This window comes from Kitasatospora sp. NPDC059599, from assembly GCF_042735125.1.
GTDB lineage: Bacteria > Actinomycetota > Actinomycetes > Streptomycetales > Streptomycetaceae > Kitasatospora.
The window spans coordinates 1-46,354 of the sequence record NZ_JBHWCL010000068.1 but is presented as its reverse complement, the minus strand read 5'-3'; the positions used below and the strand labels follow the sequence as shown (position 1 = coordinate 46,354).

General features: G+C 74.4%; 35 protein-coding genes. 26 read left to right on the top strand and 9 right to left on the bottom strand.

Translation table 11 applies throughout. The features are described 5' to 3' along the window. The 5 genes from ACFV04_RS23415 to moeZ all read left to right on the top strand — a co-directional run. Positions 1-188: hypothetical protein (locus tag ACFV04_RS23415; RefSeq protein WP_380531810.1), on the top strand; the 188-nt coding region annotated here is incomplete at its 5' end. Between the two features lie 36 nt (positions 189-224). Continuing rightward, positions 225-1,829, top strand: coding sequence for a DUF3492 domain-containing protein (locus ACFV04_RS23410; protein ID WP_380531807.1), 1,605 nt, complete (start codon positions 225-227; stop codon positions 1,827-1,829). Further along, entirely contained in the window at positions 1,829-2,938 is a 1,110-nt protein-coding gene (locus tag ACFV04_RS23405; protein WP_380531804.1) for a hypothetical protein, read from the top strand. Before ACFV04_RS23410 ends, ACFV04_RS23405 begins: the two co-directional genes overlap by 1 nt. A 156-nt stretch (positions 2,939-3,094) precedes the next feature. Further along, entirely contained in the window at positions 3,095-4,105 is a 1,011-nt protein-coding gene (locus ACFV04_RS23400; protein ID WP_380343669.1) for an NAD-dependent epimerase/dehydratase family protein, read from the top strand. A gap of 233 nt (positions 4,106-4,338) precedes the next feature. Then, positions 4,339-5,517, top strand: coding sequence for an adenylyltransferase/sulfurtransferase MoeZ (gene moeZ, locus ACFV04_RS23395; protein WP_360259564.1), 1,179 nt, complete (start codon positions 4,339-4,341; stop codon positions 5,515-5,517). A gap of 84 nt (positions 5,518-5,601) precedes the next feature. Here the strand turns inward: moeZ and ACFV04_RS23390 are convergent, their stop codons facing one another. Then, a complete protein-coding gene (locus ACFV04_RS23390; RefSeq protein ID WP_380343665.1) occupies positions 5,602-8,361 on the bottom strand; it encodes a flippase-like domain-containing protein in 2,760 nt (919 codons plus the stop codon). Positions 8,362-8,495: 134 nt separating this feature from the next. On the opposite strand from ACFV04_RS23390, the gene ACFV04_RS23385 reads away from it, so the two are divergent. From ACFV04_RS23385 to ACFV04_RS23370, 4 genes are all read left to right on the top strand, one after another. Further along, positions 8,496-8,873, top strand: a complete 378-nt coding sequence (locus tag ACFV04_RS23385; RefSeq protein ID WP_380343662.1) for an MGMT family protein — start codon at positions 8,496-8,498, stop codon at positions 8,871-8,873. A 53-nt stretch (positions 8,874-8,926) separates the two neighbouring features. Next, entirely contained in the window at positions 8,927-12,301 is a 3,375-nt protein-coding gene (locus ACFV04_RS23380) for an ATP-dependent helicase (RefSeq protein WP_380343659.1), read from the top strand. A gap of 159 nt (positions 12,302-12,460) precedes the next feature. Beyond that, entirely contained in the window at positions 12,461-15,718 is a 3,258-nt protein-coding gene (locus ACFV04_RS23375; protein WP_380343656.1) for a UvrD-helicase domain-containing protein, read from the top strand. A 194-nt stretch (positions 15,719-15,912) separates the two neighbouring features. Beyond that, complete coding sequence (locus ACFV04_RS23370; RefSeq protein WP_380343654.1) at positions 15,913-17,097, top strand: PP2C family protein-serine/threonine phosphatase; 1,185 nt, start codon at positions 15,913-15,915, stop codon at positions 17,095-17,097. 4 nt (positions 17,098-17,101) lie between these two features. Here the strand turns inward: ACFV04_RS23370 and ACFV04_RS23365 are convergent, their stop codons facing one another. Further along, a complete protein-coding gene (locus ACFV04_RS23365) occupies positions 17,102-18,073 on the bottom strand; it encodes an endonuclease/exonuclease/phosphatase family protein (RefSeq protein ID WP_380343652.1) in 972 nt (323 codons plus the stop codon). Between the two features lie 79 nt (positions 18,074-18,152). Between ACFV04_RS23365 and ACFV04_RS23360 the strand changes: the two genes are divergently transcribed. From ACFV04_RS23360 to ACFV04_RS23335, 6 genes are all read left to right on the top strand, one after another. Further along, positions 18,153-18,779: a PadR family transcriptional regulator gene (locus tag ACFV04_RS23360; protein WP_380343649.1), complete on the top strand. Its 627-nt coding sequence runs from the start codon at positions 18,153-18,155 to the stop codon at positions 18,777-18,779. A 68-nt stretch (positions 18,780-18,847) separates the two neighbouring features. After that, on the top strand, positions 18,848-19,612 hold the full coding sequence (locus ACFV04_RS23355) for an ABC transporter ATP-binding protein (protein ID WP_380343646.1): 765 nt from the start codon (positions 18,848-18,850) through the stop codon (positions 19,610-19,612). Further along, positions 19,609-22,473, top strand: coding sequence for an FtsX-like permease family protein (locus ACFV04_RS23350; protein ID WP_380343643.1), 2,865 nt, complete (start codon positions 19,609-19,611; stop codon positions 22,471-22,473). Before ACFV04_RS23355 ends, ACFV04_RS23350 begins: the two co-directional genes overlap by 4 nt. Before the next feature lie 133 nt (positions 22,474-22,606). After that, positions 22,607-24,010, top strand: coding sequence for a dipeptidase (locus ACFV04_RS23345; RefSeq protein ID WP_380531796.1), 1,404 nt, complete (start codon positions 22,607-22,609; stop codon positions 24,008-24,010). A 69-nt stretch (positions 24,011-24,079) separates the two neighbouring features. Further along, positions 24,080-25,021: an NAD(+) diphosphatase gene (gene nudC / locus ACFV04_RS23340; RefSeq protein WP_360259540.1), complete on the top strand. Its 942-nt coding sequence runs from the start codon at positions 24,080-24,082 to the stop codon at positions 25,019-25,021. A gap of 237 nt (positions 25,022-25,258) precedes the next feature. Beyond that, the gene (locus tag ACFV04_RS23335; protein ID WP_380343637.1) at positions 25,259-26,098 is read left to right on the top strand and encodes a GntR family transcriptional regulator; all 840 of its coding nucleotides are present in this window, start codon (positions 25,259-25,261) and stop codon (positions 26,096-26,098) included. Positions 26,099-26,127: 29 nt separating this feature from the next. On the opposite strand, the gene ACFV04_RS23330 is transcribed toward ACFV04_RS23335, so the two are convergent. Next, the gene (locus ACFV04_RS23330) at positions 26,128-26,385 is read right to left on the bottom strand and encodes a mycoredoxin (RefSeq protein WP_030236313.1); all 258 of its coding nucleotides are present in this window, start codon (positions 26,383-26,385) and stop codon (positions 26,128-26,130) included. Between the two features lie 164 nt (positions 26,386-26,549). On the opposite strand from ACFV04_RS23330, the gene ACFV04_RS23325 reads away from it, so the two are divergent. The 4 genes from ACFV04_RS23325 (at position 26,550) to ACFV04_RS23310 (ending at position 30,468) form a co-directional block, all read left to right on the top strand. Further along, positions 26,550-28,817, top strand: coding sequence for an ATP-dependent DNA helicase UvrD2 (locus tag ACFV04_RS23325; RefSeq protein ID WP_380343634.1), 2,268 nt, complete (start codon positions 26,550-26,552; stop codon positions 28,815-28,817). A gap of 261 nt (positions 28,818-29,078) precedes the next feature. Then, entirely contained in the window at positions 29,079-29,537 is a 459-nt protein-coding gene (locus ACFV04_RS23320) for a hypothetical protein (RefSeq protein WP_380343632.1), read from the top strand. 167 nt (positions 29,538-29,704) lie between these two features. Continuing rightward, entirely contained in the window at positions 29,705-30,073 is a 369-nt protein-coding gene (locus tag ACFV04_RS23315; protein ID WP_380343629.1) for a WhiB family transcriptional regulator, read from the top strand. Then, positions 30,070-30,468 carry a hypothetical protein gene (locus tag ACFV04_RS23310; RefSeq protein WP_360259533.1) on the top strand — a complete coding sequence of 133 codons (399 nt, stop codon included), beginning with the start codon at positions 30,070-30,072 and terminating at the stop codon, positions 30,466-30,468. Before ACFV04_RS23315 ends, ACFV04_RS23310 begins: the two co-directional genes overlap by 4 nt. Before the next feature lie 127 nt (positions 30,469-30,595). On the opposite strand, the gene ACFV04_RS23305 is transcribed toward ACFV04_RS23310, so the two are convergent. Further along, positions 30,596-32,026, bottom strand: coding sequence for an ABC1 kinase family protein (locus tag ACFV04_RS23305; protein ID WP_380531790.1), 1,431 nt, complete (start codon positions 32,024-32,026; stop codon positions 30,596-30,598). Between the two features lie 159 nt (positions 32,027-32,185). Further along, the gene (locus ACFV04_RS23300) at positions 32,186-32,908 is read right to left on the bottom strand and encodes a TetR/AcrR family transcriptional regulator (RefSeq protein ID WP_380531788.1); all 723 of its coding nucleotides are present in this window, start codon (positions 32,906-32,908) and stop codon (positions 32,186-32,188) included. Positions 32,909-33,064: 156 nt separating this feature from the next. On the opposite strand from ACFV04_RS23300, the gene ACFV04_RS23295 reads away from it, so the two are divergent. Then, positions 33,065-34,630: an MFS transporter gene (locus ACFV04_RS23295; RefSeq protein ID WP_380531785.1), complete on the top strand. Its 1,566-nt coding sequence runs from the start codon at positions 33,065-33,067 to the stop codon at positions 34,628-34,630. A 101-nt stretch (positions 34,631-34,731) separates the two neighbouring features. Here ACFV04_RS23295 and ACFV04_RS23290 read toward each other — a convergent pair whose 3' ends face one another. Beyond that, positions 34,732-35,826 carry a TOMM precursor leader peptide-binding protein gene (locus ACFV04_RS23290; protein WP_380531782.1) on the bottom strand — a complete coding sequence of 365 codons (1,095 nt, stop codon included), beginning with the start codon at positions 35,824-35,826 and terminating at the stop codon, positions 34,732-34,734. A gap of 255 nt (positions 35,827-36,081) precedes the next feature. On the opposite strand from ACFV04_RS23290, the gene ACFV04_RS23285 reads away from it, so the two are divergent. Continuing rightward, entirely contained in the window at positions 36,082-36,819 is a 738-nt protein-coding gene (locus ACFV04_RS23285; protein ID WP_380343617.1) for a M48 family metallopeptidase, read from the top strand. 152 nt (positions 36,820-36,971) lie between these two features. Here ACFV04_RS23285 and ACFV04_RS23280 read toward each other — a convergent pair whose 3' ends face one another. Then, positions 36,972-37,559, bottom strand: coding sequence for an NUDIX hydrolase (locus ACFV04_RS23280; protein WP_380531778.1), 588 nt, complete (start codon positions 37,557-37,559; stop codon positions 36,972-36,974). Beyond that, positions 37,556-39,103 (bottom strand): zinc-dependent metalloprotease, encoded by a 1,548-nt coding sequence (locus ACFV04_RS23275; RefSeq protein ID WP_380349980.1) that lies wholly within the window; start codon positions 39,101-39,103, stop codon positions 37,556-37,558. The genes ACFV04_RS23280 and ACFV04_RS23275 overlap by 4 nt, the downstream gene beginning before the upstream one ends. Before the next feature lie 198 nt (positions 39,104-39,301). Here ACFV04_RS23275 and ACFV04_RS23270 point away from each other — a divergent pair, with 198 nt between their 5' ends. From ACFV04_RS23270 to ACFV04_RS23255, 4 genes are all read left to right on the top strand, one after another. After that, on the top strand, positions 39,302-40,450 hold the full coding sequence (locus ACFV04_RS23270; protein ID WP_380349977.1) for an NAD-dependent epimerase/dehydratase family protein: 1,149 nt from the start codon (positions 39,302-39,304) through the stop codon (positions 40,448-40,450). 108 nt (positions 40,451-40,558) lie between these two features. Beyond that, complete coding sequence (locus ACFV04_RS23265) at positions 40,559-40,999, top strand: molybdenum cofactor biosynthesis protein MoaE (RefSeq protein ID WP_360259515.1); 441 nt, start codon at positions 40,559-40,561, stop codon at positions 40,997-40,999. A 212-nt stretch (positions 41,000-41,211) separates the two neighbouring features. After that, entirely contained in the window at positions 41,212-41,403 is a 192-nt protein-coding gene (locus ACFV04_RS23260) for a hypothetical protein (RefSeq protein ID WP_360259512.1), read from the top strand. A 42-nt stretch (positions 41,404-41,445) separates the two neighbouring features. After that, complete coding sequence (locus ACFV04_RS23255; protein ID WP_380531772.1) at positions 41,446-42,558, top strand: PDZ domain-containing protein; 1,113 nt, start codon at positions 41,446-41,448, stop codon at positions 42,556-42,558. Between the two features lie 29 nt (positions 42,559-42,587). Here the strand turns inward: ACFV04_RS23255 and ACFV04_RS23250 are convergent, their stop codons facing one another. After that, positions 42,588-43,160, bottom strand: a complete 573-nt coding sequence (locus ACFV04_RS23250; protein WP_380349970.1) for a PPA1309 family protein — start codon at positions 43,158-43,160, stop codon at positions 42,588-42,590. A 179-nt stretch (positions 43,161-43,339) separates the two neighbouring features. Between ACFV04_RS23250 and ACFV04_RS23245 the strand changes: the two genes are divergently transcribed. Continuing rightward, positions 43,340-46,345, top strand: coding sequence for a UPF0182 family protein (locus ACFV04_RS23245; protein ID WP_380531770.1), 3,006 nt, complete (start codon positions 43,340-43,342; stop codon positions 46,343-46,345). The last annotated feature ends 9 nt before the right edge of the window (positions 46,346-46,354 follow it).

Sequence of the window (46,354 nt, the reverse complement as noted above, 5' to 3'; positions counted from 1 at the left end):
TAGCCGCGGCGCCCCCCGAGTACTCCCCGCGCCCAGTCGTCGGGAGCGGCAGTGCGCTCGCCGGGCCAGCCCGCCGCGGCGGCGGCGCCGCGCCGTCGGACCGCCGCGGCACCGGCCCGGCCGACCGGCTCCCCGGCCGCCGCGCGGGGGCGCCCCGGCCGCTCGGCCGTCCGTCGATCCGTCCGTGATCCGCCCGCGAATCCACTCTGCCCTGGAGGTCTCCCGTGCGCGTTGCCCTGCTCACCGAGGGTGCCCGTCCGTATTCCCAGCGTGGCGCCGGAGGCTGGTGCGACCGGCTGGCCCGGGGCCTGCCGGAGCACGACTTCGCGCTGTACCGGCTCAGCGGGGAACGGGGACCGGGCGCCGTCGAGCGGCCGTCGCCGCTGTGGCGCGACGCCCGCGACCTGGCGTTGTGGGGGCCCCGGCCCGCCGGGCGGGCGCCCGGTGCGCTGCGCAGACGCCGGTACGCCGGGGCGTACGAGGAACTGGTGCGGGCACTGGTGCTGCCGGGGGAGCGGGCCGGCTTCGGCCCCGGGCTGTACCGGCTGGCGGTGCTGTCCGGCGAGGACGGCACGCTGCCCGCCTTCCTGGCCTCCGGGCACGCCCGCCGGATCCTGGAGCGGACCTGGCGGCTGCCCGGCGCGGACACCTCGGCCGGACAGCCGCTGGTGTGCGACGTGCTGGTCGCGGCCGACCTGCTGGAGCAGTTCCTGCGGCCGCTGTCCGCGCCCTGGTACGGCACCGGCCCGGGCGGCCTCGGCGCGGCCGACCTGTGCCACGTGGTCGGCGGCGGGCTCGCCGCGCTGCCCGCGCTGGTCGCCCGGCACCTGCACGGGGTGCCGTTCGCCGTCACCGAGCACGGGCTGCACCTGCGCGAGCAGTACCTCGGCTACCGCGAGGCGCCCTACCGGTGGCCGGTGCGGGCGCTGCTGCTGTCCTTCTTCCGGGCGCTCACCGAGGAGACCTACCGGCAGGCGGCCGTGCTGACCCCCGGCAGCGCCCACGACCGGCAGTGGCAGCGCCGCTGCGGGGCCGACCCGGCGCGCACCCGGGTGGTGTACGAGGGGACGCCGGCGGTGGACCGCCCGGCCGCCGGGCCGGAGCCGGCCGCGCCGACCCTGGTGTGGGCGGGCGCGCTGGAGCCCGGCCGGGACCCCGAGCTGGCGCTGCACGCCTTCGCCCGGGTCCGCGAGGAACTGCCCGGTGTCCGCCTGGTCCTGTACGGCGAGGAGACGGCGCCCGGCTACCGGGCGTACTGCGCCGCGCTGGCCGAGCGGCTGGGGGTGGCCGCGGCGGTGGACTTCGCCGGGCGGCCGGCGTCGCTCGCGCGGGCCTGGGAGTCCGGCACGGTGGTCGTCTTCTCGGCGCTCTCCCAGCGCGCCCCCCGGCTGCTCGCGGACGCGATGCTCAGCGGCCGGGCGGTGGTGTCCACCGACGTCGGGGTGGCCCGCGAGGTGGTCGGGCCGACCGGTCTGCTGGTGCCCGCCCGCGATCCGCGCGCCCTGGCGGGCGCCTGCCTGGCGTTGCTGCGCGACGAGGAGCGGCGGGCCCGGCTCGGGCTGGCCGGGCGGCTGCGGGCGCAGGAACGCTTCGCCGTCGAGCCGGTCATAGGCGCCTTCCGGGAGATCTACCTGGAGCTGGTCTCGCAGTACCCGGCCTTCCCCGGCGGTGGGGGCGGCGGCGAGGGCGGTCCGGTGCCGCGGCCGTTCGCCCGCCCCGCCGAGTACTGGCTGGCGGACGGCCGGGCGGGCGCCCCCGGCGACGACGGGGACTCCGGCGCGCGGCAGCCGGCCGAGCGGGAGCCCGCCGCGCTCGCGGAGGCCGTCTGATGTCCGGCGCCGTGGCGCCCGGCAGCAGCGCGGACCCGGTGCGCGAGGTCATGACGGAGCACCGCGAGCTGTGCGAGCGCGCCGTCGACCCGCTGGAGATCGCCGCCGGGCTGGAGGAGGCCGGGCTCGGCCCGGACGCCGCCGCCCGTTGCCGGCACGCCGACCTGTTCTCGCTCGCCGACGAGCTGTACGCCCGGGTGCCCCGCCGCCCGCCGGAGCCCGGGCCGGTCCGGCCGGGGCGGCGCGGGGCCGCGGGCCGGGCGGCGCTGACCGCCGCCGCGCTGGCCGCGCTGCCCTGCGCGGGGGTGGCCGCGCTCGGCGCGCGCTGGCCGGTGCTGCTGCCCGCCGCCGTGCCGCTGGTGCTGCTGCCCGCGCTGACCGCGCTGACCGCGCCGCGGGACGAGCCGGGACCGCCGTCCGCCGGGCCGTTCCGTCCGGCGGACGCGCTCGGGCCGGCGCCGCTGCCGGGCGGGCCGGCCGGCTCCCGGAGGGGACCGGCCGCGCCGGGACACGGGTCGGGACGGGGACTGGGGCTGGCCGGGCTGCTGCTGCTCCCGCCGGCCGTACCGGGCGGGGACCGGCCGTTGACCGTCGCGCTGGTGCTCGCGGCGGCGGTGTCGGCCGGGTCGGCCGAGTGGGCGGCCCGCTGGTACCGGCAGGTCGGCCGCGGTCACCTCGGCGCGGCGGGGACGCTGGCGGAGTTCCGGTCCCGGATGCGGCCGGTGCTGCCGGTCGCGGTCGCCCTGCACCTGGCGGTGCTCGCGGTGCTGACCTTCGCCGCCCTGGCCGTGCTGGCCGTCGTCGCACCGCGCCCGGGGCCGGGGCACGACGGTGGGCTGCTGCACCTGGCGGCCGAGCGGGCCGGCCCCGCGCCGTGGGCGGCGCAGGGCGTGCTGGGCCTGCTACTGGTGCTGCCCGCGCTGCTGGCGCGCTGCGACCGGCCGGCGGCGGCAGCGGTGGGCGCGCTGGCCGGGCCCGCCGCGACGCTCGGGCTGCTCGCCCTGGGCCGCTCGCTGCCGTCGGCCCTCCTGCTCGGCGGCGGTGCCGTCGCGGCGGCGCTGCTGGCGTACGCCTGGGCGGTGCTCGGCCGGGCCGGCGCGCACCGCTGACCCGCCGCGTCGTCCGCGGCCCCGATCCGTTCGGCGACCCCGGTCCGCTCCGTGGTCCCGGTCCCGAACTCCGATCCCCGATCTGCGTTTCGTCCGTTCGTTGATTTCAGTCCGCCAGGTCGTCTCCCGACCTCGCTTCGTGGAAGGACACCCCCGATGAGGGTGCTGCTGCTGGGCGCCGACGGCTTCATCGGCCGCCGGGTCACCGACCGTCTGCTGATGGACCAGGAGTTGCAGGTGACGGTGCTCGGCCGGCGCGACTCGGCCGACATCCGCTTCGACCTGACCGCCGGGAGCCCGGGTGCGCTGGCCCGCTTCCTGGACGCGGTCGCGCCGCAGGTGGTGATCAACTGCGCGGGCGCCACCTACGGCAGCTCGCGCACCCTGATCCGGTCGAACACGCTGGCCGTCGCGACGGTCTGCGAGGCGATCCGGCGCAGCCGGGAGCCGGCCCGGCTGGTGCACGTCGGTTCGGCCGCCGAGTACGGGCCGGTGCCCGGCGGGGTGCCGGTGTCGGAGCAGGCCGAGCCGCGGCCGGTCGGCCCGTACGGGGTGTCCAAGCTGGCCGGGACGGAGCTGGTGCTGGCCTCCGGGCTGGATGCGGCGGTGCTGCGGGTGTTCGACGTGGTGGGGCCCGGTGCGCCGACCGCTTCGCTGTTCGGACGGCTGGCCGAGGGGCTGCGGCGGGCGCTGGAGCGGGACGAGAACCAGGTGCGGATGCCGGACCTGTCCGGATACCGGGATTTCGTGGACGTGCGGGACGTCGCGCGGGCCATCCAGGCAGCGGCGGTGTCGGCCGCGACCGGGGTGGTCAACATCGGCAGCGGGCACGCCGTCCGGGCCCGGGACGCGGCCCAGCTGCTGGTGCGGGCCTCGGGCTTCGAGGGGTCGATCGTCGAGGAGAACCGGCAGGTCCTGCTGCCCGCGCAGGCGGTCGGCACGGGCGGCGACCACCTGTCCGGCCACCATCACCACCAGCCCGGCCCGTACCTGCCGGGCCACCGGGCGGAGGGTCAGCGGCCGGAGGGCCGGGCGGTGCCGGGCGAGCCGGTGCCGTGGCGGCAGGCGGACGTGCGCACCGCCCGGGACCGTCTCGGATGGCGGACGCAGGTGCCGCTGGAGGAGTCGCTGGGGGACGTCTGGCTGGAGACGGCCTGCCGGGTCTGAGTGGTGCCGTGAGGACGTCCCGGGCCCCGGAAACACGGGCTCGGGGCGTCTGCGGGGGGTGCGGTGGCCGGTCCCACGATCCGGCGCCGCCCGTCTCGCCCATCGGACGAGCTGTCTCGGAATACCGGTCGGGCGTGACACTGTTGGCCTAGACAGCCACCCGAGTGGCGGCGCAACAACCCCACACCGCGGCTGGCCCCGGCCACCCGAACAAGACACCCATCGGAGTCCCCGTGTCGTTGCCACCCCTGGTCGAGCCGGCCGACGAGCTCACCGTCGATGAGGTCCACCGGTACTCCCGCCACCTGATCATCCCCGACGTGGGCATGGCCGGGCAGAAGCGGCTGAAGAACGCCAAGGTGCTCTGTGTCGGGGCCGGCGGCCTCGGTTCGCCCGCCCTGCTGTACCTGGCCGCGGCCGGTGTCGGCACGCTGGGCATCGTCGAGTTCGACGTGGTGGACGAGTCGAACCTGCAGCGCCAGATCATCCACGGCCAGTCGGACGTCGGCCGCTCCAAGGCGGAGTCGGCGCGCGACTCGGTGAAGGAGATCAACCCCTACGTCGACGTGGTGCTGCACGAGGAGCGCCTCGACAACTCCAACGTCATGGAGATCTTCTCCGGCTACGACCTGATCGTGGACGGCACCGACAACTTCGCCACCCGGTACCTGGTGAACGACGCCGCGGTGCTGCTCGGCAAGCCGTACGTGTGGGGCTCGATCTACCGCTTCGACGGCCAGGCCAGCGTCTTCTGGGCCGAGCACGGCCCCTGCTACCGCTGCCTGTACCCGGAGGCCCCGCCGGCGGGCATGGTCCCCTCCTGCGCGGAGGGCGGCGTGCTGGGCGTGCTGTGCGCGTCCATCGGCTCGATCCAGGTCAACGAGGCGATCAAGCTGCTCGCGGGCATCGGCGACCCGCTGGTCGGCCGGCTGATGATCTACGACGCCCTGGAGATGAACTACCGCCAGGTGAAGGTCCGCAAGGACCCGAACTGCGCGGTCTGCGGGGAGAACCCGACGGTCACCGAGCTGATCGACTACGAGGCCTTCTGCGGCGTCGTGTCGGACGAGGCGCAGGCCGCCGCCATCGGCTCGACCGTCACCTCGCAGCAGCTGAAGCAGTGGCAGGACGACGAGGAGGACATCTACCTCATCGACGTCCGCGAGCCCGGCGAGTACGAGATCGTCAACATCCCCGGCGCGGTGCTGATCCCCAAGAACGAGTTCCTGATGGGCAACGCGCTGGAGAAGCTGCCGCAGGACAAGAAGATCGTGCTGCACTGCAAGTCGGGCGTGCGCTCGGCCGAGGTGCTGGCCGTGGTGAAGGCGGCGGGCTTCGCCAACGCCGTCCACCTCGGCGGCGGCGTGCTCGGCTGGGTGAACCAGATCGAGCCGCACAAGCCGGTCTACTAGGCCGCGCACGCGTAGGACGCGCACACGACGGAGGGCCCTGCCGATCGCGATCGGCAGGGCCCTCCGTCGTGCGCCGGGGATGCTTCAGAGCGCGTTCCTGCGCTGCAGCACGTTGTAGGCGATCCAGCCCGGCAGGACCGGCAGCCAGAAGGTCAGCGCCCGGTAGAGGAAGACCGCCGGGGTGGCGACCGCGGGGGACACGTCCGCGACGGTGAGGGCGCCGATCAGGGCGACCTCGACCGGGCCGATGCCGCCCGGGGTGGGGATCGCCGAGCCGGCCGCGTTGGCGGTCAGGAAGACCACCGCGACCGCCGAGAAGCTGATGGTGCCGCCGAAGGCCTGCACCGAGAAGTCCAGGCAGGCGGTGAAGGAGAGGGTCAGCAGCAGGATGCCGCCGAAGCCGGTGACCAGCTTGCTGGGCGTCTGCATCAGGTCGAGCATCCGCGGCACCACGCCGAAGAACAGCGAGCGCAGCCGGCCGAGGACGAACCGGCGCAGCGGGGCGACGGCGGCCACCACCAGGGCGAGCACGGCGGCGCTCAGCACACCGATGATCACCGCTCGGGAGGCGGAGAGGTCGCCGTTGGTCTGGCTGCCGGTGATCAGGCCGAAGCTGAACAGCAGCAGCAGGTGCCCGGCCAGGCCCGCCAGCTGGGAGGCGCCGACCGAGGCGACCGCCTGGCCGGAGCGGATGCCGGCCTTCTGCAGGTAGCGGGTGTTCAGGGCGATGCCGCCGATCGCGGCGGGCGCGACCAGCTTGACGAAGGAGCCGGCCAGCTGGGCGGCGACGGTGCGCCGGAACGGCAGCCGCTCGGGGACGAAGCCGGTCAGGCTCATCGCGGCGGCGACGTAGCTGAAGGCGGCCGCGACCAGGGCGGCGGCCGCCCACGCCCAGTTCATCTGGGACAGCTTGAGCTGGGCCGGCTTGAGGGTGGTCAGGGCCAGGTAGGCGGCGAAGGTGAGCGCGATCACCATGATCAGCGTCTTCGGCTTCAGCCGTTCCAGCTTGGCCGGCTCCATCGGCGCCTCGGGGGCGATCTGCAGGATCTGGCCGCGGATGCGGCTCAGCAGGTCCTCGCCGGCCGCCGCGATGTCCTCCTCGGCCTGCTGCTGGGTGCGCTCGCCGGCCGCGACCTGCTCCAGGGCCCTGGCCCGGGCCGTGGCCTTGCGCTCCTTGCTCTGCTTGGCGAGGTCGACCCTGGTGGAGCGGCTCATCCCGACCGGCTGGAGCAGTGGCAGGGCCTGGGCGACCCGCTCGGCGCCGAGCACCGCGTTGGCGGTGGCCACGGCCCGCTCGGGGCCGATCCGCAGCGCGAAGGTGGTGAGCAGCTGGGCGACGTCGATGCGCAGGGTGAGGTCGGTGGCGGCGATGTCGCCACCGGAGAGGTTGACCAGGCAGCCGGTCCGGTCGTCCACCACGAGCAGGGACTCGCCGGTCAGCCGGCGGTGGGCGATCCGCCGCTCGTGCAGGGCGCCCACCGACTGCCAGATCGAGGCCATCACCGGGTCGGTGACCTCGTCGTCGGCCAGCTCGTCGAGGGTGCGGCCCTCGACGTTCTCGTACACCAGGATCGCGGCGTCCGGGCCGAGCTCGGAGGTGGCGACCAGCTGCGGCGCGCAGGCGCCCGAGGCGGCCGCCGCGTACGCGATCAGGGCCTCCTGCTCCAGCGCCTGGCGCAGCGACTGCGGGCTGCGGCGCACCGCGACCGAGCGCAGCCGCAGCCGACGCCAGGCCCGGTAGAAGAAGCCGGAGGCCTGCTGCTCGCGGTCGACGATGTGGACGTCCAGGGGCGGGCCGCCCTGCTGGGTGACGTAGTAGCGGCGGGTGCCGCCGGGGGCGTCGGGGGCGCGGTGGGCGCCGTCCGGGGTGAAGCCGACCTTGCGCAGGCCGATCATCAGGTGCTGGCCGGTCGGGCGGATGTTGGGGGAGCCGATGGCGTACAGCGTGCCGTAGGCGACGGACCAGCCGATCAGCACCGTGAGCATCAGCGACAGCGGGGTGGTGTATCCGCCGAGGAGTTCGGTGATGCCGCTGAAGACGACCACCACCCACAGGGCGACCCGCCAGCGCGGTCTGCTCGACATGCCGACGGCGGTCATGTAGGCGATCACCGGGGCGAGGTAGCCGTGCACCGGGTCGGTGAGGGTGCCGTTGCTGTCCAGCGGCAGCCGGGTCAGCGCGTCGCGGATGTGTTCGGAGGCGCCCTCGGCCACCCACCAGTCGATGCCGAGCGAGACGCCGTACGCGAGCACCGAGGCGAGCACGCCGTCGGCGACCCGCAGGCCGTCGCGTTTGATCAGCCGCTCGACGGCGAACGCCAGCGGTACGGCGAGCACCGCGACGCTGGAGACCAGGCCGGTGATGGTGGAGAGCACCGCCGAGAAGTGCGGCGCGTTGGTGGCGATGTCCTGTTCGATGCCGGTGGTGGTCGAGGTGGCGATGCCGGCGAGCACGAAGACGGCGACTATCCCGAAGACCCCGGCCAGGAAGCGGATCAGGTCGGACGGGCGGTGCGCGCGGGCGGCGAGCAGCGGCTCGTCGACGTCCAGGTGGGGGGCGTCGTCCAGCGGCTCCTGGTGGTCGGGCAGCGGTTCCGGGGCCGGGGCCGGCACCACCGGCTTCGGGGCCTCGGGCTCGGTGGCCTCCGGCGGGGCGGGCCGTTCGGTCGGCTCGGGGGCCGGCGCGGGCACGGGGGTCTTGATCGTCAGGTCCTTGATCAGGGAGACTTCCGGCGTCGGCCCGGGCTCGGGCCGGCCTTCCGTCCCGGCACCAGGTGCCGGGGGCACGGCGGCGGAGGACTCGTCGGAGTCCTTGTCCACGCCCACGTCAGCCGTCCCGGTCATCTGGTCTTGTCCTCGTATCACCACTCACCGCCCCGAAGATGGTGGCATGCCCCGACCCCCCGTGCTGGACAGGGGGCGGATCGGGCGCGGCGATCCGTTCGCCCCGGACCGCGGGTACGCCCCTGTGAGGAAGAATGCCCCAGGTGACGGACGTAACAGACGACGGCCTCCAGGACGCCCTACCGCCCTTCGCCGAACTGGTGCTCGACCTGACCGAGCGGATTCCACCCGGCAGGGTGATGACCTACGGCGACGTCGCCGAGTACCTCGGCCAGGGCGGCCCCCGGCAGGTCGGCCGGGTGATGGCACTGTACGGCGGCTCGGTGCCCTGGTGGCGGGTCATCCGCGCGGACGGCCGCTTCCTGCCCGGGCACGAACAGCGTGCCCTCGCCCACTACGGCGACGAGGGCACCCCGCTGCGCGAGCTCGCCGACCCGCCCCGGGTCGACCTCCGCCGGGCCCGCTGGGACGGCCGGGAGACTTCCCCGAACTCCCCGCACGGACGGGATTGACGGGGGAGGATCGTAGGCTCGATGGGGGCGGGCCCGGCGGGCCCGCCCCCGCCATGCCCCAGCCCGACCCCCAGGAACGGTCCGTGACGTCCCCCTACCGGCTCGTGCGCAGCCCGCTCGTCCAGCCCGACCCACCCGCGCTGGACGCCTACCAGCGTGCCGTGGTCGAGCACGGCGACGGGCCGCTGCTGGTGCTGGCCGGACCGGGCACGGGCAAGACCACCACCCTCGTCGAGGCCGTCGCCCGGCGGATCCAGGACGGCACCGACCCCGAGCGGATCCTCGTCCTCACCTTCAGCCGCAAGGCCGCGATGGAACTGCGCGACCGGATGTCCGGCCGGCTCGGCAGCTCCGCCGCCGCCCCGCAGGCCACCACCTTCCACTCCTTCTGCTACGCCCTGCTGCGCGCCCACCAGGACCCCCGGGACTACGCCGAGCCGCTGCGGCTGCTCTCCGGCCCCGAGCAGGACGTCATGGTCCGCGAACTGCTGGCGGGCGGAGCCGAGGACGCCCGCCTCGGCAGCTCCCGGATCGCCTGGCCGCTGGACCTGCGGGCCTGCCTGACCACCCGCGGGTTCGCCGACGAGGTCCGCGCCGTCCTCGCCCGCAGCCGCGAGCTCGGCCTCGGCGAGGCCGAGCTGGAGCGCTTCGCGCAGGGCGTCCAGCGCCCCGACTGGGCCGCCGCCGCGCACTTCCTGGCCGACTACCTCGACGTGCTCGACCTGCGCGGCGTCCTGGACTACGCCGAACTCGTCCACCGTGCCGTCCTGCTCGCCGAACGCCCCGAGGTCGAGGAGGACCTGCGCCGGCGCTACGACGTCGTCTTCGTCGACGAGTACCAGGACACCGACCCCTCCCAGGTCCGGCTGCTGCGCCGGCTCGCGGGCGGCGGACGCGACCTGGTCGCCGTCGGCGACCCCGACCAGTCGATCTACGCCTTCCGCGGTGCCGACATCAACGGCATCCTCGACTTCCCGCAGGCCTTCCGCCGCGCCGACGGCGAGCCCGCCGAGGTCAAGGTGCTGCGGGTCTCCCGCCGCTCCGGCGCCCTGCTGCTCGCCGCCTCCCGGGAGCTCGCCCGGCGGATGCCGATGGGACGGCTGCCCGCCGACAAGCTCGCCCAGCACCGCGCCCTGCTGCCCTCCCGCGAGGGCGGCCGGGTCGAGATCTACACCTACCCGACCCCCGGCGCCGAGCTGGACTCGATCGCCGACCTGCTGCGCCGCGCCCACCTGGAGGACGGCGTGCCCTGGGGCGAGATGGCCGTGCTGGTCCGGGCCGGCGCCCGGTCCATACCGGGCGTGCGGCGGGCGCTCGGCGCGGCCGGAGTCCCGCTGGAGATCGACGGCGACGACCTGCCGCTGCGCGAGGAGCCGGCCGTCGCCCAGCTGCTGCTCGCCCTGCGGGTCTGCGCCCAGCAGGCGGCCCGGCAGAGCGCCCGCGACCGGCACGGCGAGGACGACCCCGCCGCCGACACCCCCGACCCGCTCACCACCGACCTGGCGCATGCCCTGCTCACCGGCCCGCTCGGCGGCCTCGACGGCTCCGACCTGCGGCGCCTCGGCCGCGCCCTGCGCGAGGAGGAACGGGCCGCCCTGCGCGCCGAGGGCCTCCCCGCCACCGCCCCGCGCCCCGCCGACGAGCTGATCCGCGAGGCCCTCGCCGAACCCGAGCGGCTGATCGCCCTCGACCCCGCGCACGCCCGCCGCGCCCGCGACCTCGGCACCCTGCTGCGCAAGGTCCGCGAACTGCTGGCCGGCGGCTGCACCGCCGAGGAGGCGCTCTGGGAGCTGTGGGACGGCAGCCGCCGCTGGCGCGAGCGCCTGGAGCGGGCCGCCCTGCGCGGCGGCGCCGCCGGCCGGAACGCCGACCGCGACCTGGACGCGCTGTGCGCCCTGTTCGAGACCGCCGCCCGCGCCGAGGAGCAGGTCACCGGCCACCGCAGCGCCCTCGACCTGCTCGCCGAGCTCGAAGCCCAGGACATCGCCGCCGACACCCTCACCGTCCGGGCCGTGCGCCCCGAAGCCGTCCGGCTGATGACCGCCCACCGCTCCAAGGGCCTGGAGTGGCGCCTGGTCGTCGTGGCCGGCGTCCAGGACGGCCTCTGGCCCGACCTGCGCCGCCGCGGCTCCCTGCTGGAGGCCGACCGGATCGGCCGCGACGGCCTCGCCGAACCGCTCTCCCCGGCCGCCCTGCTCGGCGAGGAGCGCCGGCTCTTCTACGTCGCCACGACCCGGGCCAAGGAGCGGCTGATCGTCACCGCCGTCAAGGCCCCCGCCGACGACGGCGACGAGCCCTCCCGCTTCCTGCGCGAGCTCTACCGGGAGGACATCGACGTCCGGAGCGGAAAGGTGGTGCGCCGCACCCCGCCGGTCACCGTCGAGGACGTCACCCACCGTCCGCGCCGGCCGCTGTCCGTCGCCGCGCTGGTCGCCGAACTGCGCGCGGTCACCGTCGACCCCGCCTGCACGCCCGCGCTGCGCCGCGCCGCCGCCGAACGGCTCGCCACCCTGGCCGCCGCCGCCGACGAGGACGGCCTGCCGCTGGTGCCCGCCGCCCACCCCGAGCGCTGGTGGGGCCTGGACGACCCGACCGCCGCGCCCGAGCCGCTGCGCAGCGCCGACCTGCCGGTGCGGCTGTCCGGCAGCGGCCTGGAACAGCTGGAGAGCTGCTCGCTGCAGTGGTTCCTGGACAAGGAGGTCAGGGCGCGCGCCGCCGGCTCCGCCGCGCAGGGCTTCGGCAACGTGGTGCACGCGCTCGCCGACGAGGTCGGCTCCGGCCGGACCCCCGCCGACCTCGCCGTCCTCATGGAGCGCCTGGACACCGTCTGGGACGCGCTGGCCTTCGACGCGCCCTGGAAGTCCCACCAGGAGAAGAACGAGGCCCGCGCCGCCCTGGAGCGCTTCCTCAACTGGCACGTCCTGGAACGCGGCCGGGACGTCGTCGCCACCGAGCACGGCTTCGACGTCACCCTGGACGTCGGCGGCGTCGCGGTGCGCATCCGCGGCTCGATGGACCGGGTCGAGAAGGACCAGGCCGGGCGCGCCTACGTGGTCGACTTCAAGACCGGCAAGCAGATCCCCACCGACAAGTCCATGCCCGACCACAAGCAGCTCGCCGTCTACCAGCTCGCCGTCCGGGCCGGCGCCCTCAACGAGCTGCCCGGCTTCGCCGAGCGGCCCCCGGCCACCGGCGGCGCCGAACTGGTGCACCTGCGCGAGCCCGCCGCCAAGGCCTCCCGGGACGCCCCCAAGGTGCAGCGGCAGGAGCCGCCGGAGGGCGAGCCGTGGATCGAGGACCTGCTGGCCCAGGCCGCCGGGAAGGTCCTCGCCGAGCGCTTCGTCCCGCAGACCGGCGGGGGCTGCGACCGCTGCGCCTTCCGCCGCAGCTGCTCGGCCCAGCGGGACGGGGCGCAACTGGTCGAGTAGCGGCCCCGGCCCCCGGCCCCAAGCCCCGACGGCCCCGGCTGCCCGGAGGGTCCCGGCCGTCGCCGTCGCCGTCGCCGTCGCCGCCGCCCCGGCGGTCCGAGCCGTCCCGCCGGACCCGGGGAGGCACGGCTTGTCCGTCGCTCCGGTTACGGTTGCGTGGTGACCGCCGTGCTCAGCCATCCCGACCAGCTCAAGGAGTTGCTGGGGATCCCCTTCAACCGGGAGCAGATGGCGGCGATCGGCGCCCCCCTGGAGCCGGCCGTGATCGTGGCCGGCGCGGGCTCCGGCAAGACCACCGTGATGGCCGCCCGGGTCGTCTGGCTGGTCGGCTCCGGCGCGGTGCGGCCCGAGGAGGTGCTCGGCCTCACCTTCACCAACAAGGCCGCCGGCGAGCTCTCCGAACGCGTCCGGACCGCCCTGCGTGTCTGCGGACTGGGGGCACCCCCGGCCGACGACCGGGGGAGGGTGGCCGACCGGGACGCCGCCGAACCGCTCGGCGACCCGGAGATCTCCACCTACCACGCCTTCGCCGGCCGCCTCCTCAAGGAGCACGGCCTGCGGATCGGCATCGAGCCGGACGTGCGGCTGCTCGCCGACGCGACCCGCTTCCAGCTCGCCGCCAAGGTGCTGCGCACCGCCCGCGGCCCGTTCCCGGCGCTCACCGGCACCTTCGCCAACCTGGTCGCCGACCTCACCGCGCTGGACGGCGAACTCGCCGAGCACCTCGTCGAGCCGCAGACCCTGCGCGACTTCGACGAGGACCTGCTGGACACCCTCGCCGGCGTCAAGCTGACCAACGACGACCTGCGGGCCGTCCCGGCCACCGCCCGGGCCCGGCTGGAGCTGCTGCGCCTGGTCGAGGACTACCGGCGCCGCAAGCACGCCGCCGGGCTGATGGACTTCGGCGACCAGATCGCGGCCGCCGCCCGCCTCGCCCAGCAGCGCCCCGAGGTCGGCGAGCTGCTGCGCGGCCAGTTCCGGGTCGTGCTGCTGGACGAGTACCAGGACACCTCGGTGGCCCAGCGCCTGATGCTCGCCGGGCTCTTCGGCGCCGGCCCCGACGGCGCGGGCGGCGGCCACCCGGTGACCGCCGTCGGCGACCCCTGCCAGGCGATCTACGGCTGGCGCGGCGCCTCCGTCGCCAACCTCGACGAGTTCCCCCGGCACTTCCCCCGGTCCGGCGGCCGCCCGGCCGAGCGCTACGCGCTCAGCGAGAACCGCCGCAGCGGGGGACGCCTGCTCGCCTTCGCCAACGAACTGGCCGCGCCGCTGCGCGCGATGCACGAGGGCGTCGAGGCGCTGCGCCCGGCCCCCGGCGCCGAACTGGACGGCTTCGTCCGGACGGCGCTGCTGCCCACCCACGCCGAGGAGGTCGACTGGCTCGCCGACTCGATCGCCCACCTGGTGCGCACGGGCACCGCGCCCGGCCGGATCGCCGTGCTGTGCCGCGGCGGCGCCGCCTTCCCGGACGTCCACGCGGCACTGGTCGCCCGGGAGGTGCCGGTCGAGGTGGTCGGCCTCGGCGGGCTGCTGCAGCTGCCCGAGGTGGCCGATCTGGTGGCGGTCTGCGAGGTGCTGCAGGACCCGACCGCGAACGCCGCGCTGGTGCGGCTGCTGGTCGGCCCGCGCTGGCGGATCGGCCCCCGCGACCTCGCGCTGCTCGGCCGCCGGGCCGCCGAGCTGGTCCGCACCGACCGGCCCGAGGGCGTCGAGGCGCTGGCCGCCGCCGTGGCCGAGGCCGACCCGACCGAGGTGGTGTCGCTGGCCGACGCGGTGGAGAGCTTCCTGGACTCCCCGTACGGCGAGGAGGGGAAGTCCGACGACCTGCCGTTCTCCGCCGAGGCGCGGGTGCGCTTCGCCCGCCTCGCCCAGGAGCTGCGCGACCTGCGCCGCTCGCTGGCCGATCCGCTGATGGACGTGCTGCACCGGGTGCTGGCGGTCACCGGCCTGGAGGTCGAACTCGCCGCCTCCCCGCAGGCGCTGGCCGCCCGCCGGCGGGAGACCCTGCACGCCTTCCTGGACGTCGCCGCCTCCTTCGCCGACCTCGACGGGGACCCGGGCCTGGCCGCCTTCCTCGGCTTCCTGCGCGCCGCGCAGGAGTACGAGCGCGGCCTGGACAGCAGCCTGCCCGGCGGCGAGGACACCGTGAAGGTGCTCACCGCGCACAAGTCCAAGGGGCTGGAGTGGGACGTGGTCGCGGTTCCCGGGCTGGTGCGGGGCGCGTTCCCCTCCTCCACCCCGCGCGAGCGCTGGACCAGCTCCAAGCGGGTGCTCCCGCACGCCCTGCGTGGTGACGCGGCCACCCTGCCCGACGTGCGCGGCGGGTGGAACGGCAAGGCGATGACCGCCTTCAAGAAGGAGCTCACCGAGCACACCACGACCGAGGAACTGCGCCTCGGCTACGTCGCGTTCACCCGCCCCCGGTCCTTGCTGCTGGCCTCCGGCCACTGGTGGGGGCCGAGCCAGAAGACCGTCCGGGGCCCGTCCGCCTTCCTGGAGGGGCTGCGCGAGCACTGCGAGCGGCCCGGCGCGGGCGAGGTCGAGCACTGGGCCGAGCAACCGGAGAAGGAGGCCGAGAACCCGGCGCTGGCCGCCCCCGCCGAGCGCCCCTGGCCGCTGCCGCTGGACCCGGCCGCGCAGCACGCGCGCCGCCGGGTCGCCGAGGTGGTGCGCGCCCGCCTCGCGGGCGCGCCCGAGCCGGAGGCGGAGCCGATGGCACCCGAGGACCAGCGCCGGCTGGCCTCCTGGGACCGCGATCTGACCGCGCTGCTGGGCGAGTTGGAGCGCTCCCGGCGCACCGAGCGGGAGGTGCCGCTGCCCGCCGCGCTGTCCGCCACCCAGCTGTTGCGGCTGGCCGCCGACCCGGACGGCTTCGCGCACGACCTGGCCCGCCCGATGCCGCGTCCCCCGCAGCCCGCCGCCCGGCGCGGCACCCGCTTCCACGCCTGGGTGCAGTCCCGGATCGAGCCGCTGCTGCTGGTCGAGCCCGGCGCGCTGCCCGGGGCCGACGACGACGGAATCGAGGACGAGCAGGACCTGGAGCGGCTCAAGGAGGCGTTCCTGCGCACCCCGTACGCGCAGCGCAAGCCCCACCGGGTCGAGGCGCCGTTCCAACTGGTGCTGGCGGGGCGGGTGGTGCGCGGCCGGATCGACGTGGTCTACCGTGACGATGACGGGTTGTCGGGATCCGGTGGTGCGTCACGCTACGAAGTGGTGGACTGGAAGACCCACCGGGAGGAGACTGCGGACCCGTTGCAGCTCGCGGTCTACCGGCTGGCCTGGGCCGAGCAGGCGGGCGTCGATCCCGAGCAGGTCACGGCGTCGTTCCTGTACGTCCGCAGCGGACGGATCGTCCGTCCGGCAGGACTTCCCGGCCGAAAAGAGTTGGAACGGCTCCTGATCGGGAACAGTGACTAATGAGTCACGCAGAGCACCCAAGTCATCACGCCAGTGCCCGAAACCTGTGCGTCGTGCACGTTTCGCGCCTATTGTGGGGTCGGTAACCGGTCAACCCCCGTGCTCCGGCCGCCAGCGAGGCCCGTATTCCCTGACCCTCAGTCATCACCGCAGGTGCCCCCGGGCATCGGCGCCTTCTGCTGGAGAAACCGACGTTGAGCGCGACCGGATGGATCAGAGAGCGGGTCACCGGGCCGACCCCGGGGCCCGCTCCGGGCGCGACCGGCACCTGGCCGAGGACGGCGCTGGCGCTGCCGTTCATCGGCATGGGGCTGATCGTCGTCCTCGACTACCTCAGTGGCACCGGCGTGACGGTCGAACCCGCCCTCACCGCCGTGCCCGCGCTGGCCGCCGTGGTCAGCCGACGCACCTGGTACCCGTTCGTCATCGGCCTGTGCACCGAGGCGGCGGCCTTCCTGATGGCCTTCCGCAGCGACACGCTCGGCTCGTCCGTGCACGCCGCCAGCGTCATCGCCGTCCTGCTCGTCGCCACCATCGGCTGGGTCAGCGCCACCCTGCGGCTGCGCCAGGAACGGGCGCTGGCCGACGCCCAGCTGGTCGCCTCGATCGCCCGCCGGGTCCTGCTGCGGCCCGTCCCCGAGCGGGTCGGCACCGTCCGGGCCGCCGTCCACTACGAGGCCGCCGCCGCGCACGCCCGCATCGGCGGCGACCTCTACGAGGTGGTCAACACCCGGCACGGCGTGCGGGCCGTGGTCGGCGACGTGCGCGGCAAGGGCCTCGGCGCGGTCGAGACGGCCGCCGCGGTGCTCGGCGCCTTCCGCGAGGCCGCCCACCAGGAGCCCGCACTGGACCGGGTGGCCGGCTGGCTGGCCGTCAGCCTCGACCGCGCCCTGCACGAGAACGACCACCCCGGTGTGGAGGAGGAGTTCGTCACCCTGGTGCTGATCGGCGTCGGGCCCGACGGTGCCGCCGAGATCGTCAACTGCGGCCACCCCGCACCGCTGCTGCTGCGCGGCGGTGAGGTCCGGCCGCTCGAACTCGCCGAGACGGTACCGCCGCTGGGCGTCCTCGACCCGGCCGACGTCAGCCCGCCGGTCCACCGGGTGCCGCTGCGGGGCGGGGACCGGGTGCTGCTGTTCACCGACGGGGTGATCGAGGCCCGCGACCGCGCGGGCACCTTCTACCCGCTCGCCGAACGGTTCCCGCGCTGCGCCGACGGCTGCCCCGCCGACGTCCTGCAGCGCCTGCACGAGGACGTGGTGCGGCACGTCGGGCGCCAGCTCGGCGACGACGCGGCCATGCTGCTCCTGCAGTACGAACCGCCGCCGACACCCGGCGTCCACGTGCCGCAGCAGGCCGGGGTCCTGGCGCGGCACTGAGCCCCTACAGCGACACCTCGACCAGCAGCGGCCGGTGGTCCGACACCGCCGCGCGCGGCGCGGCCGCCGGGCCCACCGCCGTGCGCGGCACGCCGACCGCCAGCACGTGGTCGAACTGCACCGCAGGCCGGTGCGCGGGGTAGGTCGGCGTGCGCGCCAGGTCGTACCAGCCCTGCATCCTGGGCCGCGGTTCGCGCACCCGCCGCCGGCGCGGCTCGGCCGACAGCGGCCGGGCCCGCCGGGCCGCCCGCAGCTCCCGCACCCGTACCCGCGGCGCGGTGCGCTCCAGCGCCGTCGCCCCGCCGAGCACCGTGCGCGGCAGCGCGCCCACCAGGTTGAAGTCGCCCAGCACCAGGTACGGCTGCGGGAGGTCGGCGATCCACCGCCGGATGCCCGCCAGCTGCGCCATGTTCCAGCCCGGGACGAAGGACAGGTGCGCCGCGACCACGGTGAACGGCCCGCGCTCGCCCTCCAGTACCGCCGCGAGCGCCGCCCGCGGTTCGTCCGGCACGGGGGTCAGCCCGCGCCGCCCGGCGACCCGCAGCGGCAGCCCGAAGGGCGCCGGGGCGAAGCGCCGGGCCCGCCAGTGCCGCACCGGAAGCCGGGTCAGCAGCGCCGTCCCGTAGGAGGGCGGGGCGTCGTCGCCCACCTCGTCGGGCCCGTACACCCGCAGGCCGTTCGGCTCGGACGGGTCCGGCACCCAGCCCGCCACCGGCGCCGGGCGGCCGTGCAGCGCGGCGGCGAAGCGCCAGTCCTTGGCGCCCATCGCCGCGGCCGCGACCGCCGCCTGGTCGGTGCCGCCGGAACGCGCCTGGTGCCGGTCCACCTCCTGCAGGGCCAGCACGTCGGCGTCCAGTGCGGCCACCGCCCCGGCCAGCGGTTCCCCGGCGTCGGCCGGGTAGGGCCGCGGCGCGCCGTCCGGCGCGAGCGGCTGACCGTGCAACAGGTTGAAGGTGGCGATGCGCAACTGGCTCACACCGCACGACGGTACCCGGTCGCCGGGGGAGGGGGGTGCGGCTTGAGGCGGTGGGGCATACCGGGTATACATACTCGGTATGTCCATCCGTCACGGTCTGCTCGCCCTGCTCGACCAGGGCCCGCGCTACGGCTACCAGCTGCGCACCGAGTTCGAGGCGCGCACCGGCGCCACCTGGCCGCTCAACGTCGGACAGGTCTACACCACGCTGTCCCGGCTGGAACGGGACGGCCTGGTCGAGGCCGCGGGGGAGGACGACGAGGGCCACCAGTTCTACGCCGTCACCGACGCCGGCCGCACCGAGCTGCGGGCCTGGTTCGACACCCCGGTGCCCCGGACCAGCCCCCCGCGCGACGAACTGGCCATCAAGCTCGCCATGGCCGTCACCGTCCCCGGGGTGGACGTCTCCGCCGTCGTCCAGGGCCAGCGCCGGCACAGCATCAAGGCGCTCCAGGACTACACCCGGCTCAAGGGCCGCGCCCTGGCCGGGGAGGCCCGGCCCGGCGTCGTGCCCTCGGCGAGCAACGACCTCGCCTGGCTGCTCGTCCTGGACCAGCTGATCTTCCAGACCGAAGCCGAGATCCGCTGGCTCGACCACTGCGAGACCCGGCTCGCCCAGCAGGCCGAACTCCTGCAGACCCGCACCGCCGAGGCCGCCCGCGACGGTGGCGCGCCCGCCAAGCGCGGCCGCCGCCTGCGCACCTGAGCGCCCCGGCACCGAACCACCGGCCCGGGCCCCGACCCCGGGTCCACACCCAGCACAAGGGGGGAATCGTGTCCCACACCCGAGAGTCCCGGCAGACGCCGGTGCTGCACCTGGAGAACGTCACCCGCGTCCACGGCCACGGCGCAGCCGAGGTCCAGGCCCTGCGCGGCGTCGACCTCGAAGTCCGCCCCGGCGAGTTCGTCGCCGTCATGGGCCCCTCCGGCTCCGGCAAGTCGACCCTGCTGACCCTGGCCGGCGGCCTCGACACGCCGAGCGGCGGCCGGGTCCTGGTCGAGGGCGTCGCCCTCGGCGACCTCAACCGCAAGAAGCTCGCCCAGGTCCGCCGCCGCTCCGTCGGCTACGTCTTCCAGGACTACAACCTGATCCCGGCCCTCACCGCCGCCGAGAACATCTCGCTGCCGCGCGAACTCGACGGCCTGTCCGCCCGCGCCGCCCGGCGCGAGGCCCTCGCCGCCCTGGAGGAACTCGGCATCCCCGAGCTCGCCGACCGCTTCCCCGACGACATGTCCGGCGGCCAGCAGCAGCGCGTGGCCATCGCCCGCGCCCTGATCGGCGACCGCCGCCTGGTCCTCGCCGACGAACCCACCGGCGCCCTCGACTCCACCACCGGCGAGGCCGTCCTCGCCGTCCTGCGGGCCCGCTGCGACGCCGGCGCCGCCGCCATGATGGTCACCCACGAGGCCCGGCACGCCGCCTGGGCCGACCGCGTGGTCTTCCTGCGCGACGGCCGCATGGTCGACGAGTCCGTCAGCCAGGACGCCGCCAGCCTGCTCGTCAGCGCCGCCACCAACAGCATGAAGGTGGACGAGTGAAGCTCAGCGCCTGGCGGCTCGCCCTGCGCATCGCCCGCCGCGACGCCCTGCGCGCCAAGGGCCGCAGCGCGCTCGTCGTCGCGATGGTCGCCCTGCCCGTCCTCGGCGTCACCGGCGCCGACGTGGTGTTCCGCAGCGCCGACCTCTCGCCCGCCGAACACGCCGTCCGGGTCATGGGCCAAGCCGCCGCCGAACTGGAGATGACCGGACGCGGCGCCACCGTCAAGCAGGCGCCGGACCCGGCGAGCGGGTACGGCGTCGACGACCCCAAGGACAAGGTCAAGGGCGACGCCGCCCCTCAGTACACCCCCGCGCAGCAGCGCTCCCTCGACACCGAACCCGCCGAACTCGCACGGCAGTTGCTCCCGGGCGCCACCCTGGTGCCCGAGCGCCAGGGCCCGTACACCGCGGCGAGCAGCGCCGACGGACTGCTCTCCACCCGCGTCTCCGAGGCCGACCTGAACGACCCGGTCTGGAAGGGCCGGATGGACCTGGTCAAGGGCCGCGCGCCCGCGGACGACCGCGAGACCGCCGTCACCCCGGACTTCCTCAAGCGCTCCGGCCTCAGGATCGGCGACCGGACCGCCGTCCGCGGCCTGGAGGCCACCCCGCTCACCATCACCGGCGTCTACGAGTACCCCGGCGACCTCACCGCCACCGAGATCATCGCCCGGCCCGGCACCCTGGTCGACCGGCTCGCCGCGACCCCCGGCGCCTCCCGCGGGCCGTCATCCGGGAGCGGCGAACCCACCACCTGGCTGGTCAAGCTCCCGGCGGGCGCCGGCCTCGACTGGCCCAAGGTCGTCGAACTCAACGGCCACGGCTTCACCGTCACCTCCCGCGCCGTCCTGATCGACCCCCCGGCCCGCGCCGACGTCCCCTTCTTCGCGGAGGAGGACCAGCACGCGGTCAACGACTCCTACTTCAACAGGACCAGCGTCGTGATCCTGGCGACCGTCGCCGGCATGGCGCTGCTGGAGATCGTCCTCCTCGCGGGCCCCGCCTTCGCCGTCGGGGCCAGGCGCTCCCGGCGGCAGCTCGGCCTGCTCGCCGCCGCCGGCGGTGACCGCGCCAACGTCCGGGCCGTCGTGCTCGGCGGCGGCATCGTCCTCGGCATCACCGGCGCCGCAGTCGGCCTCGCCCTCGGCGTCGGACTGGTCGCCCTGCTGCGCACCCAGGCCGAGGAGTACTCCGGCCGGCGCTTCGGCCACTTCGCCCTCCAGCCGCTCGACCTGGCCGGCGTGCTCCTGGTCGGCCTGGTCACCGGGCTGCTGGCGGCCGTCGTCCCCGCCGTCCAGGCCTCCCGCCAGGACGTGGTCTCCGCGCTCACCGGCCGCGACTCGCTCAAGCCGCCGAACCGCAAGCTCGCCGTGCTCGGCCTGCTGATGCTCGGCGGCGGCGCGGCCCTCGCCCTGCTCGGCGCCACCAGCGGAGTCGGCAACCGCAGCCTCGCCGTGCTCGGCGGTTCGGCCGTCGCCGAACTCGGCATGGTCGCGCTCACGCCCTACCTGGTCGGCCTGTTCGGCCGGCTCGGCCGCTGGCTCTCGCTCGGCCCCCGGCTCGCGCTGCGCGACTCGGTGCGCCACCGCGGCCGCACCGCGCCCGCCGTCGCCGCCGTCATGGCCGCCGTCGCCGGCTCGGTCGCCGTCAGCGTCTACAGCGCCAGCGTCGAGGAGCAGAGCCGGCGCGAGTACGTCGCCCAGGGCCCCTCCGGCGCCGTCATGCTCGGCCGCGGCTGGATGTCCGGCACCGACAGCAAGCTGCTGCCGCAGATGCGCGACACCGTCGAGCGCAACGTCCCCGACCTCGGCCCGCGGGCCGACGTCCAGAACGTGCACTACAAGGGCGACTGCTCCGACGGCGGCGCGTGCGGCTACATCAGCGTCGAGCTGCCCAAGGAGACCCGCTGCCCGGTCCTCGACGACGACCGCGAGCTCACGCCCGGGGAGGTCCAGCGGATCCTGTCGACCGACAAGCGCTGCCAGGGCAACAACCGGCGCGGCAGCCCCTTCGGCGCACTGACCGCCGGGGACGCCACCCTGCTGCACAACCTCTACGGCGTCACCGACCCGGCCGCCGGCCGGGCCCTCGCGGCCGGCAAGGCCGTGGTCTTCGACGCCCGGTACCTCAAGGACGGCAAGCTCGCCCTGAACTACAACGAGCCGACCGACTTCAACGTGAGCGGCGGCACACAGGTCAAGCCCGTCCGCCACGAGATCGCCGTCGACGCGGTCCTCGCGGACGCCGCGCTGCCCTCCCCCGGGCAGGCCGTGATCAGCCCGGAGACCGCCGCCAGGCTGGGCTTCACCACCTCGACGGCGGGGGCGGTCTGGCTCCCTGCCGCGGCGCCCTCGGACGGCTCCCAGCAGAAGGCCGACGGCGCACTGGCCAGGATCACCGACCGCAGCCTCCTCTCCGTCGAGCGCGGCTACCAGTCCAGGACCGGCCTCATCACCCTCGGCCTGACCGTCTTCGCCGGTCTGGTCGCCCTCGGCGCGGCCGGGATCGCCACCGGACTGGCCGCCGCGGACTCCCAGCGCGACCTGACCACCCTCGCGGCGGTCGGCGCCGAGCCCCGGATCCGGCGCTCGCTGTCCGGCTTCCAGTGCGGAGTGATCGCCGCCATGGGCGCCCTGCTCGGCGTGGTCAGCGGCATCGTGCCGGGCGTGGCGCTGCGCAAGGTCGAGGGAGCGGCGAGCAACTACCCCGGCATCAGCCCCGAGGAACTCGCCGGCAAGGCGCTCGTGGTCTTCCCGTGGCCCACGATCGCCGCCATCGTCGTGGTGCTCCCGCTGCTCGCGGCCGCCCTCGCGGCGGCGCTCACCCGCTCGCGGATCACGATGCTGCGCCGCTCGGGCTGAGGCCCCGTCCCGCCCCCGTCACCCCCGTCCGCGCCCGTGCCGCGGCGGGGGTGACGGAGGTTACAGCCCCGGGAGCGCCCGGCACCCGGACGGCCGGGGCGGGCACCCGCACGGGCGAACTACAGTCGTCGGTATGACGAGAACCCCGGACAGCGCCGTCCGCTCCTACATCGACCGGCACCAGGCCGCCTTCCTCGCCGACCTGGCGCAGTGGCTGGCCATCCCCTCGGTCTCCGCCGACCCGGAGCGCGCCGGCGACGTGCGGCGCTCCGCCGAGTGGCTGGCCGCCAAGCTGCGCGACACCGGCTTCCCGGTCGCCGAGGTGTGGGAGACCGACGGGTTGCCGGCGGTGTTCGCCGAGTGGTCCTCCGGGGACGCGTCCGCGCCCACCGTCCTGGTCTACGGGCACCACGACGTGCAGCCCGCCGCCAAGGAGGACGGCTGGGACACCGAGCCGTTCACCCCGACCGTGGTCGGTGACCGGCTGTACGCGCGCGGCGCCGCCGACGACAAGGGCCAGGTGTTCTTCCACACCCTGGGCGTGCGCGCCCACCTGGACGCGACCGGCCGCACCGCGCCGGCCGTCAACCTCAAGCTGCTGATCGAGGGCGAGGAGGAGTCCGGCTCGCCGAACTTCGCCGACCTGGTCCGCCGCGAGGCCGACCGGCTGGCCGCCGACGTGGTCGTCATCTCCGACACCGGCATGTGGTCGGCCTCCACGCCGACCGTGTGCACGGGCATGCGCGGTCTCGCCGACGCCCAGATCGACCTGTACGGGCCGGACACCGACATCCACTCCGGCTCCTTCGGCGGTGCCGTCCCCAACCCGGCCCAGGTCGCGGCCGAGCTGGCCGCCGGCCTGCACGACGCCGACCACCGGGTGGCGGTCCCGGGCTTCTACGACGGCGTGGTCGAGCTGACCGACCGCGAGCGCGAGCTGTTCGCCGAGCTGCCCTTCGACGAGGAGCAGTGGCTGAAGGTCGCCAAGTCGTACGGCACCCGGGGCGAGGCCGGCTACTCCATCCTGGAGCGGATCTGGGCCCGCCCGACCGCCGAGGTCAACGGGATCTGGGGCGGCTACACCGGCCCCGGCGGCAAGACCATCGTCCCCGCGTCGGCGCACCTCAAGCTGTCCTTCCGGCTGGTCGCCGGTCAGGAGGTGGAGAAGGTCCGCGACGCGGTGCGGGCCTGGGTGGCCGAGCGGGTGCCCGAGGGCGTCCGGTACGAGCTGGTCTTCCCGGGCGCGACCCGGCCCTGCCTGACCCCGTTGGACCACCCGGCGCTGCAGTCCACCGTCCGCGCGATGGGCCGGGCCTTCGGGCAGAAGATCCTCTTCACCCGCGAGGGCGGCTCCGGCCCGGCGGCCGACCTGCAGGACGTGCTGGGCGCGCCGGTCCTGTTCCTCGGCATCTCGGTGCCCTCGGACGGCTGGCACTCGGTCAACGAGAAGGTCGAGCTCGACCTGCTGGCCAAGGGCGTGGAGACCGCCGCGTACCTGTGGGGCGACCTGGCCGAGAACTTCCGGCCCGGCGCGTGACCGACGCTCCGCACACCGAGGCAGTCAGATCACTCATCCGGATGATTCACCACGTGGGGATGGAACGACGTGAGCACCGTGCCTGAGACCGAGCGCCCGCTGCACCTGGCCCTGGCCAGGGCCGGGGTGGACCGGGCGGCCGAGCACCGGTTCGACGAGCCCTGGCTGGCGGCGGCCTGGAGCCACCCGAACACCCGGGTGCTGCCGATCGCCGGCGGCGAGGCGTTCGTGGTCGACACCGCGAAGGGCACCGAACTCGTGCTGCTGCCGTCCTTCGAGGCGCCGCAGACCGGCGACCGGTACTTCCTCGGCACCGACCAGGACGGCGTCTCGTACTTCGCGCTGGCCGGCGAGAGCCTGCCGGGGCGGCTGGACGGCGACGCCCGCCCGGCCGGGCTGCGCGAGGTCGGCGGGCTGCTGTCGGACCGGGACGCCGGGCTGCTGGTGCACGCGGTCGCGCTGGAGCACTGGCACCGGCTGCACAGCTTCTGCTCGCGCTGCGGGCACCCGACCGAGAAGGCCGGCGCCGGGCACGTGCGGCGCTGCACCTCGTGCGCGGCCGAGCACTACCCGCGCACCGACCCGGCGGTGATCATGGTGATCACCGACGAGCAGGACCGCTGCCTGCTCGGCCGCCAGGCGCTGTGGCCGGAGGGCCGCTGGTCGACCCTGGCCGGCTTCGTCGAGCCGGGGGAGTCCATCGAGCAGGCGGTGGCCCGCGAGGTGCACGAGGAGGCGGGCGTGCGGGTCGGCGAGGTGCGCTACGTCGCCAGCCAGCCGTGGCCGTTCCCCTCCAGCCTGATGCTCGGCTTCGCGGGCAAGGCGGTGCCGGGCGGCACCGACATCACCGTGGACGGCGAGGAGCTGGCCGAGGCGCGCTGGTTCTCCCGCGAGGAGCTGAAGGCCGGGATGGAGGCGGGCGAGATCCTGCCGCCGTCCGGCATCTCGATCGCGCGGCACCTGGTCGAGCTCTGGTACGGCGAGCCGCTGCCCCCGGCGGCGCGCTGGTAATTCGGTGCGGGGGTTCCGCCGGGCGGGGCCTCCGGGGAAAGGGGGCGTGCGACCAATGTCGCGCGCCCCCTCTTTTCTTTTCAATCCCTTCCCGAATTCCACACCACCTTCTGTTCGTATCCGGACGGGCCAGTTCTGCTACCGGAACGCGGTCCGGGAGGGTCGTCGTCAACCCGCACGGACGACATTGCCGGAAACGGCTGAAACCGCGTCACCGCGCTCGCTACATTCACTCGGGTGACAATCCCCCGGGGCACCGCCCAATCGCCCAAATACCAGCGCCTCGCCGCCGACCTCCGCCGTCGGATCGCCGAGGGCGAGTTCACCGCCGACGCCGCCCTGCCGGTCGAGAGCGAACTGGAGCGCCAGTACGGCGTCGCCCGCAACACCGTCCGCCTCGCCGTCGACGTCCTGGTCAACGAGGGCCGCCTGGTCCGCCTCCAGGGAAAGGGCACCTACCTGCGCGAACACCCGGTCCTGGACCACCGCGCCTTCGGCCCGACCCCGACCCCCGCGCCGCGCGACTGCCTGGCCGCGCCCTCCGCCGTCTACCTCGGCGAGGCCGCCGAAGCCGGGCGCGAACTCAGCACCGACTTCGAGATGATGATCGTCCGGGCCCGGGTCGACATCGCCGAACGCCTCGGACTGCGCCCCGGCGAGGCCATCGTGGTCCGCCGTCAGCTGCGGCTGCTCGACCGCGAGCCGTACTCCATCGAGGAGAGCCACTACCGGGCCGGCCTCGCCGCCGGCACCCCGCTGATGGAACCCGACCCCGTCGAGGGCGGGGACGAGGCCGTGCTCGCCACCCTCGGGCGCACCGAGGTCGGGGCCGTCGACCACCTCGTCGCCCGGATGCCCGGCCCCGAGGAGGCCCAGTGGTTCCAGGGCGGCCCCGGTGTGCCGCTCATGGTGCAGACCCGCGTCACCTACGACCGCCGCGGGCCCGTGCGGGTCATCGAGACCCGCTACTCGGCCGACCGCAGCCGGCTCGTCTACGGCGTCGGCGACCTCGGCGCGCGCACCAGCCTGCCCGCGCCCGCCGCGCCCGTCGACCCCGCCCGGGCCGACGCGACGTGACGCGCGCCGGCCCGGGCGGCCCGGCCGGATCAGGCCGCCAGGGCCTTCTTGACCTGCAGCAGGCTCGGGTTGGTCATGACGACCCGCTCGCCGCCGCCCACCGGCGTCACCAGCACCGTCGGCACCGTCTGGTTGCCGTTGTTCACCGACTCGACGAAGGACGCCGACGCCGGGTCCTCCTCGATGTTGATCTCGGTGTAGCCGATGCCTTCACGGTCCAGCTGGCTCTTGAGCCGGTTGCAGTAACCACACCAGGTCGTGCTGTACATCGTCACGGTGCCGGACATCGAGGGGGCTCCTTAGGAAGAGGGGTGCGTTCGGTCTCCGGGAGGAACGTCCACCGGACGGCGGGCATTCCGGCCCGCCACCGACCACACTGCGGAGCGATCATCCTGCGATCACACCGGGCCTGTGGACAACCCCGCCCCCGTTGTCCCACCGGGCTGAGAGGATGGAACGCATGCAGGAAGACCTCTTGAGCGGCAGCCCCCACGACGCCTCCCACGGCTCCCCCTGGGCCGACCCCGGCGCCGCCACGGGCCCGGACGCCGTGCTCGCCGGGCTCGACCCCGAACAGCGCGCCGTCGCCACCGCCCTGCACGGCCCCGTCTGCGTCCTCGCCGGCGCCGGCACCGGCAAGACCCGCGCCATCACCCACCGCATCGCCTACGGCGTGCGCAGCGGCGTCTACCACCCCCAGCAGGTGCTCGCCGTCACCTTCACCGCCCGCGCCGCCGGCGAGATGCGCGGCCGGCTGCGCCAGCTCGGTGCCGAGGGCGTCCAGGCCCGCACCTTCCACGCCGCCGCCCTGCGCCAGCTCCACTACTTCTGGCCCCGCGCCGTCGGCGGCCCCGTGCCCCAGCTCCTGGAGCGCAAGGTCCAGCTCGTCGCCGAGGCCGCCGGCCGCTGCGGCCTGCGCGTCCAGCGCACCGAACTGCGCGACCTCACCGCCGAGATCGAGTGGGCCAAGGTCACCCAGACCGCCCCCGAGGACTACCCCGCGGCCGTCGCCAAGTCCGGCCGCGAGGCCCCCCGCGACCCGGCCGAGACCGCCCAGGTCTACCGCGTGTACGAGGAGACCAAGAGCCGCCGCGGCACCATCGACTTCGAGGACGTGCTGCTGCTCACCGCCGCGATCCTGGAGGACCGGCCGGACATCGCCGACCAGGTCCGCTCCCAGTACCGGCACTTCACCGTCGACGAGTACCAGGACGTCTCCCCGCTCCAGCAGCGCCTGCTCGACCAGTGGACCGGGCCCGGCGGCGGCGCCAGCCTCTGCGTCGTCGGCGACGCCAGCCAGACCATCTACTCCTTCACCGGCGCCACCCCCGACTACCTGCTGAACTTCCGCGGCCGCCACCCCGAGGCCACCGTCGTCAAGCTCGTCCGCGACTACCGCTCCACCCCGCAGGTCGTCCACCTCGCGAACGGACTGCTCTCCCAGGCCCGCGGCGAGGCCGCCCGCCACCGCCTCGAACTCGTCTCCCAGCGCGAGGCCGGCCCCGAGCCCGTCTACACCGAGTACGAGGACGAACCCACCGAGGCCGAGACCACCGCCCGCCGGATCAAGGACCTCATCGCCACCGGCGTGCGCGCCAGCGAGATCGCCGTCCTCTTCCGCACCAACGGCCAGTCCGAGGTCTACGAGCAGGCCCTCGCCGACCTCGGCGTCCCCTACCAGCTCAAGGGCGCCGAGCGCTTCTTCGAGCGCCCCGAGGTCCGCGACGCCGGCGTCCTGCTGCGCGGCGCCGCCCGGGCCGCCTCCGACCCCCTCACCGCGGACGCCCCCGACCTCGCCGGCCAGGTCCGCGCGGTCCTCGCCACCCGCGGCTTCACCGCCGAGCCGCCGGCCGGCTCGGGCGCGGTCCGCGACCGCTGGGAGTCCCTCGCCGCCCTCGTCCGCCTCGCCGAGGAGTTCGAGCGCACCCGCGCCGCCGAAGGGCTGGGCACCGACCTCGCCGCCTACGTCGCCGAACTCGACGCCCGCGCCGCCGCCCAGCACGCCCCCGCCGTCGAGGGCGTCACCCTCGCCTCCCTGCACGCGGCCAAGGGCCTCGAATGGGACGCCGTCTTCCTCGTCGGCCTCACCGAGGGCACCCTGCCGATCATCTACGCGAAGACCGACGAGCAGGTCGAGGAGGAACGCCGCCTCCTCTACGTCGGGGTCACCCGCGCCCGCAAGCACCTCACGCTCTCCTGGGCGCTCTCCCGCTCCCCGGGCGGGCGCGCGAGCCGCAAGCCCAGCCGTTTCCTCGACGGGCTGCGCCCCGGCTCCTCCGCACCCGGCGCGCGGACCGGCGCGCGCGGCGGCCGCGGGGGCGTCGAGCACGGCGAGCGCTCCGCCGCCCGGCGGGTCCGCGGACCGGTCACGTGCCGGGTCTGCGACCGGGTGCTCACCGAGGCCGTCGAGCGCAAGCTGCGCCGCTGCGAGAGCTGCCCCTCCACGATGGACGAGGCGCTCTACGAGCGGCTGCGCGAGTGGCGGGCCCGGCAGGCCAAGAAGCAGGGCGCCCCGGCCTACGTGGTGTTCACCGACGCGACGCTGATGGCGATCGCCGAGGACGTGCCCGCCAACCGCCAGGACCTGGCCTCGATCTCGGGGGTCGGTGCGATGAAGCTGGACAAGTACGGGGCCGCCGTGCTCTCGTTGTGTGCGGGGGAGGAGCCCGAGGAGGATCCGGACGGCGTCGAGGACGACGGTCCGGTCGATCCGGCGTGAGCCGGCGCGGGCGCGGTCCAGGGGACTGCTCGGGGACTTCCGAACCGGCTGCGGAGCGCGCCGTGGAACTCACCGCGAAAAATAGTTTGCGCGGCGTACCGGGAGCGCAATAGCCTGCCGGGGCGGTCAAGGGGACGCGATCGCACGGGGTCACACCTGTGCCGAATCCCCCACACCCACACAGCTTTACCGAGACAGACATCCGAACATTCGGAGCCGGGGCGACCTGGCTCCGCGAGACGCCGAGAGGAGGCGAAGACAGTGGGAAACATCATGATCACCAAAATGACTGGCCAGACCGTTGTCGCTGCCTCCCTGCGTGCCGCCCGTCTGCGGGCGCTCGCCGAGCTCGGTGGAACCGGTCTGGGTCTCGACACCACCGGTGTCTCCTTCGCCCCCGTTGTCAGTGGTCTTGGACACACTGATCTGTGCCTCACGGGCAGCAGGAGCGTCGAAGGCACCTCGGTCGAGACCGGTCTGTCCCGTGGCTGGGCGTCGTTCGGCACGCCGCGCTCCCTGCGCGACGAGCGACCGACCCAGGCACCGAAGGCAGCCGTAGCCGCCGCCATGCATGGCGGCTATGAGCAGGTCATCGGTGCCGGAAACCCCCAGAAGCAGAACGAGCAGCAGATTAACCAGGCCAAGGCCGCCTTCAACGGCGCCAAGGCCGTCCGGATGTGGGCCTTCCGCGGGCCTGAACCCTGGAGAGAACGAACCTGAGTCAGCCTCAGGTCGGCACCTCCAGGGCCGCGGAACCCGTCACACCGGGATCCGCGGCCCTTCTGTTTTGTCCGGTACGCAAGACCACCCAGGCCCTCCGGGGCCTCCGGCCCAGCACCACCAGTCACCTGGGCCGGAACCACTGAGAAGACGAGGAAGACGCCACAGTGTCCACGGTCATCACGCCGCCCACCCCGTCCGTACCGCCGACAAGCCAGATCACCAAGGCCGACCAGGCCGACCCCCCGGAGGTTCTTTCCATGCAGATCAGCTCGATCGAGCAGGCCGAAGCGCTCGGTCTCCCCATCCCCTGCCGCGCGTTCGACCCCGAGGTCTTCTTCGCCGAGACGCCGGCCGACGTCGAGTACGCGAAGTCCCTCTGCGGCACCTGCCCGGTGAAGGAGTCCTGCCTGGCCGGCGCCCTGGAGCGGCGCGAGCCGTGGGGCGTCTGGGGCGGCGAGCTGTTCGTCCAGGGCGTCGTCGTGGCCCGCAAGCGTCCCCGTGGCCGTCCGCGCAAGACCGAGGTCATGGCGTGAACCCCGCCGACCAGGCCAGGGTCGTCCGCCGGGGAGAGCAGCCCCCGCTGGACAGCGCCCTCCGCCGTTCCGTGCGGATCGCCGCCGCCAAGGCCGATGCCGCAGCCCGAACCCCATTCCCGAGCACGCACCACGAGCAGGACCACCACATGACCCCCGCCGTCGTCGATCCCACCGCCCGCGCCGAGCAGGCCGCAGAACTCCAGACCCAGAACAGGATCCTCGAAATGCAACTCCTCCACGAATCCCTGGCCCGTGCCCATATGCAAGACAGGCTCCACGAGGCCGAGAACCAACGGCTCGTCAGCCGGGTCATCCGGGCCCGCAGGCTCCGGCAGCGGGCCGAGCGGGCCTCGCTGCGGGCGCGCAAGGCGCTCGCCGTGGCGCTGATGTAGGACCCGTGGGCCCGTCGGGCCCCTTCCGTCCGACCCCCGTCGTGCCGCAGGCCGCTCCCCGTCCAGGGGGAGCGGCCTGCGGCCGTCGGGGCCCGGTGGCGGTGGCCTCCGCCGGTGCCCGGCGCCGTCAGCCCTTCGTGAGGCGGGCGGAGCCGGTGCCATTGCGGGCCTTCGGCTGCTCCGACCGCCCGGGCTCCGCGGGGTGCCCGGGCCGGTGCGACGGCCGCGTCCGGTCGGCGAACTCGGGGAGCCAGTCCAGCATCTCCGCGCGGAACGGCGCCTTGGCGCCCAGCTGGCACAGCACGCCGATGGTGCTCAGCGTCACCCGGTGGATCAGCAGGTACGCGGGCGGCAGGTTGAGCTGCTTGCCCAGGTTGTAGGCGGGCGAGCGCGGGTCGGCGATCCGGGCCGCCTGGGAGCGCATCCAGGCCCGGGTGAAGTGGAAGCTCTCCACCGCGGCCGGCTCGATGATCGGCAGCAGGTAGTCCAGCACCGCGTCCGGATCCAGCTGGATCGAGGGCTTCACGAAGCCCTCCTCGCGCAGCATCTGCAGCACGCCCGCCGCGTCCCCGGCCAGTGCCATCCGCAGCGAAGCCCCGATCGGCGCGGGCAGGCCGCCCGGAAGCCGGTCCACGGTGCCGAAGTCCAGGACGCCCAGCCGCCAGCCGGACACCGGGCCGTCGTCCTTCAGCAGCCGGAAGTTGCCCGGGTGCGGGTCCGCGTGCAGCAGGCCGGTCCGGGACGGGCCGGCGAACAGGAACCGGGCCAGCAGCTGCCCGGCGCGGTCGCGCTCCTCCTGGGTGCCGCGCGCGATCACCTCGGCCAGCGGGGTGCCGTCCATCCACTCGGTGACCAGCACCTGGTCGGCCTGCGCCACCACGCCCGGCACCGCGATGTCCGGGTCGCCCGCGAACTCCTCGGCGTGCCGGCGCTGGGCCTGCGACTCCAGCTCGTAGTCGAGCTCCTCCGAGACCCGCTCGCGCAGCTCGGCGATCAGCGGCTTGATGTCCAGCCCGGGGATCAGCGGGCCCAGCAGCCAGGCCACCCGGCTCAGCTGCGACAGGTCCGCGAGCAGCGCGTCGCCCGCGCCCGGGTACTGCACCTTGACCGCGACCCGGCGGCCGTCGTGCCAGACCGCCCGGTGCACCTGCCCGATCGAGGCCGCGGCCGCGGGGCGGTCGTCGAACTCCAGGAACAGCTCGCGCCAGTCCTCCCCGAGCCGCTGGGCGAGGGCGGTGTGCACCGTGGCGGCGGGCATCGGGGGAGCGGCGTCCTGCAGCTTGGTGAGCGCCGCCCGGTACGGACCGGCGACCTCCTCGGGCAGCGCGGCCTCGAAGACGGACAGCACCTGCCCGAACTTCATCGCCCCGCCCTTGAGTTCGCCGAGGACCTTGAACAGCTGGTCCGCGGTGGCCTGTTGGAGCTCGGCGGTGACCACCTCGGCGGAGCGGCCGCCGATCCGCCTGCCCAGGCCGAGCGTGGCGCGACCGGCTATTCCCAGCGGCAGGGCGGCGAGCCGTGCCGTGCGGGTCACTGCCTTGCGCGGAAGATCGCTCACCCGGGCCTCCAATCCCTGGCCCCCCGACACCGGACGGCCGACCATCACTACGCCATTGTGCCCGCTCCCCGCCCCGGGCCCGGCGGAATTCCGCAGGGCGGGGCGGGGAACGACGTCCCCTTTGCGGGGACTTGGGCGTCTTGGTCCGGTCGGCCGGGGTCAGCGGGGCAGGCGCAGGGCGAGGCCGTCCAGGACGACCTCCAGGCCGTAGCCGAACTTGCTGTTGCGGACCTCGACCGGGTCGGGGCTCGCGGCGGCGGCCGCGTAGGCGTCGGCGAGGTGGGCGTAGTCGGCGCTGGCCTGCCGGGCGGCGGGCATCAGGCGGGCGATGAAGTCGGCCTCGCTCTCCCCGGAGCGGGCGACGGTGGTGAGCCAGGCCGCCTCGGTGGTGCTCATCCCGACGACGTAGGAGATGAGCGTGTCGATCGCCCGGACGGGCTCGGGGAATCCGACGGCGGTGAAGAACGCGGTCAGCCGCTCGCCGTAGGACGCCAGATTGGGGCCGAGGTAGGCGAGGCCGGCCTGGCCCAGCACGGAGGAGAGCCAGGGGTGGCGCAGGGCCGTCGCGCGGAAGGCCTCGGCGGCCTCGGTGGCCGCGGCGCGCCAGTCGGGGCTGTCGGCGGGCGGCAGGGCCATCTCGCCGAAGACCTCGTCCACGGCGAGCTCCATCAGCTCGTCCTTGGTGGCCACGTGCCGGTAGAGGGAGGTGGCGCCCGCGTTCAGGCGGGCGGCGAGCTTGCGCATGCTCAGGGCTTCTATGCCCTCGGTGTCCAGGACGACGATCGCCTCGCGGACGATCGCGGTCCGGCTGAGAGCCGGCTGGTCGGGCTCGCTCTGCCGTCGGGCCCACACGGACGGGATCGGGTTCGTTCGGGCGGCCATGGCGGCTCCTCTTCCTACGCGCTGCGTACACCGTTCGCATTGAGCGTACAGGAGTCGGTTGTTGCGCACACCGTTCCGCTGTGCGTACAGTGTTCGCATCGAAGGAACGCAGTGCGCACCGGGGGAACGGTGTGCGCCAATGGGGAGGAGTGGCCGATGTCAGCCGACGACGTGACCGCGGGGAGCGACACCGGGAACAGCGACACGGGGGCCGGCGGCACCGGGGGCCGCAACCCGCACCGCTGGTGGATCCTGGTCGTGCTCTGCCTGAGCTCGCTCGTGCTGGTGGTCGACAGCATGGCCCTGACCGTCGCGGTGCCCTCGATGACCGCCGACCTCGGCGCGAGCGCCCAGGACACCCAGTGGATCCTCGACTCCTACGTCCTGGTCTTCGCCGGCCTGCTGCTGACCTCGGGCAGCCTCGGTGACCGCTTCGGCCGCCGGAAGGTCATGATCATCGGGTTGCTGCTCTTCGGGGCGGCGTCGCTCGCGGCGGTCTTCTGCGCCGATCCCGGCGAGGTCATCGCGGCCCGGATCGCGATGGGCGTCGGCGGGGCGCTGATCATGCCCTCGACGCTGTCGATCCTCATCACGGTCTTCGACGAGGAGGAGCGCAACAAGGCGATGGCCGCCTGGGGTTCGGTGGCGATGCTGGGGCTGGTCGGCAGCCCGGTGCTGGGCGGCGTGCTGATCGACCACTTCTCGTGGCACTCGATCTTCTTCATCAACGTCCCCGTGGTGGTGCTGGCGATCCTGGCGGGCCTGCTGCTGATGCCGGAGTCCAAGGGGCCGTGGCAGAAGCCCGACCCGCTCGGTGCGGTGCTGTCGGCCGTCGGCATGACCGCCCTGATCTGGTGGATCATCGAGATCCCGCAGCACGGCGCGTTCACCGGCCGCGCGCTGGTCACCCTCGCCGTCGCGGTGGTCGCGCTGGTCGGGTTCGTGGTCTGGGAGAACGTCACCGTCGCGCCGATGGTGCCGCTGTTCCTCTTCAAGGCCCGCAACTTCAGCGGGGGCTCGCTCTCGCTGACCCTGGTGCAGATCGGCAACGGCGGGCTGCTGCTCGTGCTCACCCAGTACCTGCAGTTCGTGCTCGGGTACTCGCCGATCAAGGCGGGCCTGGCGTTCCTGCCGCTGGCCGTCGCGGCGCTGGTCGGCAACGGGGCCGGCGCCAAGTTCGCGGCGAAGACCGGCAACCGGGCGCTGATCCTCACGGGGATGCTCGTCATGTCCGCCTCGTTCGCCCTGCTGACCACCGTCTCGGCCGACACCGGATTCGCCGTCCCGGCGGTCGCGCTCGGGCTGCTCGGCCTCGGGGCGGGCCTGGCCATGCCGGCGGCGGTGGGCGCGCTGATGGGGACGATCCCGCCGGAGCAGGCGGGCGTCGGCTCGGCGCTGAACGACACCATCCAGCAGGCGGGCACCGCGCTCGGCATCGCCATCCTGGGCTCGCTGCTGTCGAGCGGCTTCGCGAGCGGGATGCCGGCCGGGACGCCGGAGCAGGCGAAGCACTCGATCGCCGGGGCGCTGGCGATCGCCCACGGGGACGCCGGACTCGTCCGGACCGCGCGGGAGGCCTTCACCGGAGCGATGGCGACGACCTTCACGGTCAGCGCGATCGGCGTGCTGGCGGCGGCGCTGGTGGCCACCCTGGTGATGCGGGACCGGAAGGCGCCGGCGGGCACCGAGGCGGAGGCGGGGGAGGCCGCTATCGCCGCCTGAGGTCCGGTCCGGCCCCCGTTGGGCCGGTGAGGGCCGCGGTGAGGACCACCGGGAAGGCCGGCGCCCCGGGGCGCCGGCCTTCGGCGTTCCCCGGCGCCGCCTCACCCCGGCGGCAACGGCTGCCACAGGCACCCGCAGTCCGGGTGTCCCCGCAGTCGCAGCCGCCGCGCCGTCCCGTCGCCCGCCGACACCTCGCACCACCCGTCCACGCTCGGCGGCCGGCCGCCGTCCAGGTACACCTGGACGTGCAGTGCGGCCAGCCCGGCGACCGCCGTCGCCAGGGCCGTGTCGCAGGCCGGCGTGCGGGCGCGTCCGGGGCCTCCGTGCGCCAGCTGGGTCAGGACCCGCGGCCAGGCCGCGTCCTCGTCCTCCCGCCGCAGCACCAGGCAGTGCCCGCACGCCGACATCCCCGGGACCACCAGCGGCCCGACGACGCCGAACTCCTCCACCACGCCCACGTACAGGTGCGGCACCCCGGCCCGGAGCAGCAGCCGGGCCTCGTACGTCCCGCCCGCGAAGGCGGCGCTGCCGTCCCGGGGCGCGAGGACCACGAAGTCCGGTGGCGGGTCGCCGGGCCGGCGGCGCGGTGCCGCCGCCGGGGTCGTCGGGCGGCCCGCGGCGCGCCGCACGGCTTCCCGCGCTGCCGTCGAGCGCAGCCGGCCGACGTCCCCGGGCGGCAGCCCCGCCGGGGAGCAGTCGCCCGGCCTCACCCGGCCGCCGTCCGCGACGGTGACCGTGCCCGCTCCGCCGGCGGCGAGCACCGCGGCCACGGCGGCACCGACCCGGCCCGCGCCGCGCACCTCGATCCGGGCATCGGCCCGGCGGGCCAGGACGGCGGGGGCGGCGCCCGGGCCGGAGTGGACCAGGGAGAGCGAGGCCAGGTCGGGCCCGAGCAGTTCGCGCTGCGGCTGGGGGAAGCGGGCCAGGGCCCGGTCGGTGGCCTCCGCGTCGTCCAGCAGCCCGGTCTCCGCGAGTTCGGTCAGCAGGGTGTCGGCCGGCTCGCGGCCGAGCCCGATCCGCTCGCCGGCCTCCACCAGCTCGGGTCGGTCGCGGGTGCCGTCGAGCAGCCCGAGGAACTCGCACAGGGCCGGGTCGGCGTTGCCGAGCATCCCCGCGTGCCGGGTGACGGTGCCGAACTGCAGGGTCTCGGAGTCCCGCCAGCTGCGGGACAGGGCGGGCTTCAGTGCGAGGCGCACGGCGATCTCCCTTCCGATCGTTTCCGGACGGTCGACCGCAGCATGCCCCACCGGACCGACGGCCCGCCGACCGTTGTCCACAGGCCCGTACACATGATCGGAGGAGCGGTTCGCGCACCCTGTGGATAACTGGCCATCCTCTCCGGCGTCGGTTTCCGGACACCCGCCGTCGACTTTTCGTTCCCGATCACTCCATGAAAGATTCCGGCCATGGCAGCGGACTTCTGTCCGTGCCACCGGGTAACGTCGTGTGGCATGGCAGCCGAGCGGGACTCCCATCCACCGGCGTCGCGTCGGCGTGCCCGTGCAGCGTCCGGGTCGCAGATCGCGACGCCGAACACGCGCGGGCGCCCGGACCAGAAGCACTCCGAGCAGCAGTCGAGGCCGGCGCCGTCGCAGCACCCGCCCGTCGGGGCGGTCTCCCCGGAGGCGCACGACCGCAGCCGGGTCGAGGTCCGCCGCAGCGCCCGCCGCAGTCGTACGGTCTCCGCCTACCGCGAGGGCGACCGCACCGTCGTGCTGATCCCGGCCCGGATGTCGCACGCCGAGGAACAGCGCTGGGTCGCGCAGATGCTGGAGAAGCTCGCCGCCCAGGAGTCCCGGCGGATCCCCGGGGACGAGGCCCTGATGACCCGGGCCCGCGAACTGTCGGCCGCTTTCCTAGGCGGTCGCGCCCATCCCAGCCAGGTCCGCTGGGTCACCAACCAGAACTCGCGCTGGGGCTCCTGCACCCCGAGCGAGGGCACGATCCGCCTCTCGCACCGCCTCCAGGGCATGCCGGAGTACGTGCTGGACTACGTGCTGCTGCACGAGCTGGCGCACCTGCTGGTGCCGGACCACGGTCCGGCGTTCTGGGCCCTGTTGGAGGCCTACCCCCGTACCGAGCGGGCCCGTGGCTACCTGGAGGGCGTGGTCTCGGCGGCCCGTCTGCCGCACATCCCAGGGGCCCGGCACTCCGACCAGCGCCCGGACCCGGCCGCGTCCTGCGGCTGAGGCCCGCGGCGGCCGAACCGGCCGCGGCCCGAGCGGACGGCTCGGAAGGGACGGCCCGCCAGGGGCGGACGGAGCGGTGGCGGGGCCGACCGGAGGACGACGAGAAGGGGGCGCGGACCGATACGGCCCGCGCCCCCTTCTCGTGTCACACCTCAGCCGGTCAGCTGCCGCGCCCGGGCCACCAGGTCGCGCACCGAGTGGTCGGTGAGCTCCGGCAGCCGCTCGTAGTCGAACCAGCGCAGGTCCAGCGACTCCTCGCTGATCAGCGCCTGCGCACCGGCCGGGGCCACCGCGATGTACTGGACGTCCAGGTGGGTGTTCTCCGGCCGGTCCTTGCCGGTGCAGCGGACCTGGTGGCGGTCCAGCTTGGCCGGGACCGGGACGCCGTCCGCCTCCAGCAGGACCAGGTCGGGGATGCCGGACTCCTCGACGGCCTCGCGCAGCGCGGCCGAGGCGAGGTCGCGGTCGCCGGGCTCGCAGTGCCCGCCCATCTGCAGCCACATGCCGACCTTGGGGTGCAGGGTGAGCAGCACCCGCCCGGCCACCGGGTCGACGACCGCCGCGCTCGCGGTGATGTGCGCGGGCAGGCAGGAGCGGAACATGCCCCCGGGCTGCTCGGCCAGGTGCTCCAGGTAGTCGAGCCGCAGCCGTTCCTGGTCCTCGTCGGCCGGGCGCCACCCGGACAGCGTGCGGACGGCGTCCGCGTGCAGGGTGGACGCGGACGCGTCGGTGTCCGTCATGCGGTGGGCTCGCCCTTCCCGTCGGTGCCGTCGGCCTTCGGCCCGTCGCCGCCCTTGCCGGGGCCGTCCTCGCCGGAGTCGCCCTTGGTGAGGTCGGGCTTGCCGGCCGCGGCCTCGCCGAGCAGCTTGTCGAGCGCGTCGAAGTCGATCCCGCCCTCCAGGTCGTCCCCGCCGCCCCGGTGCACGAAGGCGTCCGGGTCGTCGAGGTCGGCGGCCGTGGGCAGCATGTCCGGGTGTCCCCAGAGTGCGTCGCGGCCCTCGACGCCGCGGGCGTCGGCGAGCAGCGCCCACAGCCGGGAGGCGTCGCGCAGGCGGCGCGGGCGGAGCTCCAGGCCGACCAGGGTGGCGAAGGTCTGCTCGGCGGGCCCGCCGGCCGCGCGGCGGCGGCGGACGGTCTCGCGCAGCGCGCCGGCCTGCGGCAGGTGCGGTTCGGCGGCGGCGTGCACGACGGCGTCGACCCAGCCCTCGACCAGCGCGAGCGCGGTCTCCAGGCGGGCGAGCGCGGCCTTCTGCTCGGGGGTGTCCTCGGGCTGGAGCAGACCGCCGGCCAGCGCCTCCTGGAGCGCCTCCGGGTTGCTCGGGTCGAGCCGGCCGACGAGCTCCTCCATGCGGGAGGTGTCGACCTTGATGCCGCGCGCGTAGGCCTCGACGGCGCCCAGCAGGTGGGCGCGCAGCCACGGCACGTGGGCGAAGAGCCGCTGGTGGGCGGCCTCGCGCAGGGCGAGGTAGAGGCGGACCTCGTCGGCGGGCACGCTCAGGCCCTCGCCGAACTCGGCGACGTTCTGCGGCAGCAGCGCGGCCTTGCCGGCCGGGGCGAGCGGCAGGCCGACGTCGGCGGAGCCGACCACCTCGGCGGCGAGGGCGCCGAGCGCCTGGCCGATCTGGGTGCCGAACATGGCGCCGCCCATGGAGCGCATCATGCCCATCAGCGGGCCGGCCATGGCCTGCATCTCCTCGGGCAGGATCCCGCCCATGGCGTTGCCGACGCGCTCGGCGACCGGGTCGACCAGGTCCTTCCAGACCGGGAGGGTGGCCTCGATCCACTCGGCGCGGCTCCAGGCGACGGCGGTGCCGGCGCCGGAGGGGAACTCGGTGACGCCGTCGAGCCACAGGTCGGCCAGGCGGACGGCCTCGGCCACGGCGGAGCGCTCGGCGGCGCTGACCGAGCGGTCCTTGCTCTTGCCCTCGGCGGGCTCGGCGACGACGCTCTGGCGGGCGATGTTCTGCGCGAGGTCCCAGTTCACCGGGCCGCCCTCGAACGAGAGCATCTGCCCGAGCTGCTGGAAGGCGGCGCCGAGGTCGCCGGGGTTCATGCCGCCGAACATCGCGGCGAAGGGGTTGTCGGCACCGGCGCCGCCGGGGCCGCCCGGGGCGCCGGGCATGCCGAACATCGCACCGAAGGGGTTGCCGCCCCCGAAGCCGAAGGGGTGCGGGTCGCCGGAGGCGGGGTCCTGGTCCTTCTTCTTCTGCGCGTCGTCGGGCTTGGCCTTGCCGTCCTCGGGCTCCTCGGGCGGAACGCCGAATCCGAAGGGAAGGTCGCTCACGGGGTCCTCGATCCGGTCGGCCGTCATGCGGGTGTGGCGGGGAAGTCTGCGCCCGGGGCGGTGGCGGAGCGGGGAACTCGGGGACGGCTCCCGCGCGGCAGGCCCGCGCCGGGTGCACCGCCGGGCCTTCGCCTCGGGCAGGATGGACGTACGTGACACACGTCCGTACGCACATAAGCTAACCGTGGAGGATGGCCGGTGAGTTCCCCGCCCTCGGACGTTCGCTCTGGGCTGACCGGAGGAGAGGACGCGTCGGACACCACGGCGTCGCCGCCTCCAGCCTACGGCGGACGGCCGCTGACCGTGGCGGTGACGGGTGCCGCGGGTGTCCTGGGGGAGCGGGTCGCGACGCGACTGGTCTCCTCCCCCCACGTACGCCGGGTCCTGGCGGTCGATGACCGGCGCGGGGAGGCCCCCGGTGTGCAGTGGCGGGTGCTGGACGTGCGGGACCCGGCGGTGGCCGAGCGGCTGGCCGGGGTCGACGTGGTGGTGCACCTGGCGATGGACTTCGGCATGGAGTCCGACCCGCGCGCCCGCAGCGCCTACAACGTGCGCGGCGCCCAGACGGTGCTGACCGCGGCCGCGGCCGCCGGCGTGCACCGGGTGGTGCTGTGCACCTCGGCGATGGTCTACGGCGCGCTGGCCGACAACGAGGTGCCGCTGGCCGAGGACTCCGAGCTGCGGGCGACCGAGGAGGCCTCGCTGGTCGGGGACCTGCTGGAGATCGAGCGGCTGGCCCGCCGCGCGCCGCGCGCCCACCCCGGGCTGCAGGTGACGGTCCTGCGTCCGGCCGTGGTGGTGGGCCCCGGCGTGGACACCGTGCTGACCCGGCACTTCGAGGCGCCCCGGCTGCTGGTGGTGGCCGGCTCCCGCCCGTGCTGGCAGTTCTGTCACGTGGACGACCTGGCGGCGGCGCTGGAGTACGCGGCGCTGGGCCTGGTCGAGGGCGAGGTGACGGTCGGCTGCGACGGCTGGCTGGAGCAGGAGGACGTGGAGCGGCTGTCGGGGATCCGGCGGATGGAGTTGCCGGCCGCGCTGGCGCTCGGGACGGCGGCGCGGCTGCACCGGCTGGGCCTGACCCCGGCGCCGGCCGGGGACCTGGCGTACACGATGTACCCGTGGGTGGTGTCGGGCAGCCGGCTGCACGAGGCGGGCTGGCGTCCGGTGCACACCAACGAGCAGGTGCTGGCCGAGCTGCTGACCCAGGTGTCCGGCAAGCACGCGGTGGCCGGGCGCCGGCTGGGCGGGAAGGAAGCCGCGACCAGCCTGGGCGCGGCCGGGGCGACGGTGGCGCTGGTCGGTACGGCGGCGCTGGTGCGCCGGGCCCGCAAGCGGCGCCGGTTCTGAGGCGGTACCGGTCGGCCGACCGGCGCCGTTTCTCACGATGCGAAATTTCCACATCGTGATGCGGAAGGCACTTGCCTCCGGCCGGGCCGGATGGGGAATCATGGGGTCATGTCAGAGAACCACGACCCCATCCGCCTGCTTGCCGTGCGCGACACCCCGCTCTCGCTGGACGAGGTGTACGAGGCGGTCGGCGACGACGCGGCCGGCGGCACCACCGTCTTCGTCGGGACGGTCCGTGACCACGACGGCGGCAAGTCGGTCGCCGCGCTGGAGTACAGCTGCCACCCCACCGCCGAGGCGGAGATGCGCCGGATCGCCGAGAAGGTCGTCGCGGACTTCCCGGTCCGGGCGCTGGCGGCGGTCCACCGGATCGGCCGGCTGTCGATCACGGACAAGGCCGTGATCGTCGCCGTCTCCTGCGCCCACCGCGGCGAGGCCTTCGCGGCCGCCCGCCGGCTGATCGACGACCTCAAGCACGAGGTGCCGATCTGGAAGCACCAGGTCTTCGCCGACGGCGAGGAGGAGTGGGTCGGCGCCGGCGGCTGCTGACGACCGGCCTTCGCACCCTGCAACCGCCCGCACGTCCCGCACGTCTGTCGGGTCAGGCGCGCCGGGGTCTCACTCGAACGGGTTCGCGGCGCTGCCCCGAATACTCCCTGGAAGTGAGCCGATCGGCCGTTCCGTAACCCGGACGGCGCCGGCCGCGTTGTCCGCCGGAGTGGTTAATCTGCTCATAGACACGACGAGCTGGGAGTACTGACATGGGTGCGCTCGCCTGGCTGATCATTCCGGTTGTCGCCGCCCTGGTCGCGGCCCTCTGGGCGGGCTGGGCCCAACGGGCCCCGCGGGCCACCGGGGACCCGGCCTCGCTCGCCGAGCACCAGCGCTTCATGGCCGCGATGGAACGCACCACCGCCGGCGCGGCGGCCCCCGGCGAGGGATCCGGCCGGTAGCCCGCCGGGCGACGCGTCACCCGCGTCCCGTACTGTCGAGGCATGCCACGCCGCTCCGCGACGATGCTCGCTGCCACCCTGCTGCTCATAGCGCTGCTCTGCGTCTCGGTGCTGATGAAGGTGCCGTACACGGAGATGAGCCCGGGGCCGACGTACAACACGCTCGGCAACCAGGGCGGCAAGCCGGTGATCAGCATCTCCGGGCGCGACTCGTACCCGACGACCGGGCACCTCAACATGACGACCGTCCAGGTCACCGGCGCCAAGTACGAGCCCAGCCTGGTCAACGCGGTGGTCGGCTGGCTGCGCGACGACGTGCTGGTGGTCCCGCACGACAACGTCTACCCCAAGGGGCAGTCGGACGCGGACGCCAAGAAGCAGAACGCCGAGGAGTTCGCCTCCTCCGAGGACAGCGCCCGCACCGCGGCGCTCAAGCAGCTGGGCGTCCCGGTCGGCAGCGAGCTGATCGTCAAGTCGGTCACCGCCGGAGCGCCGGCCGAGGGCAAGCTGCACGCGGGCGACCAGATCGTCGCCGTCGACGGCGCCCCGGTGACCACGGTCGACCAGGTGGTCGCGGCGGTCACCCGGCACAAGCCCGGCGAGCCGGTGGTCTTCACCGTCGTCCCGAGGGTCAAGGACGCGGCCGGCAACGGCGCCGCCGACCCGGGCGCCAGGACGGACGTGCCGGTCCCGACCGTCCGGGCGAAGGACCTCGACCCGAAGGCCCCGGCCGAGCGCGCCGAACTCGCGGTGGTCGGCATCGGCACCGGGATCCGGCACACCTACCCGTTCCAGATCGACATCGGCCTGCAGGACGTCGGCGGCCCCAGCGCCGGCCTGATGTTCTCGCTCGGCATCATCGACAAGCTCACCCCCGGCGGCGACCTCACCGGCGGGAAGTTCGTCGCGGGCACCGGCACCATCGACGACGACGGCAAGGTCGGCCCGATCGGCGGGATATCGATGAAGCTGATCGCCGCCCGGGACGCCGGGGCCGAGTACTTCTTCACCCCGTCCTCGAACTGCGCCGAGGCCACCAAGAACATCCCGTCCGGGCTGAACCTGATCAAGACGGACACGCTGGACGGAGCGCTGAAGTCGCTGGAGCAGATCCGCTCCGGGCAGACCTCCGCGCTGCCGTCCTGCGCCAAGTAGCCCGCGGGCCGGGGCCCGCGCGGGCCCGCCTACGAGAAGGTCGCGAGCAGCGCCTCGGTCAGGCCGGGCACCAGGTCAGGGCCGGTCAGCACCTCGCGGGCGACGTCCTTGGACCGCAGCCGCAGGGCGATCTCCTTCCGGCCGTCGCGCAGCACCGCGGCGGTGATCCGCACCTCCTCGCGCTTGGGGTGGTTGGCCACCCACTCGGCGAGCTGGGCGTCGCTGGCACCCCGCGGGCGGGACTGCTCGGCGCCCGGGGGCAGCATCAGGCGCTCGACGACCAGGGCGCAGCCGGCCACCGCGTCGGGCCAGGCGATGGTGCCGAGGAACTTGTCGAGCTCCATGCCGGCCGGCAGCTCGTCCTGCTCGACCGGGGTCAGGCCGGGCTCGTCGCTGTCGGCCAGGCCGAGCTGCTTGGCGATCCTGGGATCGGCCTTGCGCAGGGCGGCGCTGTCCACCAGGGCGAACAGCCGGGCCGGGAGGTCCCAGCCGAGGGTCGAGGCGTACTCGTCGATCTCCAGGGCGGCCCGGGTCAGCGGGGAGGCGGCCGGGAGCTTGGAGACGTCGTCGGGGGAGTTGTTCAGATCAGGCGCGTCGGACATGCCTCAATCCTCACACGCCGGGCGGGGCGTGCTCGCCGGACGGGCGGGCCGGACGGCCGGGGGCGGGGCGTGGTCGTAACCGTCTGCTAACGGTGGGAACTCGGCCGAAGCCTGGTTTAGTTGCTCTGACGACCGACCTATCCAGACGACACAGCTGAGGTGCCACCGTGGTATTCCAGATGCCGGAACGCTCAGGGCCGGGTTTCCGGCGAAGGGTGGGCCCGCCCTCGCGGCGGGCGCGGGTGGCCCTGCTGACCCTGGGCGTGCTCGCGGTGCTGTTCCTGCTGTTCGTCATGTTCGCGGGCTTCTGGACGGACTGGCTGTGGTTCAGGTCGGTCCACTACTCCTCGGTGTTCACCACCCAGTTGTGGACCAAGATCGGGCTGTTCGCGGTCTTCGGCCTGCTGATGGCGGCCACCGTCGGCTTCAACATCTGGCTGGCGCACCGGCTGCGGCCGCCGCTGTCGGCGATGTCGGTGGAGCAGCAGAGCCTGGACCGCTACCGGGCCGGCCTGGCGCCGTTCAAGCGCTGGGCGCTGATCGGCGTCTCGCTGGTGATCGGCCTGGTGGCGGGCGCCGCCGCGTCCGGCCAGTGGCGGACCTGGCTGATGTGGACCAACTCGACGTCCTTCGGGGAGAAGGACGCCCAGTTCGGGATGGACGTCTCCTTCTACGCGTTCGACCTGCCGTTCTACGAGTTCGTGCTGGGCTTCGCGTTCAGTGCGGTGATCGTCTCGCTGCTGACCGCGGCGCTGGTGCACTACCTCTACGGGGGACTGCGGCTGCAGGGCCCGGGCCGGCGGGCCAGCGCGGGCGCGCAGGGGCACCTGGCGGTGCTGCTGGGCGTGTTCGTGCTGCTGAAGGCCGTCGCCTACTGGCTGGACCGGTACGCGCTGGCGGTCAAGACCGGTGCGTACAAGGGCGTCTCGGGCTGGACGGGCCTGCGCTACGTGGACGCCAACGCGTTCCTGCCGGCCAAGACCATCCTGTTCTTCGTCGCGATCATCTGCGCGGTGCTGTTCTTCCTCACCCCGATCCGCCGCACCTGGGCGCCGGCCCTGATCGGACTCGGCCTGATGGTGCTGTCGGCGGTGCTGATCGGCGGCCTGTACCCGGCGATCGTGCAGCAGTTCCAGGTCAAGCCGAACGAGCAGGCCAAGGAGACGCCGTACATCCAGAAGAACATCGACGCGACGCGGCAGGCGTACGGGATCGCCGACGCGCAGACCACGCCGTACAGCCCGCAGGGGTCGACCAACGGTGACGCGCTCAAGCCGGACGCGCAGACCATCGCCGACGTGCGGCTGCTGGACCCGAACATCGTGTCGCAGACGTTCCAGTCGCTGGAGCAGCAGCGCAACTACTACGCCTTCCCGAGCACGCTGGACGTGGACCGCTACGGCAGCGGCGCGACCAAGCAGGACACCGTGATCGGCCTGCGCGAGCTGGACCTCAACGGCGTCCAGCGCAACTGGATCAACGACCACTTCAAGTACACCCACGGCTACGGCGCCGGGGTCGCCAAGGGCAACCAGGTCGACGACAAGGGCGGCCCGGTGTTCACCGAGTCCGGCCTGCCGGCCACCGGAGCGCTCGGCGACTACCAGCAGCGGATCTACTACGGCGAGAAGACGACGACGTACTCGATCGTCGGCGGCTCGAACAAGGAGATCGACTACACCGACACCAAGACCGGCCAGAACGTGGAGTACACGTACGGCGGTGACAGCGGTGTCTCGCTGGACAACCCGGTCACCCGGGCCGCGTACGCGGTGCGCTTCGCCGAGCCGCAGATCCTGTACGCGGGGGCGATCACCGACGGCGCCAAGGTGATCTACAACCGGACGCCGAAGGAGCGGGTGGAGAAGGTCGCCCCGTGGCTGTCGATCGACGCCGACCCGTACCCGGTGGTGCAGGACGGCCACGTGGTGTGGGTGGTGGACGGCTACACGACCTCGGACGGCTTCCCGTTCTCCTCGAAGACGACGCTGGGCACCGCCACCAAGGACTCGCTGACCAACCAGCGCGGTGAGCTGCTGACCGTCGCCAACCAGGTCAACTACATCCGCAACTCGGTCAAGGCCACGGTGGACGCCTACACCGGCGAGGTGAAGCTCTACCAGTGGGACGAGAAGGACCCGGTCCTGAAGACCTGGATGAAGGCCTTCCCGGGCACCGTCGAGCCCAAGGCGGACATCCCGCAGTCGCTGCTGCCGCACCTGCGCTACCCGCAGGACATGTTCAAGGTGCAGCGCGACCTCCTCGGCCAGTACCACGTGACCGACTCCAACTCCTTCTTCAACGGCAGTGACATCTGGCAGGTCCCGGTGGACCCGACCAGCGACACCAAGCAGGTCCAGCCGCCGTACTACGTGACGGTGCGGACGCCGGACGCCGCCAACGCGAGCTTCTCGCTGACCAGCACCTTCGTGCCCAACGGCCGCCCGAACCTGGCGGCGTTCATGGCCGTCAACGCGGACCCGGGAGACGACTACGGCAAGATCCGCGTCCTGAAGATGACGGGCGAGTCCGGCGCACCCGGCCCGGGCCTGGTGCAGTCGAAGTTCAACTCCCGCCAGGAGGTGGCCTCGCAGATCTACGCACTGAAGACCGGCGGTGACACCGAGCTGGAGTACGGCAACCTGCTGACCCTGCCGGTCGGCGGCGGACTGCTCAACGTCGAGCCGGTGTACGTGCGCGGTCGCGGCGCCAAGTACCCGACGCTGCAGAAGGTGCTGGCGGTCTACGGGGACGACAACGTGGCGTTCGAGGACACCCTGGAGGCCGCGCTGAAGAAGCTGTTCGCCGGGCAGGCCCCGCCGGCCACGCCGGTCGCGCCCTCCTCGCCGGGCAGCGGGTCGGTCCCGACGTCGCCGACCTCGCCGACGTCGCCGACGTCCCCGACCTCCCCGGGGACGACGCCCACCCCGACGCCCACCGCGCCGGCCCCGGGCGGGACGATCTCGCCGGAGCTGCAGAAGGCGCTGACGGACGCGGCCAAGGCCTACAACGACAGCCAGACCGCGTTCAAGAACGGCGACTGGGTGGCCTACGGCAATGCCCAGAAGGCGCTCGGCGACGCGCTGAAGGCGGCCGATGCGGCCCGCGGCGCCGGCCCGGCGCCGACCCCGGGCGGCACGCCCGCCCCTGGGGCCACCGGCGGGTCCCCGAGCCCCCAGCCGTAGGCCCAGGGC

Bases quoted from the DNA above. Each gene is read 5' to 3' on its own strand.
- ACFV04_RS23405 (WP_380531804.1), top strand. From the start codon at position 1,829: ATGTCCGGCGCCGTGGCGCCCGGCAGCAGCGCGGACCCGGTGCGCGAG.
- ACFV04_RS23325 (WP_380343634.1), top strand. From the start codon at position 26,550: ATGGAACGCATGCAGGAAGACCTCTTGAGCGGCAGCCCCCACGACGCC.
- ACFV04_RS23400 (WP_380343669.1), top strand. From the start codon at position 3,095: ATGAGGGTGCTGCTGCTGGGCGCCGACGGCTTCATCGGCCGCCGGGTC.
- ACFV04_RS23260 (WP_360259512.1), top strand. From the start codon at position 41,212: ATGGGTGCGCTCGCCTGGCTGATCATTCCGGTTGTCGCCGCCCTGGTC.
- ACFV04_RS23255 (WP_380531772.1), top strand. From the start codon at position 41,446: ATGCCACGCCGCTCCGCGACGATGCTCGCTGCCACCCTGCTGCTCATA.
- ACFV04_RS23300 (WP_380531788.1), bottom strand. From the start codon at position 32,908: ATGGCCGCCCGAACGAACCCGATCCCGTCCGTGTGGGCCCGACGGCAG.
- ACFV04_RS23245 (WP_380531770.1), top strand. From the start codon at position 43,340: ATGCCGGAACGCTCAGGGCCGGGTTTCCGGCGAAGGGTGGGCCCGCCC.
- ACFV04_RS23385 (WP_380343662.1), top strand. From the start codon at position 8,496: ATGCCCCAGGTGACGGACGTAACAGACGACGGCCTCCAGGACGCCCTA.
- ACFV04_RS23285 (WP_380343617.1), top strand. From the start codon at position 36,082: ATGGCAGCCGAGCGGGACTCCCATCCACCGGCGTCGCGTCGGCGTGCC.
- ACFV04_RS23250 (WP_380349970.1), bottom strand. From the start codon at position 43,160: ATGTCCGACGCGCCTGATCTGAACAACTCCCCCGACGACGTCTCCAAG.
- ACFV04_RS23380 (WP_380343659.1), top strand. From the start codon at position 8,927: ATGCCCCAGCCCGACCCCCAGGAACGGTCCGTGACGTCCCCCTACCGG.
- ACFV04_RS23360 (WP_380343649.1), top strand. From the start codon at position 18,153: ATGTCCATCCGTCACGGTCTGCTCGCCCTGCTCGACCAGGGCCCGCGC.
- ACFV04_RS23345 (WP_380531796.1), top strand. From the start codon at position 22,607: ATGACGAGAACCCCGGACAGCGCCGTCCGCTCCTACATCGACCGGCAC.
- ACFV04_RS23390 (WP_380343665.1), bottom strand. From the start codon at position 8,361: ATGACCGGGACGGCTGACGTGGGCGTGGACAAGGACTCCGACGAGTCC.
- ACFV04_RS23265 (WP_360259515.1), top strand. From the start codon at position 40,559: ATGTCAGAGAACCACGACCCCATCCGCCTGCTTGCCGTGCGCGACACC.
- ACFV04_RS23295 (WP_380531785.1), top strand. From the start codon at position 33,065: ATGTCAGCCGACGACGTGACCGCGGGGAGCGACACCGGGAACAGCGAC.
- ACFV04_RS23280 (WP_380531778.1), bottom strand. From the start codon at position 37,559: ATGACGGACACCGACGCGTCCGCGTCCACCCTGCACGCGGACGCCGTC.
- ACFV04_RS23330 (WP_030236313.1), bottom strand. From the start codon at position 26,385: ATGTCCGGCACCGTGACGATGTACAGCACGACCTGGTGTGGTTACTGC.